We start from the raw sequence: 57,671 nt of genomic DNA on the forward strand, positions 1-57,671 counted from the left end.
TTCCGTTTGTTTATTTCGCAAAAATCAACTTTATCGGATCGCCAGCATGTTTGCATTGGGGCTATGTCAATCGTTCAAATTTATTTTGGACAGTAGTGATTAAGATCAATGCGATCTATGCATAAGTATTGATTCAGTTGCAATTTCTCGTTCAATAGTTTCTGCAAATAATTATCGATATCATTTCTGTGATTTGAGATAATTGCCTCAAAAGAATCAACCTCGTCCGGAGATTAGTCATGCCGTCCTTTGAAACCGGTGTCCGACTGCTAAAAAACATACTAATTAAGAAGAGAAGTTACTCTGCATTCTTTGCAGATGAAACCGATGCGCTGCACAAAGCCTTTCCAGCTAAGGCGACGGTTCATGCCGGGCCGTTCGGTATTCCGATGCTCTGGAACTCAGCTAGAAACTTCCTAGAAAAGAAGTCTTTTGAACTAAGACAAACGGAGGGCATTGCTTACGTTCACATCCCTTTCTGTGAAAGCCGGTGCCTTTTCTGCATGTTTTATCAGAATCCATATTCTTCGGAAGCAGCGGATGCTTACGCGAATACACTTATTAAAGAGTTTGAGCTTTGGAATCAACGAGCTGCCCAAAACTCTGCCCCGATTAAGGCTTTATATTTCGGAGGGGGGACACCAACAGCTTTAGAGCCCCACAATATTAAAAAGATTCTTGAAACCGCCAGAAAGAATCTTCCGCTTACGGATAACTGCGAAATTACCTTCGAAGGAAGACTTCACGGACTAACTGATGAGAAGCTCTCCGCCTGCGTCGAAGGAGGCGTTAACCGACTTTCTATAGGGGTGCAGACGTTCAACGCCGATATCCGCAAAGAAATGCAGCGCCTCGATTCCCCTGAATACATTATTCGTCGACTTGAGGAAATCTCAGCCATCGACAATCTTGCCGTAGTGATCGATCTCCTCTTCGGCTTCCCGGGACAAAAAGGAAAAGTCTGGACAGACGATTTAAAGATCGTCTCCGAGCTTCCGATTGATGGTGTGGACTGCTACCAGCTGAATGTCTTTGAGAAATCGCCGCTCAACACCCGCATCAAATCCGGTCTTTGTGATCCGGCAGCGACGCTTGCTGAAGCCGCCGACATGTATGCTGAAAGCGTTGAGTATTTTTCTGCTCATCCCAATTGGCATCGTCTGACGAATACCCATTGGGCCAGAACGCCGCTTGAAAGGAATCTCTACAACCGTTTGGCAAAAGGTCCGAGTGACTGCCTTCCCTTCGGCTGCGGAGCCGGCGGAAAACTTTTCGGCTACAGCTGGATGCAGGAGCGCAAACTTGCCAAATGGTCAGAAATGGTTGAAAAAGGACTCAAGCCGGTCTTTGTCATGATGAAGCCGCAGGAACACTGGCACTTGATGAGAACTTTGGCGAGCAGCGTGGAATCCGGCCCCTTCAATTTGAAAGAGATCGGTGACAACTTCAGCGTCGATATTGAAAAGCCGCTAAAACCCGTCATGGATCAATGGATTAAAGCTGGCCTCCTTGAAAAATCAGGAGAAGTCTATTCTCCGACCGTGGCCGGCCAGTTCTGGTACGTGACCATGGCTCAGCTCGCCACGGAAGCGCTGACCATGGCCATTGCAAAAGAAGATTCTTTCAAAGCGGATCCGATTACGCAAAGCGTATATTCACCCAACCAAGCCGAAGCGTGGTTAAAAACCATTAATAAGCGGGAGGAGTGAGTGAGAGAAAACGCTTACCCTTTTGAAAAAAATTGTATTTTTGAATCAGTTGAAATAAGATAACGATTCATTTTAGAAAGGAGTAAAAATGACAGCACCTCTCGGCAATGTTAAAGCCTCGGTCCCCCCTGAGCAGTTAAAAGCAAAAATGAATCCCGGCGACGTTTCTTTCCTCGGATTCGAGCGTAAAGACAACGTCTTCACCGTTACTTTTGCTTGGATTGACATGATCGGCGGCCATCACGAGCACACTTTCGCTCGCGGCGACATCTTCGCAGACTTCAACAAAGTCCTGAAGGTCTTCACTGACGGCGGTCTGCCCATCGACCCGGCCAAAGCTGACGACTTCCATATGCGTCTTTGCCAGCTCTCTACTGTTATGGTTCAGGATCAGGCTCCGGCCACTAAAGCAGAAGCCAAAAGAGAAGAAGCTCCTGCTAAATAATAATTTGAACACTTAATCGTGTTTGGGATTGCCGCTTTACGCGGCAATTTCTTTTTCAGCCATTGCTCGTAAACTCTCTCTGTCCTCTTACTTTCCCAAATCGGCGGCTAAAAATCCAAATCTTTTGCTCAATAAAACTTATTCAACGTGTAGACGAAATATAAAAGTCAGAATCTGAACTTCTCATGAGATTTGGCCTCAAGTCCCAATTTATTTTCTAAGTTCTTAATTTTCTATATAAAAATTCTTGCATTTTTAATTTTCTTTTGCTATAATTGAGTCTAGCGCTAGACTCAATTATGAGGTCGTTATGTTTAAGGATTTTCTCGTTTCCACCCCTGACGAGAAGGGAAAGATTACAACTCAAACTCGAAAGACTCAGGCCGGCAAGACGGTCTATATCCTTTATGAAATCGGGCGTACTTATAACGCCGCTAAAAAATACAATGTTCCTCACCGAGTAGTCATCGGCAAGGCTGACCCTAACGATCCGGAGAAAATGTATCCCAACGAAAAGTTCTTCGAACTCTTTCCCCAGACTGTTGATAAAGTCGAACCGACCGAAGAAAACTCTCTTAGGAGCTGCGCTCTGGAAATCGGCAGCTTCATTGTCATCGATAAAATCATCAAGCATTACAAGCTCGATAAAATCGCTTCCGACTGGTTCGGCAAGGATGCCGGCCTCTTTCTGGACTTAGCCGCTTACATGATTGTCACAGAAGATAATGTCGGCCAATACTATCCCGGGTACGCATTCAACCATCCTCTGTTTACCGAAGGAATGCGTTTGGTCAGCGACTCTAAGCTCTCGCGCTTTCTCTCCTCGGTAACTAAGGATCAGATCTTTGGCTTTCTCGATGACTGGAACGAGGATAAAGACCACCAAGCTAAGGTATATATCTCCTACGACTCCACCAATAAGAACAGTCAGGCCGGTGATTTGAACATCGTTGAATACGGCAAACCGAAGGATGACAAAGGACTGCCCGTCTTTAACCTCTCCCTGGTCTTCGATCAGAACAATCGTGTTCCTCTTTTTTATGAAGAATATCCCGGTTCTGTAACTGATGTCGCTCAGCTTAAGTATGTCATCGACAAAGTGACAGCCTACGGTTATAAGAGGATGGGTTTTATTCTCGATAGGGGTTACTTCAGCCGTGACAATATCCGCTGTCTTGATGAAAAGAAATGTCCCTTCGTCATGATGGTCAAGGGCTGCAAACAGCTTGTAAGCTCAATCATCAAAGAACATAGACACAGATTTGAATCTAAGCGGGATTGCTTTATCAGCGCTTACCATGTTTACGGAACAAGTGTGAAAGCAGCGATCCCCGGCATGGAGAAGGAACATCAAAGGTATTTCCATCTTTATTACAGTTCTGGGAAAGCGGCCGGCGAGAGGGAAAAGCTTGAGAATCTTCTGGAGAAGATGAAGCAGGAGATCCGGAAAATGGAAGGAAAACAGGTCCTCTTCGGCGGAAGGTACGAACACTACTTCGACTTCCATTACGGCAAAAATAAAGAGCTTCTCTTTGCACGAGAACGCCCGGAGGTAATCGAGCAAGAATTGGATTTGTGCGGTTACTTCAGCATCATTACTTCAGAGGAGATGTCAGCTCAGGACGCCTATCTTCTCTATAAGGGACGGGACAGCACGGAGAAACTCTTTAGAGCGGATAAGTCCTACCTTGGTTCAAAGAGTTTGCGGATTTGTTCGAACGCGGCCTTAGATGCAAAGACGCTCATCGGCTTCACGGCTCTGATTATAAGAAATCGGATTTACTCGCTGCTCAAGCACCAAATGCTCAAGCTAAACATTAGACGCAACTACATGACGGTGCCGGCCGCTATTGTTGAACTTAATAAACTGGAGATGGTAAAACTCGGTCAGGGGGATTATCAGCTGCACCACGCTATTACTAAAACACAAAAAACCATCCTGTCTTCCTTTGGCATCAGCTTGGAAGACGTACAGGTGTACGCCAATCAAATTGCAAGAATCCTCAAGACGAAAGCCAAGAAAGCAGAACTTGAGGATGAAGATTACGAGGACGGAGAGATCTGCGATGATGCGTACTAAAACCCGAGTTTGGCAGATTCCGGCAAATAAAAAGCTCTCAACTCTTTGATTATCAGCGAGTTCAGAGCTTTTTAAAATTATTGTCTTGTGTACATGCTAGAGCATGTCTTTAATCAATTCCGGAATTGCCTCCTCTGTTGTAAGTCTTACTCCTAAGCAGCGCCCCATCTCTTTGAGATTAACTAAGCGTGCCGGAGGCACAAGTCCCACTGTCTTAAAGAGTATTTCGAGCTGATTTGGCTGCTTTCTGCGTTTTGCAAGTTCAGCCTTAAGTTCTTCTTGGCTCAGTCTCTCTAAGCCCTTCCTGATATTTTGCGGTCTCGAGCACTGCAGGAACATTAGTTCATCACCGCTTTTTATGGGTACGGTCGTCGCAGAATTCAATGCACGTATGATTTCCGGGATTGTCAGCGGAGTTCCTGATTTATTCAATTTCCACTGCAGCAGTTTCAGAATCCCCAACGCAATCACACAAATGAGGATGTGGCCCTTAATGTGATTTGAGTTCCTTACGTACATGGGCCGTAAGCCCAGATGAGATTTCATAATTCGGAAGCAGCTCTCGATCTGGTTAAGCTCGTGATAGGCAGCGGCCAGGCGTCCGTCCGGCACAGCGTCATTGTCCTGACAGTTGGGGGCGTTTTTATAAACGAGGGCAGCGTACCCGGCAAGACGGCGTTTAGCTTCAAACGTCTCTTCATCAATTCCTTCTATTCTCGCCTCTGTTTTTTCCGAAGTTTTTGCAATGGAAGCCCAGCCGGAGCTCTTGGGTTTAACTTTTATTCCCTGAGCTTGTTTCTTCAGCACGAGCTGCTTCCAGACTTCGAGCACTGCCAGATCCCGTTTTTGTCTCTTCTTATCAAAGGTCAGAACTAAAGTGCATTTCGTATCTTCAGCCTTGCGCTTTCCTTTCTTAGTCCAGTCTTTTACGACCTTGAAGCGGGCGACTTCCTCTCCCTGCCTGATGATAGGGACATAACCTTCAGGATCGAACATTGCTTTTGTAGTCTTCTGATCCAGATTGCTTACTTTCTGTGCCATCAGGAACCCGAGGTCGTTGCTTTGCAGCATCTTTAAGTTCGCTGCAGAATTAAGACCCCGGTCGGCTACCACGATGCTCTCTTTAACGTTGTATTTCTGTTTCAGAGATTCAATCGAAGCAGCCATAGTTTTGAATTCGGATGCGTTTCCGGCGTAGACATAAAAGTCAATCGGAATTCCTTCTTCGTTAATTACCAACGCGATGGACGTTAACGGAAGGTCAAAGCGATGCTCTTTTGAAGGACCTCTCATTCGAAGGTATTCGATTTTCTGAGCCTGAATTTTCTTAATGAAATCATCCGTTTTTTGGCCGGGCACCAGTCTTCCTTCCTTGTCAAAGCATGCAGCATCCAGCTCGCCGCTTTCATAGGCCAGCTGCACCTCTTCCTGAAGTCGGTCTTGGAAGTCCATCTGCTGTCTGCCGCATTCCATGTCAGTAAGCGCCGTTTCAAAGTAGACATTGGTCACGTCATAAAAAATCAACGTAGCCTTTGTTTTCCCAAGCTGATTATTGATTGAGCGATTGAAGAATTTCATGATCGAGTCCTTGTGCTCAAACAAATAATCGTAAGAGTTGTAGTAACTGTCTAAACCGATGCCTTGGACAGGGGCTCCTAAGAAACCATCCTGATCTCCGAATGAGTAAAAAACGGAGTGCGGATCAAGAATTTTCAAGAAGCAGAGGTAGGAGACGACAGCGTTTAAGTCGAATTTTGCTTTTGTTTGTCTGTGCTGTATGTCTTTGAACTTTCTATCCAAATGAAGATGATCGTCCCAGATCTTTTTTAAGAGGTAATGCCCGTACTGCAGCAGAGGGAGCGGAGCGCCGGCAGAAGAATTCTTGTCAAAACTAAGCAGGCTCTGAACTTGTGCGAGTCGATTGAGCGACTGAAGGCGATTCTTTTCCGCATAGTCTTCCTGATACTTCTTCTTTAAATTTTCCAAATAATTCGGATCTGACTGAGAAAGGATGTCGAGCCGTCCCAGGTTCTGCACGACTTTGTGCTTGACCTTTCCGTTTTCATCCCGATAAGACTCCATGAGCCGGACATAAGTGTATTGCCCGTTGGCTCCGCCTTTGCAAGTAGAGACATACATAGACCACCTCAAATATTGAGTTCAATTATAACATATCTACTATATATCTACAAGTAAATAAATAAGCAAAGGGCCAAAATATAGACCTCATGGGCGTTGCCGCCCAGAAGGTCAATCAGAATCTGCCAAACTTAGGTGTTGAACTTAATAAACTGGAGATAGTAAAACTCGGTCAGGGGGATTATCAGCTGCACCACGCTATTACTAAAACACAAAAAACCATCCTGTCTTCCTTTGGCATCAGCTTGGAAGACGTACAGGTGTACGCCAATCAAATTGCAAGAATCCTCAAGACGAAAGCCAAGAAAGCAGAACTTGAGGATGAAGATTACGAGGACGGAGAGATCTGCGATGATGCGTACTAAAACTTTGAAATCCAGGATTAAATTAACAGAGGCGGCCCTCGTAAAGTTAAAGGAGCGATATGAAAGGAAATCCCGAGAGCTGCTGGCTATGAAGAAGGAGCTGCAAACCGCCCAAGCCGCCGAAATCTTGTCGGCTCTCCGCAAAAGCGGCCGAAGCTATGAGGAACTTATGACCTTCCTAAAAGGCTAAGGTTAGAGTCGGGGTTACGGATTTGAGTGTACGCAACCCCGAGAAGTTCAGATATTTACTCCCGGGATTTCAAACAAGAAAAACGGTCTTGGGCTTGGATTAAGTCTTTGTCAAAAGATCGCTGAATCGCACGGCGGCAACCTCAAAGCACACCAAAACGATAGAAACACACTTATTTTTACTTTAGAGCTCCCTCTGGATAAGGGATTTAACAATGACTGTCATTCTTGAGGCCACGGAAAGAAGGGTTCTTCAAAATCCCTTAGAAAATCCTGAGGTATTGATACGAATCGTTGATGACAACCGGGCGACATGTAAGTCACTTCAGTTCTTCTTAGAGGCACTGGGTTACGAAGTCCGAATCTGGAATGATCCTGAATTGTTTTTAAAGGAATATAAAGAGAACGACGAGGACGGCTGCCTGCTTTTAGACATCAGAATGCCGAAAATCAGCGGCCTAGAGCTTCATGACATCCTGATCAAGGAAAATTTCCAACTCCCCATCATCTTCCTAACCGGGCACGGTGATGTGGAGATGGCTGTGGACTCAGTTAAAAAAGGTGCTTTCAATTATCTTTTGAAGCCTTCAAATGAAAAGAAGTTAACGGAAACCATTGAGGCAGCCGTCAAGCTAAGCATTGAAAATCACCTTATAGCTAATCAGAAAACGATTCAAAAAGAAGTTTTCGACTCTCTGACCCCAAGGGAAAAAGAAGTCGTTCGCCTAGTAGCTCAGGGAAAACTAAACAAAGTAATCGCCGCCGATTTGAATATCACAGAAAAAACAGTTCAACAGCATCGCAGTGTCGCTTGTCACAAACTTTCCGTCAGAAACGTTGCCGAACTCGTCGAATTTCTGAAAGTTCTAGAAAGTTAGGAAAACATATGAGATATAACACTTAATCGAAGAAAATTTAACTTTCTGACTTTCGGACTGCTTTGTTCTCCTCTGTTCCTGCATGCGGCAGAAACTGATAATTTTGAGGCAGACGTAATAGTCATTGGTTCCGGAGCTGCCGGTCTCGCTGCCGCATTGACTGCTTCTGATTATGGAAAAAGCGTCATTATTCTTGAGAAAATGCCCGTTATCGGAGGCAACAGCCTCCTTTCTACCGGGCTTATAAACGCGCCTGACCCGGAAAGGCAAAAACTTGTTGGAATTGACGATTCAAACGACCTCTTCTTCAAGCAAACTTATGATGCAGGCCCCAAAACCGGAAACCAAAACTTATAAGAGTAATGGTCGAAAACGTCCTTCCGACCGTCCAATGGCTGGAGAAGTACGCAATCCATTTTAAAGAAGAGGTCATTCAAATCTACGGCGGTCTTTGGCCCAGAGGACACAACCCAAAAGTGTCTCATGGCCGAGGTTACATAAATTTTTTGTCTAAGGCTTGTAAAGATCGCGGCATTCCAATCAAAACGAATACCCAGGCGATTTCCTTCCTACGAGGTTCGGGAGAAAAGAAAAATCGAATTACCGGTGTAAAAGCTGTAGTGAATAAGATCTCGGTTGAATTTAAAGCGGGTTGCGGAGTAATCATTGCCACAGGCGGCTTTACTGCCAATCAAAAACTTTGTGCTCAGTTGGATCCTCGTTTAAAGGGTATGAATTACACAGGATCTTCATCCGCCACCGGTGATATCTTCCCGGCTGTAAAAGAAATCGGCGGTCAACTAAAGGACCTTAAGGAAATTCAATGTAATTTAGGATCGGTGGGACACTTTAATCATCGATCCGGGTATCACACTGATGTTAAAAGACATATATTGGTAAACAAGAATGGTCTTCGATTTGTCGCAGAAGGTGGACTACGAGACAAATTGCGAGACGCAGTTCTTTCACAACCCGGCGGAGATGTTTACATTCTTGTCGACTGCGACGGTTTTCAGGATCTCTGTTCCCGGTTCCAGCAAAACGGGGCGACAAGCGAGGCTTTGGGTTACGGTTGGAAGGCAGATTCCATCAGAGAGCTCGCTCAGAAAATGAATATTTCTCCTGAGAATCTGGAAAGGACGGTCACCGAATATAACCAAGCAGTAAAGAGCAAAAAGGATTCTTTCGGGAGGGAGCCTTGGATGCTTGTCAAAACGATAAGCCACCCTCCCTTTTATGCTTCCAAAGCACGAATGGCTATCCACTACACGATGGGAGGCATCGTCATCGACCCGCAAGCAAGAGTTTTAGATGAAAATAACTTAGCCATCGAAGGTCTCTATGCGGCAGGTGAAGCAACAACTGGGATTCACGGAACCAACCGTGTTGGGGGTAACGGAATTCTTGATGCGTTTGTCTTCGGAAGAATCGCAGGAAAGTCGGCCGCAAATCAATATTAATTTCTTTTCTATCCGAGAATTCTCGGATATGTAAAAAAGAAACGGTTTGTTCTAAACTTGTGATGAGGTTTTTATAAACCGATTTCACGAGGAGAAAATGAATGATTGTTAGAACAGTCCTTTCTTTATCCGTTTCATTAGCGGTTGCGATGACAGCCAACGCAGCGCTAAAAGATGGTACTTATACTGAAGATACCTTGGGCCACAACTCCCCCGTGACTGTAAAAGTCACCATTCAGGGAGGAAAAATCACTGCAATTGACAGCTCTGCAAACATGGAAACTCGCGGAGTCGGTAAGTTTGCCTTAAACAAGCTCGGTCAGGAAATTATTCAAAAGCAGTCGCTCGGTGTAGATAACGTCACCGGTGCTACCGTTTCCAGCTTCGCGCTCAAGGGAGCCGTGAGAAAAGCTCTTCAACAAGCAGGCGCAACGGCAGATGAACTGAAAGCTCTTTCCAAACAGGTTGATGCTGTTCCGACTACACCTCTTAACATCAACGCCAGCGTTGCCATCATCGGCGGCGGTGGTACAGGACTTGCTGCTGCAGTATCCGCTTTGGAAAACGGTACAAAGAAAGTCGTCATTCTCGAAAAACTGGGTTATCTCGGCGGCTCTACGCAGGTTTCCGGCGGTGCTTTGAACGCTGTTGATGACAAACGTCAAAAGGCTCAAGGCATCAAAGACTCCATCCAGACTCATTACGAAAGCACCATGAAGGGCGGACATAACGTCAGCGAACCTGCCCTCGTCCACTATCTGACAGACAACGCTTATCCGACTGTTGAATGGATGGAAAAACAGGGCGTTAAGTTCAAAGACCAAATCGGCGCAGCAACAGGTTCTCTTGGCCAGCGCTCTCACTATGGCGTCGAAGGTTCCGGCTGGGCTTACACCCACATCTTCGAAAATGTTCTCAAGAAATACGGGGATCGTGTTGTCGTCCTGACAGACACACCGGCAACTCAGATTCTTGTTAAAGACGGCAAAGTCGTCGGCGTTAAGGGTCTTAGAAAAGGAAAACAACCCGTTACTGTTGACGCTCCCAGCGTTGTTTTAGCAACAGGCGGTTTCGGGGCCAATGTTGAATATCGCCAGAAAGTTAACACAGGAGTTTGGAAGAGCGTCAAACTCGATAAGAACATTGGCACGACCAATATCAACAAAGCTGCTCAAGGCGACGGTCTTCAGCTTGCTGAAAAAGTCGGTGCAGACGTCATCGGCTTGTCAGATATTCAGCTTCATCCGGCCGGAACTCCTGGTACAGGCTTGATACAAGACATCCTCACAGACGGCAGAAACAGACTGTTCGTTAATACAAACGGCGATCGTTTCGTTTCCGAAGGCGCTCCGAGAGATACCTTGTGCAATGCAATCTTCGCACAGCCCGGCAAGACATACTGGCTCGTCATGAATAAGCTCCGTTTCCCGGACGAATCCAAGACAAACAGCTTCGGTGTCCCAATGAGCGATATGCTTAAGCTCGGTCGTGTCGTGAAAGCCAACAATTTGGAAGAATTGGCCAAGGTCATGAATGTTCCCTACGAACACCTGAAAGCCAGTGTCGATGAGTACAACAAAGCCATCGAAAACAAAGGCAAACCTGACAAGTATGGCTTTATTGCTACGAACACCGACGACGCCAAGATGGTTGAGGGGCCGTGGTATGCCTGCAAGAAAGTTCCGACTGTTCACCACACAATGGGCGGCGTACACATCAATACCAAAGCTCAGGTTCTCGGTAAAGACGGCAAACCGATTCATGGCTTGTATGCAGCCGGTGAAGTTACGGGCGGTATCCATGGCGCTAACCGTTTAGGCGGAAACGCTATCGCTGACGTCTTTACTTTCGGACGTCAGGCAGGTGCATCTGCAGCCAAAAACCTTTAATTGTTGGGGTAGAAGTAAAAGAAATATCTCCGCGGAATAAGTGAATAACGCAACCCTCCATTTGCCGCTTATTCCCTTCCTCCCGCCTTCAGTGTCTGAGGGCGGGATTTTTTCATGCAGGGCGCTTATAAGTTAGGTTTCGATTATTTTTCAAAAATGGAAGATTTCTCGGTTTACAGGTTTTTAGCGGGAATTATCTAAGCTTTAGAATTGGTTAATAACTAAAGTTAAGACTGAAAATCTGACTTGCACCTTATTTTTCTGGGAATTTACCCGTACTTCACGAATTGCTTCTGCCGCAATCAGTTTTCACATTGTGCATCGTATAAAATTTTAAAATCGTATCTAAAACAAGACCCGAAGGAGTTCCAAAGAGATGCTTGAACAGCTCGTGACGCGAAGAAAACTGATCCTCTTAGCTTCAGTTTCCTCCCTGCTTTCCGGCTGCTCGATGTTCTCTTCTGACCGTTATAGCTATCAACCGGTCTCCTATGACAACTCAGAAGGATCAAAAGTCCTCAGAACCGCAATGAGTCAGTACGGAGCTAAATATAAATACGGGAAAGCTTCTCCCTCGGACGGTTTCGACTGTTCGGGTCTCATTTTCTGGGCTTACGGCAAACATGGAATTACCGTTCCCCGCCACACCGCCGCTCAATCAAAAGCAGGCAAATGGGTGGCTGCCCGCAACGCCCGGCAAGGCGATATTGTTGTTTTCAGGATCGGCCGAAGACTTCACACGGGCTTAGTCGCCGACAAAGGACGCTTCCTTCACGCACCCTCTTCCGGCGGTTACGTTCGAATGGAAAGTCTCTCGGGCGTCTATTGGAAGAACAAGATCGTCGGATACCGAAGAATCGTGTAAAGCAAACGATATTATTCATAAAAACCACATCGTTACATAGGTAATTAAAAGAATGCGCAGTGACAAAATAAAAGTTGGTCCTCAGGCCGCTCCCCACCGCTCCCTTCTCTATGCACTGGGATTAACCGATGAAGAACTCAAGAAACCTCTCATCGGTATCGTGAGTTCCCAGAACGACATCGTTCCAGGACATATGAACCTGGACAAGATCGTTGACGCCGTTAAACAAGGCGTTGCCCTTGCCGGCGGTGTTCCTATCGTCTTCCCCGCTATTGCCGTTTGCGACGGTATCGCCATGGGACACGAAGGCATGAAATATTCTCTCGTCAGCCGTGAACTGATCGCTGACAGTACCGAAGCGATGGCTATTGCACATGCTTTTGACGCTTTGGTCATGGTTCCGAACTGCGACAAGAACGTTCCGGGCCTTTTGATGGCTGCTGCTCGTTTGAATATTCCGACTATTCTTGTTTCCGGCGGCGCAATGAGCGCCGGCATCATCGGTAAGAAGAAACTCTCTCTTGTCTCCGCCTTCGAAGGGGTCGGCGCATACAAGGCAGGAAAGATTGATGCCAAGAAACTGACGGAAATCGAACAGAAATGCTGCCCGTCCTGCGGTTCCTGCTCCGGCATGTTTACCGCAAACTCTATGAACTGTCTGACTGAAGTTTTGGGCATGGGACTTCCGGGCAATGGCACGATTCCCGCTGTTCAAAGTGCTCGTATCCGTCTTGCAAAACAGGCCGGCATGAAGGTGATGGAACTTCTTGAAAAGAATATCCGTCCTCGCGACATCATGACTTACGATGCTTTCCTCAACGCCATGACCGTCGATATGGCTTTAGGCTGCTCGACGAACTCCATGCTGCATCTGCCGGCTATTGCTCATGAATGCGGCTACAAGCTCGACATGCACTTGGCAAATGAAATCTCGGAAAAAACACCGAATCTTTGCCATCTCTCTCCGGCCGGCCCCCACTTTATTGAAGAACTCAACGAAGCGGGCGGTATTCCTGCCGTAATGAAAGAGCTTGATAAGAAAGGACTCCTCAAGACAGACCTCATGACCGTTACAGGCAAGACGGTTGCTGAAAACATTGCCGATGCGGAAAACAAAGACGAAGAAATCATTCGTCCGGTCGACAAACCTTACAGTGAAACCGGCGGTATTGCCGCCCTCTTCGGCAACCTCGCCCCTGAAGGTTCCGTCGTGAAGCGTTCCGCTGTTGCTCCTGAAATGCTTGTCCATAAAGGACCGGCTCGTGTCTTCGATTCTGAAGAAGAAGCCATTGCGGCTATTTGGGGCGGCAAGATCAAAGACGGCGATGTTGTGGTTATTCGCTACGAAGGTCCGAAGGGCGGTCCCGGCATGCGCGAAATGCTTTCCCCGACTTCCGCCATTATGGGTGCCGGTTTAGGTTCTACCGTTGCTTTGATTACCGACGGCCGCTTCTCCGGAGCCAGCCGCGGTGCAGCCATCGGTCACGTTTCTCCTGAAGCAGCACTGGGCGGTCCCATCGGCCTGATTGAAGAAGGCGACATCATTTCCATCAACATCCCTGAACACAAGCTTGACCTTGAAGTCTCGAATGAAGTTTTGGAAGAACGCCGTAAGAACTGGAAGCCTCGTCAGCCGAAGATCACAACCGGCTACTTAGCGAGATACGCCAAGCTTGTTTCTTCCGGCACTTCCGGAGCTGTTTTAAGCTAATCAAGTGATTCGGACCGGCGCTTTAAGCGCCGGTTCTTCTTTTTGCGGCCGCTGGAAAAGCATGTTAGTTCTTTCGGCCTTTGATTTTCCTGTAGTAAATCTTTAATAACCAAAACTCAGGAAATTCGTTAAAATTCCCTGAGCCTCAAGCATTCTTCAATTTTTACTTTTTCAAACTCGTGTAGTAATAGCTTCCGAGAAATGATTTCCGCTGTCCTTGTCTACTGTCTTTTAGCCGTTGGCGTCTGACGCTATTCCAAGGTTGAGACGGAAATTCAAGACAACCCATTCACTGATTATTACTTGCGAGTTAGGCTTTTAAGAACACTTCTGCTGTTTTTTCGTGGCAGTAGCCTGCAGCTAAACACAGCTGAAGAAGCACTCTTGCCTTCTGAGGATTCAAAGTTCCGGCGTTGATCATGCCGGCTTCTGTCCATTCAGGTGAAGAATCAACCACCTCACCGCTTCCGCAGCGGGACGCACGAACTACCGGAATTCCTTCTTCCAAGGCCTTCTCAAGTTCAGGCAAATCTTTGCAATGGATGGAACCGTTGCCCATACCGGCATAAATAATACCTTTAGCGCCCGATTGAATGGCCGCCTTGATCAAACGACCGTCGCCGTTTGAATGAGCGTAAATGATGTCGACAATCGGAAGATGTTTGTGATCAGATAGAAGCTCAGAGGTAAATGGAGTTTTGAGCGTATGCGGACGGGTGCTTTCTTTAAAGAAGGAAACTCTTCCGCCGGTGATAAAACCAAGTGCTCCTAAACGCGGAGATGCAAATGTATCGCAGTTGGTTGTATTGGTCTTTATAACATCTCTGGCACCGTGAATTTCATCATTCAAGACAACCAAAACACCTTTGCCTTTAGCCTCCGGAGTAGTCGCCACTTTCGCCGCGTTCAGAAGATTCATAGGGCCGTCGGCAGAAATCGAGGTTGCCGGTCTCATGGAACCAACGAGAACAACAGGCTTCTCGCTCTTCAAAACTTGATTGAGCATGAAAGCCGTTTCTTCCAAAGTGTCTGTACCGTGCGTAATAACAACACCGACAACTTCGGGGTCTTTCAGCTGACTCTCTGTTTCTTTAACCAAGCACGCCCAAATTTCATCCGTCATATCTTCAGAGCCGATATTGGACACTTGGACAGAGGTAAGGTTGGCGATGTCTTCTAACCCGGGAACAGAGGCTAAAAGATCTTCAACAGTAGCTGAGCCCGGAACATAACCGGTCGTTGCAGAGGCAGATCCGGCTTTTCCGGCAATCGTACCGCCGGTGCCGAGGATGGCGATGGTGGGGAGGTCTTCTTTCATTTTTCTTTCAGGTAAAAAAGACGCTGCCGAAGCAGCGTCACTATTCAACGAAATGAATTATTTCTGATTTTCAGGTTTCAAAACTGCCAGGCCGTTCATATACGGACGGAGAACTTCAGGAACCGTGACGGAACCGTCAGCGTTCTGGTAGTTTTCCAAAACGGCAACGAGCGTTCTGCCCACGGCCAAGCCTGAGCCGTTCAGTGTATGAACGTATTCAGTCTTGCCCTGGGCATTCTTGAAGCGAGTCTGCATACGGCGAGCCTGGAAGGCTTCGCAGTTAGAAACAGAGCTGATTTCGCGATAGGTGTTCTGAGCCGGAATCCAAACTTCCAAGTCATAAGTCTTTGCAGAACCGAAGCCCATGTCGCCGGTGCAAAGCGTAATAACACGATACGGAAGTCCGAGTTTCTGCAGGATGCCTTCAGCGCAGACAACCATTTCTTCAAGGTGCTTGTAACTTTCTTCCGGTTTGACGATACGAACCATTTCGACTTTTTCGAACTGGTGTTGACGGATCATTCCGCGTGTGTCTTTACCGTAAGAGCCGGCTTCTGAACGGAAGCAAGGAGTCTGAGCAGTAATCTTGATCGGCAGATCGCTTTCTTTAAGCATCTGGCCGCGAACGGAGTTCGTCAGAGTTACTTCGGAAGTCGGAATGAGATAAAAGATTTCGCCCTCGCCTTCCTGACCGCCCTTCTTAGCAGCAAACAGGTCTTCTTCAAACTTCGGAAGCTGGCCGGTACCGATCAGCGTCTCCTGATTGGCAATGTACGGTGTGTAGCACTCTGTATAGCCGTTTTCCTGAGTATGAGTGTCGAGCATGAACTGGGCTAAAGCTCTGTGGAGACGAGCAACCTGGCCCTTCATGAAGCAGAAGCGTGTACCGGCAAGCTTAGCGCCGACGTCAAAGTCAAGGCCCAAGGGACCGCCGACATCAACGTGATCCTTGATTTCAAAATCGAATTCGCGCGGTGTCCCCCAGCGGCGAACTTCAACGTTTTCGGTTTCATCTTTACCGACAGGAACGGAAGGATCAGGAAGATTCGGAATCGTTAACAGAAGATCATTCAGAGCTTTTTTAACAGCAGCATTTTTGCCTTCCAAAGCGGCCAAACCTTCAGCAATAGCTGCGCCTTCCTTCAGAAGTTCCGTAGCGTCTTGACCGGCCTTTTTAGCAGCTCCGATTTTCTTAGCAACTTGGTTGCGGCGAGCCTGAAGTTCTTCCGTTTCAGTCTGAATCGCTTTACGTTCGCCTTCTAAAGCTTCGTATTTTTCGGTAGGAAATTGAAATTTACGAGTTGCCAAGCGAGCGACAACTTCGGGCAAATTCTTGCGAAGAAGATTTGAATCAAGCATGTAATTTCTCTTCTAGATTGATTGAATTGTTTGATTGTACGCTATCAGGACACTTCCTCACATGAACTATGCGTAACGGCTTAGAAGTTATTCTAAGAACCTTTTTTCTCCGTTTGAAAATGCTGGCTTGAACCGTTAACCAGGAGCCTAATTTGGATATTTCTTCAATCGGCTTCCAAAATGGGCAAAAAATAAATTCCTATTTTTCGTTTTTTTTATTTTTCGATCCTAAAATATCCTCATGTTCAGAGAGAGCTTCTTCGCACTTGAAGCTCGAGAACATAGTTAATCACCCAAAAGGTATTATCAAATGAACACACGGACAGCAATATTTAAGTTAGAAGCACTGCTAAGTGTTTCTTGTTGTCCTTGTTGCCAGCGAATGTGTTGATTTAATTAAGCACACGCTTATCGTTTTTTTTCATACCAATCACTCAATTCCCTATGGTTCTGTTTGAGCCACATCAGGGGGGGTTATGTAATCCAAAAGGTGTCTTTATGCTTCGTAGAAATATTTTATTAACTTCTCTTGCAGTATTAATACCAAACTTTGTTTTGGCCTCTGAACAGACCAAAACACTTAAGATCGGTGTGACTGCAGGCCTCCACGCACAAATTCTTGAACAAGTTCTTCCGATAGCTAAGAAAAACGGTCTCAATATCAAAATAGTTGAGTTCCAAGATTATGTACAGCCAAATGCCGCTCTGGCTGCAGGTGATCTGGATGTAAATATTTTTCAGACCAAGCCTTTTTTAGACGCGGCGAACCGAGATAGAGGCTATGACCTCGTACCAGTCGGCGAAACTATAACTTTCCCGATGGCTTTTTATTCTAAAAAATATTCTAACTTAAGCGACCTTCCTAATAAATCAACACTGGGAATCCCAAATGATCCTTCCCAAGGCGGTCGCGCTTTAATCCTTCTTGCTTCTCAGGGACTTATTAAACTTAAAGACAGCAAAAACCTTCTTTCGAGTCCCCTCGATATTGTCAGCAATCCTCATCATTACAACATAATTGAGCTTGAAGCAGCTCAGCTTCCCCATTCCCTTTCTGACTTGGACGCTGCTGCCATCAATGGCAATTACGCTTCAGCCGCAGGCCTGAATCCAAGCAAAGACGGAATTCTTATCGAAGATCCGAACGGCCCCTATGTTAATCACATCGTGGTTCGAGCACAGGATAAAAATCAACCTTGGGTAAAACCGTTGATTCAGTCTTATCAACAACCCCAAATTCACGACTTTATATTGAAAACTTTCAAAGGCGCCGTTATTCCGGCTTTTTAATAAATCATTTTTTATCATCCACTTGTTTATAAAGGAATCAAAAATGGCTATTCGTCAATCCATTAAAGAACTTATCGGCAACACACCGCTTGTCCAACTGAACCGTTACGCCGCCAAACGCGGTCTGGGTGCAAACATCCTTGCCAAAATTGAATATTTCAATCCTGCCGGATCCGTAAAAGACCGCGTCGGTTTTGCCATGCTTGATGCTGCTGAAAAAGCCGGCAAACTCAACAGCAAAACCGTCATCATTGAACCGACCAGCGGAAACACCGGTATCGGTTTGGCCGCTGCGGCCGCCGCAAGAGGACTTCGCATCATTCTGACGATGCCAGAAACCATGAGTGTCGAACGCCGCAACCTTCTTAAAGCTTACGGGGCCGAGCTGGTCTTAACAGACGGCAAGAAAGGCATGAAAGGCGCTATTACCAAAGCTGAAGAGCTGGCTAAAGAAAACCCCAACAGCTTTATTCCCGGACAGTTTGTAAACCCGGTCAACCCGGAAACGCATTTCAAGACAACAGGTCCAGAAATTTGGAAGGATACGGAAGGAAAAGTTGATATTTTCGTGGCTGGGGTGGGCACAGGCGGTACCATTACCGGAGTTGGCAAGTATCTCAAATCTCAAAATCCAAACATTAAGATTTATGCGGTCGAACCGGATACTTCCGCGGTCCTGAGCGGAGAACCCTCCGGTCCTCATAAGCTGCAAGGCATCGGCGCAGGCTTCATTCCCGACACGCTTGATACAAAAGTTATCGATGAGATTATTAAGATCGGCGCTCAAGAAGCTTATGAAGCCGGCAAGGCACTTCCCAAAGAAGAAGGTTTCTTGGTCGGCATTTCTGCCGGCGCCGCTTTAGCCGCCGCAACACAGCTTGCCAAACTGCCTGAAAATAAAGGCAAGAATATAGTTGTTCTGCTTCCGGACAGCGGAGATCGTTACCTCTCAAGCGAAATGTTCGCTTAATTAAGACTTGAGCCTCGCTTTGCGAGGCTCACTTATTTTTATTCGGTGTGAATGTTCGGGTCAGGTTCGCTGGCCTGTTTCGTTCCGACACTTCTGCCTTTTGGCATATCACCGCTTCTTCTGACCTCCTCGTTCAACGCATGAAGCTGAGCGAGTTTCTCGCCGATCTTGATTTCCAGGCCTCTGGGCGAAGGTTTGTAAACCCGAATCTCGTCCATATCATCCGGAAAGTATTTAACGCCGGCGGCAAAGGATCCGGGTTCATCCGGCGGATAACGATAACCGGCGCCGTTTCCGACTTTTTGCATGAGCTTTGTCGGAGCGTTGCGAATGTGCATCGGAACGGGACGAGTTCCGTCCTGCTTCACAAACGCCCTCATCTTATTAAATGCCTTGTAAACCGAGACTGACTTCGGAGCACAGGCCAAATACACAACCGCATTGGCTAGGGCTAACTCACCTTCCGGGGAGCCGAGTCTTTCGTAAATATCAACGGCATTGGTCGTGATCTCCATTCCGCGAGGATCAGCCAAGCCGATATCTTCGATCGACATCCGCATTAAGCGCCGTGCAATGTACAAGGGATCCACGCCGCCGTCGAGCATTCTGCACATCCAATACAGAGCCGCATCGGGATCTGATCCTCGAACGGATTTATGCAGAGCGGAAATTTGGTCATAAAAGTTATCACCGCCCTTATCAAATCGGCGAATCGTTGCAGGTAATGCTGCTCGAACGAACTTCTCATCAATGACTTTAATGCCTCGATCTTTTGCCATCGTGGCGGAAACTTCCAGAGCGTTCAGGAAGCGTCTGGCATCGCCGTCAGCAAGTCCGATGAGGATTTTCTCAGCCTCTTCATTGACTTTAAGGCCCAGATATTCGCGCTCAAGCGCACGATGGAGCAGCTCTTCTAAGTCTTCTTCTTTGAGAGACTCAAGCACATAAACCGTCGAACGGGACAAGAGCGCTGAAATCACTTCGAAGCTTGGATTTTCTGTAGTTGCTCCGATGAAAGTAAAGAGTCCGCTCTCTACATGAGGCAGGAAAGCATCCTGCTGGCTCTTTGAAAAGCGATGTACTTCGTCCACAAAAACTACCGTTGAACGGCCGGTTTTTTCTCTATTCGCTGTAGCCTTTTCCACCGCATCCCGAATATCTTTCACGCCGCCGAGAACGGCAGAAATCGAAATGAACGGAAGACCGAAAGCATCAGCCATCAAACGGGCAAGCGTGGTTTTGCCGACACCGGGAGGCCCCCACAAAATCATGGAGTGCGGATGTGCGTTTTCAAATGCACTTCTCAAGGGTTTTCCGGGGCCAAGCAGATGCTTTTGACCCACAACTTCGTCAATCGTTTTAGGACGAAGACGTTCCGCCAAAGGTGAAGCCTGATCTTTAGGCGCAGCCTTACGGGTCGCTTTAGCGGCTTCCGCCGCAGCGTTTTTAATTGTGTCAGGCGAGTCCGGATTTCCGAAGAGATCTGTTTCCATGAAAAAGCACTCAAAAATTCTTTGCGATATTTTCGGATATTTTCTAAAAATCTGCTGAACGGCTAAAGACTTATTAATGAATTGACTGTACGCTATTTGTCTTCCGACAACACTTTCTTGAGATATCTTCCGGTGATGCTTTCGGGACATGCCGCCACTGCCTCGGGCGCTCCTTCAACCACTACTCTTCCGCCCTCCGTTCCGTCCCAAGGGCCCATATCAATGATGTAGTCGCAGTTGGTGATGAGCTCTAAGTCGTGCTCAATCACAATCACCGTTGCACCCAACTGAATCAGATGATCAAAGATCAATATCAGTTTCTTAACGTCCTGAGGATGCAGACCGATCGTCGGTTCGTCGAAAACAAATACGGAACCCTGCTGAGGCGTCTCCATCTCGTAAGCGAGTTTTAGCCTTTGAGCTTCACCGCCGGATAATGCAGGCGTGGCTTCTCCGAGAGTAAGGTAACTCACGCCCAAATCCTGAAGAATCTTGAGCTGCTTAGCGATTTTTGTTTCTTCATGCAGGAGATCAGCGGCCTCTTCCACCGTCAGTTTTAGTACACCCGGAAGGGAGACCGACACGGAATCCTTTTCCTTGCTCTTCCACAAAATGTCATAGGCTTCTTTGCCGTAGCGGGAACCTCCGCAGCTCGGACAGATGGTATCGACATCCGGAAGAAACTGAACGTCCATGGAGATAATGCCGGTTCCGTCGCAAACGGGACATCGCAATTTGCCCGTGTTGTAAGAAAAATCTCCGGCTTTTAATCCTTTCGCCTTTGCATCCGGTGTTCTGGCAAACAATTTCCTTAAGTCGTCGAATACGCCGTCATATGTCGCAACCGTAGATCGAACATTTGCTCCGATCGGCTTAGAGTCGATGACTTTGACGGATTGAATACCCTTAGCCTCTAGCGAATAAACATGCTCAGGAAGTTTTGAGCCTCGAATAACTGCCTGAAGCGCAGGTACCAGACATTCAATAACAAGGGAAGTTTTACCGGAACCTGAGACACCGGTGACAGCAATCATTCGACCTTTAGGGATAGAAACATCCAAGGCTTTGACGGTATAGAACGACTTTGTCTTAATCTTGACCGAACCATTCTCGAACATATTTTCTTCTGTGGCTCGAGTGCGCACTTTCAAAGATTCTTTACCTGACAGATAAGGACCGATTAGAGAATGAGGATTCTTTTCAGCCTCCAAAGGAGTTCCCTGCGTGACGATTCGTCCGCCTTCTTTACCGGCGCCGAGACCGATTTCAATCAATTGATCCGCGTCCATCAAAATTCTCGGATCGTGGTCAACCAAAACGACCGAGTTTTTGCGATCAACCAACTCCCGAACAATCTTCATCAGGCCATCCACATTGTATGGATGAAGTCCGATTGAAGGTTCGTCGAGAACATAAAGAACACCTGTCGTGTCGCTTCTTACCGCACGAGAAATTTGAACGCGCTGAAGCTCTCCGTTTGACAGCGTGCCGCCGGCTCGATCCAAAGACAAATAGGAAAGGCCGAGGTTCGTCAGCCGTTCAGCTGTCCTCAAGAACTCGTTGACGATACTCTGGGCCATATCCTTCATTTCAGAGGGCATTTGTTCGGGTATCTTCTTCACCCAGACAACCAGTTCTGAGAGCGTCATCGCGCAGACTTCTGCGATGTTTTTGCCCATGAGTTTGGTCGACAGTGCTCGTTCATTGAAGCGTGTTCCAAGACAGGCAGGGCACGGTCCTTTGGTCAGGAACTTCTCAATGCGTTTCATGCCCTTTTCGTCTTTGACTTTCGAGAGCGCATTCCCCACCGTACGGACGGCATTGAAATACGTAAAGTCCAGCGGGACGGCCTGACCGCTGCCTTTGTTGGTATAGACGATGTGCTTTTTAACAGCGGGCCCGTCATAGACGATTTTCTTTTCTTCCGGGGTCAGATCTTTAAAAGGAATATTTGTGCGCACACCCATGGCCTTGCAGACCTCCGTCATCAGTGACCACATGAGTGTGCCCCAAGGTTTAACCGCACCTTCATCAATACTCAGCGATTCATCCGGCACCAGACTCGCCCGATTGACCGTAACTGCAATTCCTGTGCCTCCGCACGTCGGACAAGCACCGGAACTATTGAAAGAAAAGTCTTCGGCACTCGGCGCATCAAATTCAACGCCGCAGACGGGACATTTGAGTTTCTGGCCGAGGGCGACTGCCGGTGTCGGAGGAAGATAGTGCCCGTTCGGACAGCGATGCGAGCCGAGTCGGGAGAACATCAGTCGGACGGAATTGAAAAGCTCAGTCAGCGTACCGAACGTGCTTCGAATATCCGGTGTGGAGGGTCTTTGATGTAGGGCAAGAGCGGCCGGAATGTTCTCTACGGAATCAACTTTTGCGTCCTGAGTTTGCGTCAGGCGCCGGCGTGTGTAGGCAGACAACGCTTCCAAGTAGCGGCGCGATCCTTCGGCGTAAAGCACGCCTAATGCCAACGAGGACTTTCCGGAACCGGACAGACCTGAGATCGCTACCAGCTCATTGAGCGGTATATCCACATCTATGTTCTTAAGATTGTGAACTTTTGCGCCTCTTACCAGGATGTCGTCCTTCATTTCCTTTCCACCTTCATTCAATAATCGAGTAGGGGGACGGGTTTCCCCGTCCCTCTCTCACAGCACCCATCGTGCGGTTCCGCAATGGGCGCATCATTAGCGAATCTCCATAAAGCGGAGAGAGTACAGGCCTAATCTTACAAAACGGTCGTTCTTGATGGCTTGGTTCATATGCGATTGCCCTGAATTCCACCAAGCACCTCTTCCGTTGACTGAACTCTTCCAGGCCCTTTCGGGATCGATTCCAAGTTTTGTAAGGTTTCGCTCCCTTGTTTTCGGTTTCTTCCACGCTATCCAGATAAGTTTCCTGAGATGATGTCGGATTCTTTGATCCATTTCCTTCCAGTATTCCTTTCTGTCGTCCAGACGATAGTAGTTCCTCCATCCCCTGAGGATTGGAGTAATAGTTTTAATCGTCCATCCGAGTGAAGTTCCCCGCGCAGTGTTAAATATCTTATGCAGTTTTGTCCACAATCTCTTTACTGACTTTTGCGCCACGATAATACGTGTACAGTCTGCTTTGGAGAACGTGTATCCGAGGAAGACAGAGTCTTTCGGACGAAAGGTGCCACTCTTGTCGCGGTTTACTCGCAACTTGAGTGTCTCCTCTACATATTTAGTGATATTTGTCAGAACTCGCTGAGCCGCTTTCTCTGATTTCACATAGATGTTGCAATCGTCCGCGTATCGGACATGGTTGAGTCCTCTTGCTTCCAGTTCGCGATCTAAATCCGTCAGCACAATGTTCGACAATAGCGGACTGAGAGGTGAACCCTGAGGCACGCCCTCTAGTCTAGGGCTTACCAGCCCATCTTCCATGATGCCTGCGTTCAAGTATCGTCGAATTAGTTTCAAGATTGCCTTGTCATCTATAACTCGGCTGACTCTGTCCATCAAAATATCGTGATTGACCCGGTCGAAGAATTTAGATAAATCCATTTCAACGACCCATCTATTTCCGTCTTTGATGTAGCCTTGAGCCCTTTGCACTGCCTGCTGGCAGTTCCGTCCCTCTCTGAACCCATAACTTTTGTCCGAGAATTGAACCTCGAACGCGTCTCCAATGGTCATCACTATGGCCTGTTGGATTGTTCGGTCCAAGAGCGTTGGAATTCCTAACATTCGCGTGCCACCGTTTGGCTTGGGTATGTCCACGCGCCGAACAGGTGCGGGAATGTAGGTACCGTTTTTAAGTTTTTGTCTGATCTTCTCCCCGTGAACTCGCAGAAGGTTAGGAAGTTGTTCATAGGTTATCCCGTCTATACCGGGTGCGCCTTTGTTCTTAATAACCTTCTGCGCCGCATCGTCGAGATAGAAACATACTAAGTCGATGAGCGGACAGCCTCTAGGTTCAGCTTTCGTCCAATGTGACTTCGCCATGACTAGCTGCTCCTTCTTTTACCGTAGACGACACTGCGCTGTTCTGCCCGCTTTGCGTCGTGACAGCCGCCCTCTAGGACGTTGCTCTGAGGTCCGCTTGAATTTGTCATGAGAGTTGTCACCTCTACTTGCGTTGTTAATGTTTGGCCCTTCAGGTTGCCCCTACTATGGCCGCTGCTGACTTCCGATTTGACATCCGAACCCCTCTCGGAGCCCGTAGCTATAAGCATCAAATCGGATCTCCCCAGGTAAGACGAGCTTCTTTCCTGCCTGTCCATCGGATCTACGTCTCAGACTCCTGTATGAGTATTGGACATTGGGTAATTTGGCCCCCACGTCCGTCTGAGCCGCCTCACATCCGCTTCCTGTTCGTTGAACATGCATTTTGCTATCGGCTTCCTCCAGACCTAGTGTTGCCACTACGCCCTTGCCGAGTTGCTAACTCTTCCCCTCATCGGGCGAGTTCGGGAATTTCACCCTACAGAAGCGCGCCATGCTGGGCGCACCAAAGAAAAATCGGCCAAAGATTTTGTCTATGACCGATTTTCATAAAGCTCAATTACTTAACGTTATCGCTAAGCCACTTTTCCACTACCTTGGCAACTTCTGCGCTGTTCTTATCGGAGAACGGAAAGTGCGTATTGCCCTTGATACCGATGTCAGGCAAATGGAGCACTTTGGCATGACCGCCTTCGGCATTCACAGCGTTGACGAATTCCTGAGCCATCGTCGAAGCAGCTCTCCAGTAATCCTGGTAGGGATTCTTAACTTCGGTCTTAGGAATATTGTCCCCGTAAACGATGAGGATCGGGAACCTTGTCAGCTTTTTGAACTCACTAAGGGGAACGCCGACAGCCTTAGTCGGTCCGAAGAAACTGTTGTTCGGAATCGGAGCAGGCACTTTGCCTTCAGGGAAAATAAAGCCGGAACCCGGTTCAAAGGCAATGATACCCTTCAGATTCTTCCCTGCTTCCGTTCCGATCAGCCATCCGGGTCCGCAGCCCTGGGAATGCGTGACAAGAACTGTGCCTTCCGTCTTCTGCAAAGCATCTGTCACAGCATCGGCGATGACTTTGTCATTGTACGGTGCTGTATTTGGCGTCATCTGGCGCCAGAAGGAGTTGAGATCCTTTTGGCTTGCAAAGGCAGAGTTGTCATAGAACTTCGGCCATAAACCCATACGGAACTGACCGAACCAGAACTGTTCATCCGGGCTTGCTTTAATCGTTCCGTCGACCGTTGCCCTGCCAGCATCGCCGCGGCGAGGCTGATCGATCAAATAAACTGGGTAGCCTTTACGCAGGAACACGCTCTGGAAGCCTTCTCTCCCATCCGGTGTTGTCTGCCAAGTACGCATGGACTGACCGGCGCCGTGCAGGAACATCAAAGAAACATTCTTGGCATGGGCAGGGATCTGGTAAATCACATTAGCGTGATCACCGTGCAGCGTCATGGCATCGGGTTCCGGATGATACGGATCGAAAGTCTTCTTGGCTTCGATAACTGTGCCGCCGGCCGAGAATGCGCCCTGCTTTTCAATCGTGATTGGCTGGGCAAAAGAAGCAAGCGCAAAGGAACCTAACAGAACTGCGAGTAAAGTTTTCTTCATGGTTTGCCTCGGAATTAATGGAGTTGCGTGAGCCATTCCACCATCTTGGGATCGTTGTGATCGAAGAAAGCGGTCTTCTTCTGGTCCAAAGCGTTAATCGCGGCCATATCGTCGGCAGTCAATTCGAAGTCAAAGACGTCGATATTCTGGCGAATACGATCGGGGTTGACGCTCTTCGGAATGCAGATGATGCCTCTTTGGAGCTGCCAGCGAAGAACAACCTGGGCGATAGACTTGCCGTATTTTTCGCTGATCTTGAGAAGCTCCGGATTATGGAAAAGATCGTTCTTGCCTTCGGCAAACGGAGCCCAGCTTTCCATCGCGATGCCCTTGGAGTTCAGGTATTCCTCGTCGGAATGACGCTGATTAAAGATGTTGCATTCGATCTGATCGACGGCCGGCTTGACTTCATTGAAAGCCACTAAGTCGGCGATTCTGCCCATATCGAAGTTAGAAACGCCGATCGCACGAACGCGGCCTTCTTTCAGAAATTCTTCCATCGCCCTCCAGGCACCGTAATAATCGTGGTACGGCTGATGGATGAGGTAAAGATCAAGGTAGTCGAGACCGAGTTTTTGTAAGGAAGCGGCAAAGGCTTTCTTAGCACCTTCATAATAAACATCGGTAATCCAAAGCTTTGTGGTAATGAACAGCTCATTTCTCGGAATGCCGCTGTCTTTGATGGCTTGGCCGACAGCCTCTTCATTACCGTAAGCCTGAGCTGTATCGATGGAGCGATAGCCGTTCTCTAAAGCACAAAGAACTGCTTTGCGGCATTCTTCCGGATCGGTGACTTGGAACACACCGAAACCGAGCATCGGCATTTTGACGCCGTTATTAAGAGTCTTACAAAGCATACTCAACCTCCTTAATTGTTCTTGACACCGAAAATATCCGACTTAGGCAGCTTATCGAGGGCTTCATCAATCGCCTTGATTTCTTCTGCAGAGAGTTTGACAACTGCGCCGCCGGCGTTTTCTACGATTCTTTCGAGTTTACGACTGCTGGGGATGGCTGTGAGCCATGAGTGTTTGCCGAGCATCCAAGCCAGGGACAGCTGAGACATTGTTGCGCTGTGTTCTTCAGCGGTTTTCTGCAAGAATGCTATCAGCTCTTCGTTTTTCTTCATCGCTTCGGGCGTGAATTGCGGCATGCGGGAGCGGTAATCGACCACGGCTTCGAACTGTTTATTTGTCGCTTTTTCATAGGCTCCGGAAAGCAGACCGTTGGCAAGCGGAGAGTAAGCCATGAAACCGATACCTAATTTCTCCAGCGTCGGGAAGAGCTTTTCAATGCCGCGAGCCATCATAGAATAACGGTCCTGAACTGCGCTAATCGGCGTGACCTTGTGTGCGCGGCGAATGTATTCTTCCGGCGCCACGGAGACGCCCCAATGACGAATCTTTCCTTCTTTAATCAGTTCGCCCATAACTTCGGCAACCACTTCCGGTTCAACCTTCGGGTCGATACGATGCTGGAAATAAAGATCGATGGTTTCGGTTTGGAGACGCTTCAGAGAGCCTTCTACGGACTGACGAATCTTTTCAGGGCGAGCGTCAGGAATGATGTCGCCGTGGGTGTATTCGGAAAACGAAATACCGAACTTCGTAGAAATGACTACTTCGTCACGGAAAGGCTTTAAGGCTTCTCCGACAATTTCTTCATTAATATAGGGGCCGTAAACTTCTGCGGTATCAAAATAGGTGTAGCCGCAGTCAAGCACCTGTCTCAAAATCTTTACGGCATCCTTTCTATCGGTAGCTTCGCCGTATCCATGAGAAAGGCTCATGGCACCGTAACCGAGGTCCGAGACCTCCAAACCTTCAGATAACTTTCTTGTCTTCATTTCCTTTTGTCCTTATTTTGAATTTTTAAGCCAAAAGTCGAGCGCTTCCTGTGCCCAGCCCTCGGCAGTTGTTCCTGTTCCTAGGCCGAATCCGTGCGGCATCCCGCGAATCAGTCTGAATTCGGCCGGTGTTCCCTGAGCTTTAAGGCGTTTGATTCTTTGTTCCATGGTCCAGGGGCTTGCGATGCCGTCCTGATCTCCGACAACCGCATAAGTCCCCGGTTCAGAGCCGCTGATATCGCTGTGACCTGTGTATTCCATGATGACGGCGCTCGGGCGCTGCTTTGTTTTACCGCCGAACTCAGTAGCTCCGTAGCTTCCGAGATAGGCAGCCATTCTTGCGCCGGCAGATCCGCCCCACAAAGAATAATTTTTAGTAGAAACTTGGAGTTCCTTTGCGTGGTCAAAGATGAAATCGATGCCCTGCGCCAAATCGTCGCACGCGGCTTGCGCACTGCCGTCACGATAGACAATCACAAAAGCATTGATGCCCTTTCCGGCAAGGAACTTCGCGATCGGAAAACCTTCGTGAATCGCGCCGACGTATTGAAATCCGCCGCCCGGGCAAATAATCGCGAAAGGCGCATCCGGATTTCCGCGGAAAAAGAAGAGTCCCGCAACCGGTCTGCCGTTTGAAGCTGTTTTTAAGGGGTAGAAGATCTTCTTTCCCTTTAGGACTTCATCTTTCATGTAATTCAGCACTTCAGCAGATTCTTTCGACATCACATAACTGTGATAAGGAAGAAGTCTGCTTGCCTCTCTCAGCCTTAGGCCTTCGGTGCGGCCTCTTGGAAAGAGCAAATTTGAATAGCCGGAAAAAGCCGGATCATCTTTGATTGTGTCCAGCAAAGTGTTTTCATCGAATTTCGTTTTATGTTCCTCCGATGCTTCAGGAGAAAGTTTTCTTTCTTCTGCATTAACGGTTTTTGCGACGAACAAGGCCGCAAAAATGCTGCTTAAAAAATTACGTCTTTGCATCTGTGCACCATTTGTCGCTGAGTATTTTGAGCCAATCGAACCCAAGAGAAAACCTCTCGAACCCCTCTGCTGAGAACCCTCCGGGAATCGGTCCAAAAACGGCAAGAAAATCAGATAAAAGGTTTTGCGATAAATATTTCTTGCTGCCTTTCATCATTTTTCGAGGTTGTCCCAAAGGTAATTTCGGCGTTTCGCTACAATCACCCCGAACTTCTGATTAAAAAACTTCAAGTTTTAGGCAAAGGTTTTTATCCTCAAATTAGGAATCTTAAGAGCTCTAATAACCCCCTCATAATTAATGAACGGTCTTAGCATCTTTACAGCTCTCTTATTCGAGGTCGCAAAAACTTTTCTCAGAGTTTTTGCTTCTCAAAGAGACAGGTCCGTTTTTACTCTTGCCTCATTTTGAAGGAAATAACTGAGTTTCTTTTGTCAAAGATTGGAATGTATTTGCTCGATTTTTTGAGGTTTTTTCGAGTCAGCGGAGAAGAAGTAACTGTCGGGCTTCTCGGATGTGACTGACCAAGGATCGAGAGGTCGGACAGCCGGCTGTTTTAAGCCGGCTTTGCAAATATCGAAAGGTCGATTTCCTAGACTACATCGTAGCCGGCAGCCTTCAATGCCTGCTGAGCCTTCTGAAGATTTTCTTTTTTCACCAATATGTAGTCGGTGTTATAGGTTGAGACTACAAAGATGCCGATCTTGTTTTCTGCCAGGATTTTAGAGATTTCGGACAAGATACCGATCAAAGAAAAATCCAGTACGCCTTCTATCCGGAAAGTCCTCCAACCGTCGACGCGATCCGTAGTGTTGTCAGGAACGTCTGACGTTAGGCATACAAGTGAGATTTCTTCGTCCGTTTTACCGATGAAAAGAACTTGCCGTTCAAATCAATGTCGGAGATAGAGACTACCTTGCAAACTGACAGTTCTTGGTCAAGTGTTTTTAACTTCATTTCCGCTACCTCCGGCAAGACGATTAGAAAAACTTATGGTTTAACTAATCGGTTTTTGAGGAAGCCCATCAATCGCAATACCGATTTTTGTCCTCCCCGACTATAGGATCATTAGACAACCATCCGAGAGATTTATGTCAGAAAAGAGATTCTCTTTTTCCCATAATGAGTTAGTTGAAACCGGAAGGCCTTTGGCCTTTTTACGAAAGGAAATAACTAGGAGAAAACATGAAAACTTGGCTGATTACCGGATGCTCATCCGGATTTGGAAGGAATTTAGCTGAAACGCTCTTGTCCGAAGGCGAACAAGTAATTGTGACAGCTAGAAAACCCAAAACGATTCAGCATTTCGCAAAAAATTATCCTCTGACAGCCTTATGCCTGAGATTAGACGTGACGAAGAAGGACACGATTGACGCAACCGTAAATGCTGCAATTGAAAAATTCGGCAAGATCGATGTTCTCATCAACAACGCCGGTTATTGTCTTCGCGGTGCCGTTGAGGAATGCACAGAAGAAGAAATCTACGCAGAGTTCAACACCAATTTCTTCGGTGCTGTTCGAATGATCCAGGCTGTTCTTCCTCACATGAGAAAAGCCGGCATCGGCGCCATTATTAATTACTCTTCAATTGCAGCTCTGGATACCTCTGCCGGCTCGGCTTTTTACGGTGCAGCCAAGTGTGCTCTTGAAGGATTGTCCTGCGGATTAAGAAAGGAAGTTGAACCGCTCGGTATTAAGGTCATGGTGGTGGAACCCGGACCTTTCAAAACAGACTTCTTTGATCGTTCGATCGACATCAATCCGAATCGGATTGCAGCGTACGACGATACGGCGAACAAGAGAAAGGTCAAAATCAGTGATCTCTCTAAGGTAGATATCAAGTGGTGCGACATGGGTCGGGCCTGCAAACTTATCACGGACATCATTCAAAGACCGGATGCTCCGCACCACATTCTCTTAGGCTCAATGGCCGTTGAGATCGGCGAAAAATTCGTCAAAGACCGCGCCGAAGAAATTCAAAAATGGAAAGAAGCCTCAGAAAGCCTTGATGCCTAACTTCTGAATCTCTGCTGAAACGGGAATCGCGGCTCTCTTCTACCGAGGGCCGCTTTTTTCTTCTTATCTATGCCTTTAGGCCAACCAAGGAAATTTCTTGAAGTACTCGTCTTCAAAGTTTTTGATCTTCTCCTCTGACTTTAATGTCAAAGCAACCGGATCCAAACCTTGAAGGAGCTTTTCTTTTCTAGAAGGCTCGATTTCGAAATGCAAGACTGCTCCGGAAGGCGTCGTGACCGTTTGAGCTTCTAGATCAACGGTAACGTTTTTTGATTCAGAGTTTTGAAGTTCTTGAATCAGAGCTGAGACTGTGTCTTTTGGCAGCACAATCGCTAGAACTCCATTGTTGGCGCAGTTATCAAAGAAAATCCCTGCAAAAGAAGAACCGATCAGGCACTTGATGCCGCGCTTCTCTAACCCCCATACTGCGTGTTCTCTCGAAGAGCCGCAGCCGAAGTTCGGACCTGTGACAAGAATCCTGGCATTTCGATATTCAGGCTGGTTCAGTACAAATTCTTCCCGCTCGGTTCCGTCTTCGTAAAGGCGGATATCATGGAATAGGCCTTCTAAAACGCCTTCTTTATCAATCCGCTTCAAAAAGGCTTTCGGCATGATGATGTCAGTGTCAATGTTAGAAGCCGGCATCGGAGCCGCAACGGCGGTGAGTTTTTCAAATTTTTCCATGATTTACTCCTCTCTGACGTCAGCGATAAAACCTTTGACACTGGCGATTGCAACCATGGCCGGACTTGCCAGATGCGTTCTCGTTTGAACGCCCTGCCGTCCTTCAAAATTTCGATTCGTCGCAGAAATACATCTGTCCCCGGCGCCTAAGATGTCGCCGTTCATTGCGAGGCAAAGCGAACACCCGGAATTACGCCATTCCCATCCGGCATCTTTAAAGATCTTATCAATGCCCTCTTTTTCTGCCTGCGCACGAACTTGCGTGCTGCCGGGAACGACAAAGGCCTTAACTCCGAGGGCAAGTTTTTTGCCTCTCAGGACTTCGGCTGCGGCTCGGAGATCCTCGATTCTGGAGTTAGTGCAGGAACCGATGAAGGCATGCGTAATCGGAAGTCCTTTGATTTTTTGTCCTGCTTCAAGACCCATGTAGGCCAAAGCTCTTTCGTAGTCGGCTCGAATCTTCGGATCTGTGATAGAAACAGGATCCGGGATCGACTCAGAAATTGTGCAGTTTTGATCCGGACTCGTTCCCCAAGTGACAGAAGGCTCTAGACCCGTGATGTCGATCTCGACTTCTTTATCAAATAGAGCTTCTTCATCAGATTTCAGCGTCTTCCAAAACTCCACTGCTTTGGACCACGTTTCGCCCTTAGGCGCAAACTCTCTGCCTTCTAAATAATCAAATACTTTTTGATCAGGAGCAATAATCGAAGAACGGGCCGCGCATTCAACGGCCATGTTGCACAGCGTTAAACGCTCTTCAACGGAAAGATCGCTGATTACAGGACCGCAGAATTCAACGCAGTGGCCGGTACAGCCGCCCGCACCGAGCTTTTTCACAATAAAAAGAATGATGTCTTTGGCTGTAACTGTCTTACCTCTGGCGCCGGTTACCCGAACGCGCATATTCTTGAGCTTCTTGTATCGAAGCGTCGAAGTTGCCAAGTAATGATAAATATCGGACGTTCCGATGCCATAAGCCACAGCCCCGAGTGCACCGTACATGGCTGTGTGGCTGTCCCCGGCGCCGATCTGCATGCCGGGAAGTACTTTGCTTCGTTCAACCATCACGACGTGTTCAATGCCTTGCTTAGGATTGCCGTTATTCAGAACTTCAAAGCCGAAATCAGAGCCATTCTTAATCAGATATTTGACTTGAGTGCAGGCATTTTCTTCAGCCGGAAACTCCGTTCTGTCGGGAGCGCTTGAATTGACGTGATCGACTGTTCCCAAAGTAGCCCATGGTCTCCAAACCTTAAGACCGTTTTCTCTTAACAAAGAAAAAGCCTGGGGACTGGTGTATTCGTTAACGACGGTGCGATCAATGTAAACGAGCCTTTCAATGCCGTCAGCCGAAAGTTTCTCGATGGTATGAAGGTCAACGATTTTGTCGTACAAAGTTTTTGTAGTCATTTCGGATCTCCCTGAGGTTTCTAAAATTTTACTATCTAAGCCAGTCAGAACAGCCCCGAATTTCAAAGGTCATACTGTCTGATTTTCACCCATATGGTCCATTTTCATACTGACCGACTATTTTCATTAATTAATTACAGCGCACGACAAAATAAGTCAGCAGTGATTAAGCGAGAATCCTTATAATCAGTCTACTTTTTTCGTCGAATTGAAACCGCAAGCATGTCTTCTCGTGTTATTCCAATTAAGGCCGCTACAAAAACGGTCCCGCTGGTCGGTGAAATCCGTCGTGACGAGACTCACTGGATTGATTCCCGCGGACGCCCTTTACGCGATGTCAGAATTTCTATCACTGATCGCTGTAATTTCCGCTGCCGCTACTGCATGCCGAAGGAAAAATTCGAGAAGGACCACTGCTTCCTTTCCCACACTGAAGTCCTCTCTTTTGAGGAAATCATTCGTCTTGCCAAAATCTTTGCCGCGAACGGCATCGAAAAGATTCGTTTGACGGGCGGCGAGCCCCTGCTGAGAAAAGGCATCGAGTTCCTTATTGAAGAGCTCTCCAAACTCAAAACTTGGAATGGAAAACCCCTTGACGTTGCCGTGACCACAAACGGTGCAGCTTTGTCTGCAAAGGCCAAATCGCTAGCTGCTGCGGGACTTAAACGCTTAACCGTTTCTTTGGACGCCATGGATCCTCAAATTTATAAGGATCTCAACGACGTTAATTTCCCGATTGAAAAAACTCTTGCAGGTATTCAAGCCGCAAAAGACGCCGGCATTCCTTCGATAAAGATCAATGTTGTCGTTAAGCGCGGCGTTAACGAAAAAGAACTCATCAAAATCGCCGAGCACTTCAAAGGCAGCGGAATCATTGTCCGCTACATCGAGTTTATGGATGTCGGCACTTCTAACGGCTGGAGACTCGACGATGTCATCCCCTCTCACAAGATCGTTGAAGAGATCAACCGCGTCTATCCGATTGAACCGTTGAACCCGAATTACACCGGCGAAGTCGCCACTCGCTGGGCCTACAAGGACGGCAGCGGAGAACTCGGCTTCATTTCATCTGTGAGCGAACCGTTCTGCAAAGAATGCTCTCGAATTCGTTTATCCGTTGACGGAAAACTCTACAAATGTCTTTTTGCCACGGAAGGCTTTGACATTCGCCAGATGCTTCGCGGCGGCGCTTCCGATGAAGAAATCGAAGACGCCATCGGTCGAATTTGGACAACTCGCGACGAACACTATTCTGAAATTCGTACGGAAGAAACCGTCAAAGCCAGAGCCGGGAAGCGAATTGAGATGTCTTATATCGGCGGTTAGGATTAATGCTCACGGATTTTCCTTGACTTTAGGATAATTTGTTTTTGGGATTCCGTTCAGAAGGCCCTCCTTGGTTATGATTGAAACATAAGTTAAATTTTGTTTCAGTTATAAAATGAACTTTTCACCAATCTCAATCACCTTTTTCGCCTATCTGGTCGTAATGGTGGCTGTCGGCTTAGTGGCTTGGCGGTACACCAAAAATTTCAATGACTATATCTTGGGCGGCCGCCGCTTAGGCGCTGTTGTTACCGCATTGTCCGTCGGCGCTTCCGACATGAGCGGATGGCTCCTGATGGGGCTCCCGGGTGCGGTTTTCCTCTCCGGTATTTGCGAATCCTGGATCGCCATCGGTTTAGCACTGGGCACGCTGGCTAACTGGCTTATCGTTGCCGCTCCGCTTCGCGTCTACACCGAAACAGCTCACAACGCTTTGACACTTCCGGACTACTTCTCGCACCGTTTTGAAGACAAGTCCCGTATGCTTCGAATCATCTCAGCTGTCGTGATTTTGCTTTTCTTTGCGATTTACTCCGCCTCCGGTATGGTTGCGAGCGCTAGACTCTTTGAAATCGTTCTTGATCTTCCCTATTCCACCGCTCTGATTTTCGGTACCTTTGCTACCCTGGCCTACGTCTTCCTCGGAGGCTTCCTGGCCGTCAGCTGGACCGACACCATTCAGGCGGCCATGATGTGCCTGGCGCTTATCATCGCACCGGTCGCCGTTATGATCGACCTAGGCGGATTCTCGGCAACCGTCGAGCAAGTTAGATCTGTTGATCCGACGCACCTCAACATGCTTCAGGGCCAGACCTTCATCGGTGTGATTTCTCTGCTGGCTTGGGGCCTTGGTTACTTCGGTCAGCCTCATATTCTGGTTCGCTTCATGGCCGCCAAGAATGCCTCTGTGATGCCGCGCGCCTGCAAGATCAGCATGATTTGGCTCATCTTCTCGCTCTCCGGCGCCGTTGCTGCAGGCTTCTTCGGATCGGCTTTCTTCTCGGCTCATCCGGATCTCGGCAAAACCGTTGCAGAAAACCATGAACGCGTTTTCATGATTCTTTCTACGACACTGTTTAATCCTTGGATCGGCGGCATTCTGCTCTCCGCTATTCTGGCTGCCGTGATGAGTACCCTTTCATGCCAGCTGCTGGTTTGCTCTTCCGTTCTGACAGAAGACTTTTACCGCGCATTCATTCGTCCGCACGCTGCTCAGAGAGAACTCGTCTGGATCGGCCGCCTGACCGTAGTTGCCGTCAGTGCTGTCGCAATCTTGATTGCTACAGATCCGAACAACCTGGTTCTCTCTTTGGTAAGCTACGCCTGGGGCGGCTTCGGTGCTTCCTTCGGCCCGATCATCATCCTTTCTCTTCTGTGGAAAGGCGTCACCCGCAACGGTGCTTTGGTCGGCATTATCGTCGGTGCTCTGACGGTTCTTGTCTGGCATCAGGGCGCATGGTGGGGAATGTATGAAATCATCCCCGGATTCGTGCTCTCCTTCATTGCCATCATCGTGGTCAGCCTGCTTGACCCGAACAAGCCTTCTGCAACCATGATCGAAACTTTCGACAAGGTTCAACACAAGCTTGAAGATGTTAAAAAACAGCTTGCCTAACCTACTGACGCGCTCCAAATCGGGCCGATACGGCCCGATTTTTTTGCCGAAAATAACTCCCATTTGATTTAACTCCCTGTTTTTCTAAGAAGTAAAAAAAGTATTTCAGTTGTTTCATTCCATTGCTCCGCGCTCAATTCGCACAATTTTTACAGGTGAATTAGGAGTAACCACGTAGAATTCAGACACCAGGAAAATTTATGGAATAGGAGTTTCAAATGAAATTAGTTAAAGTTTTACTCCCCCTTGCTGCTGTCGGTTTAATCATGGGCACAGCTTCTGCTCGTGACATCGACGGTTTCTACGGTAAGGTTGAACAGATGCCGACAGCGGAAAATCCTGCTTGGGTGATCGGCGGAAAGACATTCAAGGTTGACCAGCGCACTAAGATCGAACATCGTCGTGACCAGAAGATCGGCGTTGGTTCCTGCGTTAAGGTTGACGGTGATCTCGATCGCGAAGGCAATTTCTTCATTTCCGAAATTGAACAGAAACGCGACAATCGCTGCCGTTAATTCTTAATTGATAGAGCAGCCTTCGGACTGCTTTTTCATTGTTTATTATTTGCGAAAAAATGAAAAAATTCTTTCTTGCTTTAGCCGCTCTGAGTTTATCTTTCACCGCTTTCGCTGCCGGAGACGATGATGCTTTTTACGGAAAAATTGAAAAGATGCCCTCCGCACAAAATCCGACTTGGGTTATCGGAGGCAAGACTTTCAAAGCTGACGCTCGTACAAAGGTTGAGAGCCACGGCGGCCACAAATTTGACGTAGGCGCCTGCGTCAAAGTAGAAGGTGATATTGATCACCGCGGTGAATTTTTCATTTCCGAGATGGAAATCAAAAATGAGAGCCGCTGTCATTAATAAGGTCTCTAGGGCCTCCTTACCTTTTCCTGACTTTTTGAGAGTTTTGTCTGAACAGCCGGTAAATTCCTAGAAAAGGCTATAAAAAATCTCGTCCCGTGAAAGCAACGCGGACGAGATTTTTTTAAGCAAGTGCATTCAACACTTGCGGAGATTTTGATTACATCTTATTGGAAACGGTAGTCGCAGCGTGGTCTACGCCATTACCTAACGCAGCAACGTCCTTGCCCACTCCTTTAACCGTATTGCATCCGGCAAGTCCGATCAAAAAAGCAGCCAAAATAGCAAGCAGTGAAAACTTTTTCATATCTACCTCTATTGCAATGATTAACTAGCGGCACCCATTAAAGTTTCTTTTGCACAGCAGTTGCTGCGGTATCAATGTCGTCGCCGACGGCTGAAACGTCCTGGCCAACACCTTTTACAGTAGAACAAGCTGATACAGAAAGCGTAAAGGCAGCGGCCATAACCATCAGTACCCATTTCTTCATTTTTTCCTCCGAAAAATCTTTTTCTTGATGTGGTTAATTTAAGCCTTTCCCGATCAAAGACCGTCCTAACTGATTCAAAACGGGACTCCTTTTTTGAGAAGCCGCGTTCAGAATAGAAACTGGATTCGACAGTCCGAAATGATTAATTCGGCTTTGTCAGATCCGCGCCGAAATATTTCACGGATAGTTTGGATAACGTTCCGTCATTCTTCATTTCCTGAAGAGCATTGTCGATTGCCTTCTTCAGTGATGCGTTGTCTTCACCCTTCTTCATCGGAATGGCATATTCCGTCACTTTATCCATCGTAGCTGCAATCTTCAAAGGTTCATCGGGACGATGCTTCATGTAGTCCCCGTAAGAAGTGGAGGCGTTGATAGTTGCCTGTACCTGTCTGTTTTTAACCATCTGAAGCGTTTCAGCCAGAGTATCGACACCGCTGACTTTGGCTCCGTACTTTTCGCCGATCTCCTGGTATGTCGAGCCAATAGAATTTGCGGTAGTTTTACCTTTCAAATCATTAAAAGAGTGAATATCGTTGTTGTCGGACCGTGTAATTAGCACCGTGCGGTCATAGGCGTAAGGTGTGGAGAAATCATAAGTTTTCGCGCGGTCAGGCGTAACGTCTACACCATTAATCACCAAGTCATATCTTCCCGTATCCATACCGGCGAAAAGACCGTCCCAGGGGCCTTCAACAATCTTGGCTTCGACTCCCAATTTCTTGGCTAAGTTCTGAGCGACTTCAACGTCATATCCGACCAACTGATCTTTTTCATTGTGGAAGGAGAACGGCTGCCAGTCCCCTTCTAAGCCGACCTTCAATTCACCGGATGATTTAATTCTTGCCAGGTGATCTTGAGAAGCCGAAGCGGAATTGCGGCTCGGCGCTTTATCGCATCCGACCAACATAAGAGAGGCAGAACCGGCAAGGAAAAGGCCCAGGCCGAACTTCATCAATAATCGAAAATTATGTGTCATATCTAAATCATCAACAAAAATTAAAGAGAATTCATCGCGTTTTCTGCTTCGCGCTGCTTCTTGAAGGCTTCCAAGGCTGAGCGCTGGGCCTCTTGAGAACCGCTTGCCAAACGAAGGAAAGCTCGGGTACGTTCGTTTTGAGGATGTTCGAAAATCTGCTCGGGGCTGCCTTGCTCAACAATCAAACCATGATCCATAAAAATGACTCTGTTGGAAACGTTACGAGCAAAGTTCATTTCATGCGTCACCACGACCATTGTCATGCCTTCTTGAGCGAGCTGACGCATTACCTCTAATACTTCATCCGTCAGTTCAGGGTCTAAAGCCGAAGTAGGCTCATCAAAATAAATAATTTCCGGGTCCGTGGCGAGAGCCCGAGCAATTGCAACCCGCTGCTGCTGACCTCCGGAAAGTTCGCTCGGATAGGAATTGGCTCTGTCTTCCAGACCAATCTTACGGAGAAGCATCATGCCTTTTTTTACCGCGTCTGCTCTGCTCATGCCTCTGCCGGAAGTCAGACCAAGCGTAATGTTCTCAAGCGCCGTTTTATTTCTAAAAAGATTGTAGTTCTGAAAAACAAAGCCCGTTTTTCTTTGGATTTCGGACGCCTGTTCTTTAGTGGCCGTTTTTAAATCGATAGTCTTATCGTCCAAACTGATTGACCCGTAATCAGCCCTTTCCAGGAAATTGACGCAGCGAAGCAAGGTGGTTTTTCCGGAGCCTGACGGTCCGAGAATTGAAACCACATCGCCTTTATAAACATCGATGCTGATATCTTTCAACACTTCTAAGGTGCCGAAAGATTTTTTCACATGGCTTATGAGAAGGAGCGAATCGGTTTTTTCCATTACTAATTTGACTGCAAAAATGAATCGTTAGTTTGTACCGTATTTGCCGAGTTTCTTTTCCCCGCGGCGCTGTAAGTACTCAAGAATCGTCGAGAAAATTAAATAAATGAGCGCGACTTCGATGTACACCGCCATGGTTTCGTATGTTCTTCCGGCAATCCTTTGAGCCTGGAAGAACATCTCAGCCACCGTAATGTTAGCCGCCAAAGAAGTGTCTTTAACCATTGAAATCATGGAGTTGCCCAAGGCCGGGAACGCAGTTCTAAAGGCCTGAGGCAGAACGACGTGCCACATGATCTGAAAATAATTGAGGCCGACGCAGCGTCCTGCTTCCATCTGGCCCTGAGGAACTGACTCTAACGCGCCGCGAATCGTTTCGGCGTTATAGGCGCCTTCGTTGATTGAGAAAACAATAACGGCGGCCAGGAAGGCGTCCACCATGATGCCAATACTCGGCAGCCCGAAGAAAACGACATACAGCTGCACAAGCAGCGGCGTTCCTCTAATCACCCAGACATAGAAGCGGCAAATTTGCCGAAGAACCGGAACTTTCGAGTACTGGATCAGTGCTACAACGACTGCAATGACCATGGAAAGAGCGAACGAAATGATCGTCAAAGGTATCGTTACAGTGATGCCTTTGAACAATAATTGCGGAAAAGCATCCACCATTACTTGCCATACGTGCGGATCCATTGGCGCCCCTTCCTTCTGATAAAGTCGGCTTCTTTTAAATTAACTTTGTAACATTGTAAGTTACTCTCCATCTGCTTCTTTGCTTATTTATTTGAATTAGCTCTGGAGCAAAAGATAGATTATTATTTGTGCGATGTCTGAAAAACATTTTACGGGGCGCAGCCAAAGGTTTTGGTAGGCCGTAGCGGGTTCAACTCCCGACGCCCCGACTGCAACCTTTTCTTCTCCAGTTTTAACTTAATCCCTCTTTTCTCTTACTCCTGTTCTCATATCAAAACGAATGCCCTAGCTATAGAAGTTCTCTTTCCGTTTATCTGAGAGAGTTGTCTCAGACGAGCTCAACAATCCTTCTTACCGCAAACCTGACCGAAGCCTTTGATTATGAAGCCTTCGCTGGACCCCATCTTTAATCCGTCAAAATAGCCAACCCGCAATAATAAGCTCCGGTGCTCGTTAAGAGGACCTAAGCTATACAGATTACGTCAGTGCTTAGGCCTGCCCTTTTACTAAGAAGTTAGAGAATAAGACAGTTACAAAGAAAGATTAAAAGATGAACTTGTATGAGTACCTAACCGCGGATTCAATTGGTTATAAGACGTTCTACTAGATGGAAGTGAAACTGCAAAACCCATTGAATTGGCAGGTTTATAGGTCTTTTTGAGAAAAGGAAAGATTTTTATCGCACCTAAGGCTGGCGGAAGAGGTGGTCGCCGATTTTAATAGCAACCTATTGATAATTAAATTATTTATTTTTTATGGGTACCACTTTGTGTACCAGATAAAAAGATCCCCGCACAAGGCGGGGAAACTGTTCTTTAATAGTCGAGTTAGATACAAGATCCAAATAATGTTGCGCTTCTAATTGTAAATTTTGTTGAGCTGCTTGGCAAACCCCTGCTGGCTGTTCGGAAGTTTGAGCCCATGATTCTTCTGCATGAGTTTTTCTTCTTTCTGGCGGGTCTTCCACGCAGTCATCAGGTCGTTCATGCTCACCGGTTTGAAGCCTTTAGCTCTTCTGTCCTTGTTATGTTCGATCAAGTCCTTCCGAATTTCCGACTGAGCCTTGTAGTCTCGGTTCTTCATCGCGTCAATCCAACGGCGCGTTAGATCGCCCTTTTCTTCCTTGATGTACTCTTGCGTTCTGAAAGCTTGGTTTCGCATTTTGTACATGCGCTCCACGCTCTTAGGTGTGGCGCCCAGCATCATCAGAGCACGAGACCCGAAAGAGATCTCGTCATCATTGAGCATCTTGGCACCGGTCTTCTTATCCTCTGTCGGATCAAAGATCCCGGCGGCCTTAAGCGCCGAGGGGATACCAGCCGGAAGGACGGCTTCCCAGAAAGGTCTCTGGTGCTCCCAGTTGGAATCAAAGAATCCTTTCCAGATTCGCTCGGCTCTTCCAAGAGGCGCGCCGCCTAGGTTCCAGATAGCCTCTCTGAACCCATCTTTGGAGAAAAGGTCTTCTCTTCGATACGGAGCAGCAGAGAGCATGGTGCCTGCGCCTACTGAATCAGAAAGGTTCCAGCCAAGGAAACTCGGTAAACCTTCCAACATGAGATCCTGAAACTCAACAGGAACACCGGCTTCCGCTAAGTGGCGTCGAAGTGCTGTTTCTTCGTCCTCATCATCGTCTCCCAGCAGCCCCATAGAAGACAGCAGAGCAAGCGTTGCTGACATCGCGGGCAAGCCCTTAACACCCGCCATGGCAAAATGTGTACCAAGTGCCCATGTAAGCTGGCGGCGTGCAGCAGCTCTTTCCTCTTTAGACATGTTCTTATCAAAGCTGTTTTTGAGCATCTGCTTGAAGAAGTTCAGCTGGATGGCTTGGAACTTACGGAACTGAAGCATGAATTTGCCCGGACGGGTGTTGAACCAGTCAGGAGCATTGAGCGCCGAGTAGTCACCCTGCGTCATGCTGAGTAAGTCTGCTGCGTACTCTGTCGCACCTTGAACTGCTTCGGCCTCTGTTTTACCCTTACCCATCAGCTCGGCCTTCTTCAGACGGAACCCGGAGACCGCAGTCACATAGCGGTTCAGAAGTTCAACGCCTCGGGCTGCCACGCTGATTTCAACCATTGTTTTGTTGATTGCCTTGGAGATAGCGCTTCGTCCGGTCACATTGCCGAACTCCTGCTGGGCTCCGAGGTCAAGAAGGTTTCTGCTCATCATTTCTTTGAGCGTTGCCTTTTCTTCAGGCGGCAGCTTGCTGTCTTCGATCTGCTTAGAGAGGTTGCCGAAGGCATGGAATTTTTCCGAGGCAGTCTTAGCGTCCTTCATGGCCGCGTTGAACATCGTGCCCCATTCTCCATAGGCCTTCGCCATAGCGGTCTGGGTCTTATATCCGCCGAACTGTCCGGCAAGCCAAGGTGCTGTCATCATCCACGGCTGCAAGGCGTTCTGAACATAGAACATCGGCTTAAAGGAAAGCGTCAGAGCGGTGTTGCTCGTTCTCGCCCATTCGCTGAATGTATCCCAAGCGTTGTGATTATGACGTTCCATCATTCGCTGGTGTCGTGCTTGGAGCTCGTTGTAGAGAGCCTGCATATCGCCCACTGTGGCTTTGCCTTCCTCGGGGCCTTCGCGATAGTCCTTAGTTTCTGTTTTAACTTTCTGGAAAGCGTCGGAGATCTGCTTGCTGAACTGCATGTTGGAAAGCAGCCAAGAGTCTGTCTGTCCCTGATGCAGGAAAGAGTCCATCATGTTCGGGTTGGCGCCCGCGATGTTCCTTCTCTTTCTCATGGAAGCGTCCACTTTCTTCTGAGCGGCGTCCATTGTCATTTCCAGAATGGACTGCTTCATGGCTTTGCTGACCGGGCCGTAGTTTTTCTCCACGGCTGTGATGAGGTTGGCCGTCATCTCGTTGACTTCCGCAGTGCTGGTCAGAGACTTCAGACCTTCCTCAGTCCCGATTTCATACATAACTGCGTCGTTGCCCGGATGCTCTGCCTTCAAGTCCCTTACAGCTTGTCGTGCATCGGTGAAATACTCGAAGCGTCCGACGTAGTAGTGGTCAGCACTGCGCTCCAGTTTATCCACCGCTTCTTTAGCATACGACACACCGAGCTTTGCGTTCCTAGTTGCAACTTGCTCTTCATCCTTGTCGTTTTCTTTCAAAGATGTGTACTTGTCTTGCAGTGCTTTGAGCTTGCCGCGGGCTTCCTTGAGCTCAGGAGACACCCAGACCACGTTGTAAGTACCGGTTCTGCGCAGCGGAGAATACGGCAGCACAGACTTCGGAGACTTAAACGGCGACACATAGTTTTTACCTTGAAGGGCTTGCCCCATTAAGTCATAGAGCTTCTGCTTCAAGATCATTGTGTCGTGGCCATACTTGAAGACTTGCTGCACCACGGCTTGTGCCTCCGGTGAGAGCGCTTCAAACTGCTTAGCCATGTGAGCGTCAACTTGCCCGAAAGTCTCTTCAGGGATTGCCTTCCCGTCCATGTCGGTCCAGTCAGCCGGGATGTAGCCCCAAAGACCGGAGGACGTGGAATCGAAGAGAAACTGGTTAACCGCTTTTCGGTTCTTCTCATCGAGTTTTTGCCAACCTTCATAGATAGCAGCAGACTTAGCCTGATACTCGGCACGAGCCTTCGCGTGGTCAATGAGTTTCTGATAGTAGCCCTTGGCAGACGGAGCAAACTTGGAAAGTTCGTCAACCAAGCGGTCAGTGAACTTAAAGAGCTTATTGTTCAGTTTTGCACCGACTTCTCCGACCCAAAGGATCGCGTCGCCAATAGGGGCCGCTTTGCCAGTGAACGTATCCTCGATCAGCTTCTTGAAGCCGCCGGTTTCCACGGCTTTAGCCTCGTTTTTGGCTGCTTCGGTCTTTTCCATCTCGGCTTTGCCGACTCTTTCATCCTGCTGCTTCTTGATCTTCCTATTAAGTTCAGCACGCTTCTGCTGTCGCTCATAGCTTGCCCTCTGCGACGGCGTCATTCCGGCAAGCTTTTCCTGCTTTTTCTTTTCCTTTTCTTCGGGTGTGAGCTGCTTGCGGGGTTTCTTGGGTTTGTCGTTTTTACCTTTCTTGGAAGCATGACGACCGCTGCCCTTCTCCATAGCGCTCTGATCGGCATAAGCCCTCACTACGTCACATAGAAGCTCGGCTGCCTTGTGCTCATTGATACTCTTAATACCAAGGAATTTAAGAAGCCAGTCCTTAAGTTGGCCGACGGCCCGATACATTTCAGACTGAATGGACTGAGGGATAACGCCGTTTCGCTTAACATAGACTTCCAAGAAGTAGGCAAGTCTTTCTTCGTTGTCAGAAACATCGGCGTCATCCATCCGGCGTTTAACATCTTCCCAGAATTTCTTTACCGCAGGGTTCTTGCTCTTTAATCCTTCTGCCATCAAAGTCGCGACACGGTCTTCGATGTCTTTGACAAGCCCCTTGAACTCAGAGTCTTTAGCAGCGTGTACACCGATTTCATGGGCGAGTACCGAGCCTGCCTCATTTTCATCAACGTTTTCGCCGTTGATGTAGACCTTCCCTGTGTTCTCGTCGTAAATAGCGTTCGTTCCTTTGTCAAGACCTTCTTCGCGGAGAGTGTTTCTGACTTCGTCTTCAGACAAGCTCGGGTCCTTGGCAAGGTAATCTTTGACGATAGTGTCAATGAACCCTTCGTTGGAATCACAGATCACCACCTTTCCGGAATCAAGGAGCTCTTTAGTCGTGGAAACGCCCCAAGACTTATTCAAGCCGTTTCGGACATCGTTGTAGTTCTGCTTCTTCTGTTTTTCGGTCAGAGAACTCTTGGAAGCTTTGCGTGCTTTGAGCTCGTCACCCTTGAAAAGAAGCTTTTGGTCTGCGATAATTTTTACGATCCTAGAAAGGTTCTTTTCTCTCTCTAGGATCGGGGGTATGCTCTTGCCATGGGCGTCCAAATTGGCTTGAGCGGAATAAACTGTGTCTGACGTGCCGGAGGACACAGCTTCCCCTTTGTTTATCTTACCGAAACCCGTAATTACATACGAGTTTCCTCCGCTCTTCGAAAGAACAACCTTGAATTTGTCACTCTTTAAGAGTACTGCTTTTTCATGTGCCTTAACCTGTTCTCCATAAGCTACAGTGTTAACCATCTCTCTTAAGACTAAGGCCACTTCGGCAGGATTTAATCCTTGAGCTAAACTTCTCTTATCGACAATATGGGAAACACCCATAGCTCCTTTTGTGGTGAAGTTTTCGTCGATAATGCTTCCAAGTCTCCCATAGTCAAAATCAACCCATCCGTTCAAAGACGGGCTCCACATACTGATCGGTTTACTCCACATCGCCCGATGGGCGGATGTCCTATTTTCCAAGGCTTCTTGGAGTCTTTGGAGCCCTCTAATTCGGGATGTTTCAGGATCAGTCTTTGCAGACTTTGAGGCATGGCGTGTTGATTTTCCAAATTTGGTTTCAATACGTTTGTTGTAGTCATCGAGGATCTTTTCGTCGTCCACGAACAGGAAGCCCTTGTCTTTAAGTTCATTGACAAGGTCTACTTGGTTTTCCGAGAGTCTCTTCTTTCTTTTCCCGTCTAAGTAATCCTGCATGCTCTCAAGAATTGAGCGCACTTTCATCTCTGCCTTGGCTGCTGCCTTGGCATCCTTTTCCTTACCTTCCACGGCTGAGACGACCGCCTTGTTTTCCTCGACCCCCTTAAACGGGTCTTTGGGAACTTTCGGAACTGGGCCTTTAAATTCTTCAGGTTTGCCCTCCCCCTCCGTTTTAGCTTTCTCTTTCGCTTCGTCAAAAGCCTTTTTCAGTGCGTCTCCGAATTTAGTTTTCTTCGGGGCTTCTTCTTTCTTCTCAAACGGGCTCTCAGGAATCGTAGCGTTGATAACAACAGGCTCGGGCTTTTTCGCTTCTGCTTTAGCAGCAGCTTCCTCTTTTTTATTGAGCTCCTCAACAGCAATCGCTTTGAACTGATCTTTCTTTTCAGTGTCCTTTAAAACTGCTCCGAGGAGTTTGTCTGTCTTGCCAGTGTGTTTTCTAGGCCCGGTGGAAAGGTTGTCATGTGTGATGCCAAGAGTTTGCGCAATTAAGAGTTTTTCTCCGTCGTCGAGTTCGTTCCATTTTTTGCGATAGAATTCACCGCGTTTTTCACGTGCTTGGGCCTGAGCCTTTTTTAGCCCCTCTTCTTTCTTCTTAGCCTCTTCAATTTTTTCGAGCGTTAGCTCTTCACCAGTATTTTTTCTACCCTTAGTTTCGTCTTTTGTGGTGTGTTTTTTAGCGTCGATATTCTGATCCTTCAGCAGCAGCTTACTAAGGTTGGCTTTATCTTCTTCGGTTCCAAATTCTTGAAGAACTATTTCTTCTTCTGGTGTCAGAGCACCTTTGACCAGAACACCCATCTTCCCGGAGTTTTCGTCGTCTTGCTCATAGCTGCCTTCTTTTCTCTTTAAGAGCTTATCAAGCTTCTTGCGAGCTTTTTCCAAAAGTATATTGTTGCTTTCCGCAGAAGGAGCGCTGTCAACAGACTCGACCTCTACCGATCCGTCTTTGTTCGTTTTTACAACAGTTTCTTTCGGAGCGACACCAAGTGCGTCGCTGGCGCCTTCGTCCATAAGGGCTTTATTAACTCTAGCCCAGTCTTCTTCTGTTTTAGCGTCGTTAGCCCACTTCTCAAATAGAGCAAGACGCTCTTCTGAGACTCCATCATTCACAGCGTTTGCCAAGCGGATCTTCGCTTGGATTCTATTTTCATTCTTAGAAATAAACTCATCGAGCTTGTCCGGGTCTCGTTTGGCAATGATATTTTCAAGTTGGTTACTAACGACGCTCATCCCTCGGGCAATACCTAAATCTGCTTTCCCGATATAGGCTAAACGTGCTCTGAAGCTTTCGGCCTTTTCTTGGTCAGTTAGTTCCCACTGGCGCTTATGTTGAATGTCCCAAAGACTGACGAATTTTCTTTCGCTTCTGTATTTATTTCCTTTTGGGAAGTGGACCTTCATAGACTTCCCTTCAGCCTCGCCGATCTTTCCGGCGGCTACAAGTTTGTCCACGTGAGCTTCATATACACGTTCCCTCTGTCTGGGAGACAAAATGTCCAAAGCATTCCCTGTCGGAACTTCTTCAGAATCAATAAGCTTCTGTTCTTCGGCAGTGATAACCACTCCCGGCTTGGCTTTAGGTTTCGGCTCCGGCTGGGAGGTTTCCGCGGGCTGAGCCTCCACAGGGGCGGGTTCCTGAGCCATCATCTGCTCCGCTGTCTGCTGCACTTGAGCGGCCTGTATCTCTGCTGCCTGAGCTGCTTTCTTCTCTTCCTTACGCGCCCGACGCTGCTCGAAGTTCAAGAGTTCTCCGCCTTCCAAGAGGTCAGCTAACTGCTGATAAAACTCTGCTTGACGAAGCGCACCTTGTTTCTTTCCGGCATCGTTTTCGGCTTTTATGCCGATGTTTCTGTAGAACTCTGCAAGCTTGGCAAGATCCCCTCCGAAGGTCTTGTATTCAGTAGCAAAATTCGCAGCAGCCTCTTTTTCCTTGAACGGGTTTTTGATACCCATCATTCCGGCTGCTTGGAGGATCTTCGCGTGGAAGTCTTTTTCGGCTTCGTCAGTGATATTCCGAGTTACGTCAGCAAATGCTGCTCCATGGTTCCGGTTAAATTCCAGCCCATACTTATCAATAACAGCTTGGCGTCTCGCTGATTCTTCGGCTTCCATCTGGGCGAGCTCAGCCTCTTCAGGAGACATCGTGGGCTGCTGAGTTTCCACGGGCTGCTGCACTTGAGCGTTAGGGTTCTGAGCGTCCGTGGTTGCCTGAGCGATCCCACTACTTTTAGAGGAAATGAAATGCCGACAAGAAAAGCAATCGAATTAGCTGTAGACAATATGGAGCTTTCGATCTCTGTCCAAGCGGGTTCTAAAAATGTCGTCTTGACAGTGAGAATAAAAGGAAGCCCCGACCTCGTGCAAGAGATCCCCGTAAACGACTTCAAGGACTTTATAGGAATGCTCGGAGATCTGAAGCCGTCAATGACACGACCGGTCTTTGTTCCTGCGTCATTTAAGGAGCCTCGGGAGAACCCGTTTGACCGCTACATCAAAGAATATGAAGTCACTTGTTAAGGAGAATAACCGTGGAAAAATACGACGAAGTTAACCACCCGAAGCACTATGTTGAAAACCGTTTTTGGATCGAACCCCATGTGGTTTTCAGATTCCTCGCTTACCCGCAGGGCAACGCGCTGAAGTACATCTTACGCGCTGGCAAGAAGCTCTATCCGGGGAAGACGGAGAAAGAGTCCAAGCTTCTCGATCTCAAGAAAGCCGCTTGGTACCTCAACGACAGAGAGGAAATGTGGCTTATCGACGGCCGTCTTTTCCGTTTGTTCTGCGAGAACATCGACAACGATCTGATCCGCGCTGCGTATTACCCGGGCGTGGAAATTAACGATGAAAGGCCCCACGAAGATCCGGGCGACCAGCCAAAGACTTTCTGGCAGAACTTAGAGACCGTCGTGAATTTTGAAATCAAACGTTTAGAGAGGAAATAACATGCCTAAGAAGCTTGTCACACGAAAGGAAGCGATGGAGATGCTTCGCATCTCCCTTTCCACGTTCAAGCGCCTTGAAGACGAAGGCAAGATTACCGGCACGATGGGTTTAGGCAAAGACAAGCTTTATTTTGAAGAAGACATCAACGCTCTTCTCGAAGGCATTTGCCGCAAGCTCATTGCCAAGAAAAACGCCGCTGAGCGCTTAGCTTCCATGTAAAAAGAAAGGGGCCCGCTACGGCCCCTATGTCGATAAAACTGTGAGATTGTTATGAGAGCTTATTATAGCAGGGTGCCATTGCGCACACAGAGTCAAATTGACCAAGCCATTAAGAATTACCTCGAAATACCGGAATCTAAAAAACCTACTCAGGTGCTGATAAGTTTTGGCGGCGGTACCGGAATATACCTTCGCATCGGAAAGAAGACACTAAGTACCTTTGTTAGATTTGGGCAGAGAGCAACCAATATCTACCTCGGCAATTATTACTCTGAAGAGCTCGACACTGATCCGTCGGTCTACTACCCCTATCTGACTTACTATGCTTTTACCTACGAGGAGCTTATCAAACGCGGAGAGTATGCAAGAATCCATGGAGCGCCCCCGACGGCGGAAACTTTCTTGGAAGCAGCTAAAGAGACTATCCCCGTGGAAGAACCCAGTGAACGTAATGAACCTCCTGTGCTTCCAGAAGTTTGTGAGGCACAACGCAGCCAGAACACCAATGAGAGACGAAAAGAGCTCGAAGCCCGGCTCAGAATGCTCGACCTCCAGATCGAGCGCGAAAAGATTCTCTCTGAGCTAGCTGCTCTTTGAGATTTCACTGAAACACCAGTCAGCCCAAGCCTGCATAATCCCTCGGCGCTTCTCCAGCATATCTGTTCTAAGGTAGGCTTGGGTCACTTCAGTTCCCACTGCATGAGAGAGCGCCTTCTCACTTGCTGCATAGTCCTGCCCGGTCTCTGCCGCCCAGTCTCTGAACGTGGAGCGCATTCCGTGCATCGTCACATCTAGCCCCAAGTCATGCAGTGTCTTCCGAGGTGTTTCCTTATTTTGATGCTTCGGCCCGCTCCATGCGGGGAACATATTCCCTTCTCTCGTCGGCAGCCTGTCGAGAACCATTAAAGTTTTGTCGTTTAACGGCACTCTGTGAGGAAAGAGCTTCTGGTCTTTCCTTCGCCCGGCGGGCATCGTCCACACCTTATTTTCTATGTCTATCTCGCTCCACTGAGCAGGCACAAATTCATTTACTCTGGAAGCAGTAAGCGCCCCGAACATAACGGACAGGGCTCCAACTCCTCCGGTTTCCCAAAGAGCCTTAAACACAACCGGCAGCTCCCTCCAAGATAATGACTTGTGGTGTTTGACCGGGGCCACTTTTGCTTTCGGGGCAAAGAACTGATCGAGGTTTCCGACCCACATTGCAGGGTTAGGTCCCTGATGCAGTCCGCAGACTTGCGCATAGTCGAAAACATTCTTTAGTCTTCCGACCAGCCGAGAAGCGGTTTCCGTCTTGGTTTCATAAATGGGGTCGATGATCTTGCGGATGTCCTCGGAAGTGACCGACTTAACCGACTTGGCTCCGATCACGGGGAGCGCGTAGGTTTTAATCGTACTGATCCACTGAGACTTTGACTTTTTGTTTTTCCACTGCTTCAGTTTGGCTGCGTGTTCCACGGCGTCTAAATAGAAGTCTTGGAACTTTACGCTCTTTACCGTTTCCTGAACTCCGGCTTGTTTGAACTCCAAAGCCTTTTGGCGCGCTTGAGCAAGAGAAATGAGTTTGGCAGAACCTAAACCGCGTTTTACTCTTTTGCCGTTAAGCGTTCCTCGATAGACCCAAGTTCGGGAATTTCCACGCACATATAAGTACAGCCCATTTTCGTCGGCGTGGAAGCCGTCGGGAAGTTTGAGAACGTCGGTGGTACGGAGCTTTGCCATGATTGTGGTACACAAAGTAAGAAATTTTGGGAAAGTGTACCACCATGTGTACCGACCATTTGATGTTTATGGGCCATTCATGGAGGTTCACAGAGGTCCAAACGCAAATGGGTGAATCTAGATAACTATTTGATTTTATGAATTTAAAAAGCTCTGAGAGGTTCAGAGAGGTTCTTTGCGGACATAAAAATGGCGGAAGAGGTGGGATTCGAACCCACGGATGAGGATCACTCATCGACAGTTTTCAAGACTGCTGCATTCAACCGCTCTGCCACCCTTCCGAAAGAGAATTGAATTATACGCAATTTCCCAAAACTGGCAAATCGCTCAAAAAATGAATGACAGCAACGCTTACTCCCTCCTCCCTCACTCAAGTTTCTCATCTTTTGTTAATCAAGACTGTACCGAATCGGAACCTGGATCTTCATCCCAGCATTAGGAACATTAAAAGCCGTCCCGATGATTCGATTGCTTAACTCCTGAGAGGCTGAGTCCAAGGGACCGTTGCCCGATTTCTTAATGACTGAGGCGCCGGTAACTTTACCGCTTGAGTCGACCGTAAATTCCACTAAAACGACGCCTTCCATTCCCGCCCTTCTCGCTGCTTTCGGATAACGCTTGTGTTTTTCAACCAAACTCACAAGCATTGCAGTGATGCTTTTCCTTTTAGGTGCCTGCTCTGCAGCAGCATGCGAGGCCGCCTTCGCTTCAGCAGATTCAGAAGCTTTTTGAAGCGCGGGTTCTCCCTTTTCTGCCTTGGGTTCTTTTGGCTTCTTAGCCGGCTTCGGCTTCTCTAAAGCTTTAGGCTTAGGTTTCTCCGGGTCAGCCTTCTTCGGTTTGGACTGCTCAGCGGGTACGGGCGCCGGAGGTACCGGTTTTGCTTCAGATTCAGGAAGCTTTTCTTCTACAACCTTTTCAGGTTCGACTTTAAATTCCGATTCATCTGTGAGAAGTTTTTTAGGTTCTTCGATGACCGGTTGTGGCTGAGGTTCCGGCCGGACTTCCGGTGCTTCTTCCGGTTGAATATCCTGAATCTGAGAAAAACTCAGTTCTATCGTCCGCGGCTGCTGAGAAGGCTGCGGAGCATCTGTTTTAATCGTGCAGGCTGCCCAAGCAAACGCGCAGGCAAAGGCAGCCAAAGCAGCTTTGGAAAGCCGTTTGGCCTTGAGTAATTCATTGTCTTTGCGTTTAGGACTAAACATCTTAATTCTTAGGTGCTGCTTTAGTACTGATCACAAAACGGCCTTCTCTATTGACTTTCGCCAAGTCAGCCAAATAAACAAAAGCTTCGAACGGAGCCTTCTCATCTACCATCAGGTTGAGCGTGCCTTCCGGATGTTCGGACAAGAAACGGGAAAGCTCTTCTTTAGGAATTTCCTGATCGTTAAAGAAATACTTTCCGTCGGACTTCACGCTGATGACGAGTTCCGCCGTCTTTTTCTTGACCTCGGAGTTCTGGGCCGCAGGCAATACGACATCCAGCACGGGTTTGCTGAACGTCATGGTCATCACAAAAAAGATGACCAACATGAAAATCACGTCAATGAGCGGCGTCAAATCCACCCGGGGCTCTTCTTCGAGTTCGTCAAACATATCTATCTCTTAAATCTCAGGCTGCTTTTTGCTCGTCTTCTTCCATCTTCTGGGCGCAGCGGCAAGGTTCTCGGCGGATATTTAAAGCTCTATAGCTGTATTCCACGGCCTCGATTCGAAGCTCTTTAACTTTGAGCATCAGGTAGTAATAAGCCATCAGCGCCGGAATCGCGACCACCAAACCCATCACAGTTGTGATGAGGGCTGTCCAAATACCGCCCGCGAGCATCGTGGGATCAGGAGAAACGTTCTCGGAAATAGTGCGGAAAACCGTCACCATACCGATAACCGTACCCAAAAGGCCCAGCAGCGGAGAAACGGCGGAAATTAACTTGAGCCAAGTCAGCGCATTGTTCACTGGCTTGAAATGCTTGTGGAACAAGTAAGCTACTTCCGCACGAATGTCGTCGGAGTGAGCGCCGTGCGTCATGACTATATCGCGCACGATGCATTCCAAAGGATTTGTGCTCTCTCCGAAGTAACGACGAATGCGCTCCGGTATCGCCTGGTCCATCCCGTGGAAATGCTTTTTAAATTTAGAGAGCACGCCTCTCAAATAAAGAAAATTCCAAACGGTAATGTAAAGAGCAAATACTCCGATAATTACCAGCGCAATACCGGCGCATCCGATCTGGTTGTAAATCTCTTTAATGTCCATGTTTATTTGTCATTACGGAAGTTTTTAAGAAGCTCTAAGGCCCAAGCTCCGGCTTGAGCCCGATCTTCGGCTGTCGGGTGCTTGGCGGCTTCATCCAATCTGGCCTGACGCTCCGGCGTCATCGGTTTTGCGCCGGGCATCTTGGCCATAGCGGCTAAGATCTTAGGGTCGATCTTTCCCTGCCAAACACGAAGACCCTTGAAGTTTTCGCATGGGAAAAGACCTGCTACCTTGTTAACCCAAGCCTGTCCGCGTTCGCTGTTGGGATCTCCGCCCATCGTTCCGAAGTACGCAATCGGTTTGGTCTTAGCCTCTTTCTGGAATGCCTGCCATACTTCATCCGGTGTACCTTTGTCGCACCAGAAACCGGCGAAGATAAAGTCGTAATTCTGAGAATTGACGTCGGTCGGCAGTTTTTTGAGATCGGCGCCGGGAATTGCCGAAGCAATTGCGCGGGCAATAATCTCAGTGTTTCCGGTAACGGTGGCGTATGCAACTAAAACTTTCATTCTCTTCCTCTCATTAAGCTTTGTACTTCTGCTGGAGGGCAAGGAATTTTTCTTTGGCGCTTTCAATTAACTTGTGTTTTTCGCGACCGACGTACATGGAGTAAGCAACTTCGCCGGAAGTTGTAAAGAAAGCGGCGAAGTGGCTTTCACGGCCCAAGAACGGCATAGTCACAAAGCCGATCTCGGAAATGTCGCCGTACTTAAAGTGACCTTGAAGCGGGCTCTTGCCTCCCATCAGATTGTAGTAGCCCATGGCTGCTTTACCCGTCACGAGTTTGGTCTCAACCTCGATGACGTTGCCGTGAGCAGTCACAATGAAAGTGATTTTTTCCCATTCGGCGATCGAGGCCCAAACGCTTTCAAAATCGGAGCCCGGAGCAAAGGTGGCAGAACCTTCGGGAAGAAGGTGTGCGGCTTCCTGAGCGGTCACGGAGAGTGCCTGAGCAATCGTCTCCAGTGTGACGGGACGGCCGCCGTTTAAAAGTTCATTAATTTTGTTCTGCTGTTCAACGATTGTTGTCATAGGTTTTCCGATCTAATTTATTGAAGAGTTGCTGAAAGATTTGTTTTTTGAAGCGGGAGTCGGATCGCGCTGTCGCACACCATGTCCACGAGCTCCAAATCATGAGTGATGACAAGAACGGCTTTGCCTTCGTCAGAAAGCTGTCGTAAGGCTCCGGCAATTCGATGAAGATTTGCTCCGTCTAAGCCGCTTGTCGGTTCATCCAAAATAATCACGTCCGGTTTTTTGGCAAACGCGCAGGCAATCACGAGCCTTTGCTGCTGCCCGCCGGAAAGTGAATGAGGATGACGATCTCTGAGTTCTGTCAGGTCAAAAAGCTGCATCAGCTCCTCGGCGGCTTGCTTGCCGCCGCGGCAACCGGCCGCTTCCAGACTGGTCAGAAGTTCATCAAAAACCGTCCGCATGTACAGCTGGTGGTCTGCATTCTGCAGAACCACCGCGACATGCTTAAGGCATTCCTGAGGTTTGACCTTCTTGCCTCTTATTTCTAGTGTCCCTTGGGTTGGTTTATTTAAACCTGTGAGAATCCGGGCCAAAGTCGTTTTGCCGGTACCGTTCGGGCCGAAAAGCCCTGTTATACCTTTGCGCAGTTCCAGGTCGGTGCCGTTAAAAATCTTCGGCTTTCTCGGGTAAGCAAACGAAAGATCCGAGACCTTCATTACGGTTTCTTTGCCCTCGGACAACGACAGAAGTTCGTGTCTTTTATCTTCAACATCGACTTTTCTTAATCCGTAGCGTTCTCGGACTTCGTCGCTGAGATCATCAAAAGTGCCCTCCTGGACGATTCTTCCTTTTTCCATCACGCAGACGCGGTCAGCAACGTCTTTTAACCAGTACAAGCGATGGTCGACAATCAGGACAGCAACGCCCTTCTCTTTTAACCGCAGAATCTCCTCGGCCAAATCCATCGTAGATTCCGGATCGAGGTTTCCTGTCGGTTCATCCAGAATCAAGACCTGCAGCGGTTCCATCATCAGGGAAGCCAAGCCGACTTTCTGTTTTTGTCCCTGAGAAAGTTCATGGATCGTATTCTTTAAAACGGAATTCAAGCCGAAGCGCTGAGAAGTCTTCGCGATGAGATCACGGATCTTATCGGGATGCATACCTCTGGACTCAGGCTTAAATGCCATTTCCTCTTCCACACCGAGCGCAAAGAACTGGCTCTCCGGATTCTGAAAGAGTGTGCCAACCCGGCTGCTGATCTCGTGCAGTTTCAGCGTTTGATTGTTTTGGCCTGCGACGCGAACGGTTCCTTTAAGTTCGCCTCCGAAATAATGCGGGCAAAGACCGTTGATCAGGCGAATTAAGGTGGATTTACCGCAGCCGGATACGCCAGTGCAAAGTACGGCTTCGCCGGGACGAACGGTCAAAGAAATATCTTCGAGCGCGTTTCTGTCGGAAAACGGATAACGATAAGTGACGTTTTTCAGTTCAATCATCTCATTGCCGCCTTAATGTCGGTAGGAAAGTAAATTTGAAGTAAAACTGCTCCCGTGCAGATTAAGAGGACAAGGCTAATGGCTGCGATGTCATGCTTCCCGAATCTCCTTCTGTGCATAGAACCCGAATTACTCCCGGCATGAAGACCTTTGAGTTCAGCTGCAATGCCCAACTCGTCACTGGTTTTGAGCGCTCTGAAGAGAAGCGGCGTAAACAAAAGACGCGTCGTACGAATCGGATGAATCGTGCACTGCCACGGATTGATCTTGAAACCTCTTATCTTCAAAGACTCCCAGATCTGCTTCACATCGCCGGCAAACGTCGGAATAAAACGAATAATCACAGCGGCCGGAAGATAAATAATGAACGGGAGCTTCAGCTGCTGAAGGCCGTTCAAGATGTTCTGCAGTCTTCCTGTAAAGGCCATCGGCAGAATTGTGTTCATCACTGTCAGGGCTCTCAGGAACGGAATGCACAAAGAGCCGAGTTCCAAACTTTTTCCCATAGAAGGAATGAACAGTGCCAAGATAGAAGCAAATCCGACGGACAGCGCCATCATAAGGAGCGCTACGGCATAGCTCACAAAAATCAGTTTGTAGCGGCCGAGTGCAAACAGATAAAGCAGTGATGTTGTAAAAAGCAGCAGCTGTGAATTCAGTGAAGAAAGTGCAATCGTCATCACTGCCGCCAAGGCGGCAATGAACATTTTGCTGCGAACATCCAGCCGCGTTAAAACATCGAACTTAGAAGCGGACGATGCCTGCATGTCTTAATTCCTTCATAGAACGGTAACCGGTGTAAAGACCGATCAAAGAACCGGCATAACCGATCAGGACAATCGGCAGAACTACTGCCATCAGGGCCGGAGATTCGCGCATCATGAGATAGGAAACGGCGAGCGACAATCCTTTGGAGAGGAAGTCAAAGCAGCCGACGCCCCAGAAAACAGCGCCTTTCCAGCCAAGGCTTTTAACAAACTTCATCACTGCTTCGGAGACTAAAGCGGCTGCCAGCATGGGCGGAATGAGTGTGACATTTCCGCCCAAGAGCAGGAAGTTCACCAGCGCGCTCACGATAACAAAGAGGCTCAGCGTTCCCGGCTGTCTCACTTTGTAAAGCATGATCACCAGCAGTGTGGTGAAAACCACATTTTTAAGCAGAAGACTGACAGGATTCATTCCTCCGCCCACCATAGCGATTAAAACCGTGGAGAGTTTTGCGGTCGCGGCAAAAACTCCGATCACCACGAGGTCACGAGCACCCCAGCGGTCACCGAACCTTCTGAGCCAAGAGCGGCTTTCTTTTCTCTCCAATGTCATTTCCGTCATGTTGTTTTCCGTTGAAATGAATCCTTATTACCGCTTAATACTTCGCGCTCAGCTTGAAGTTGAAATGGCGTCCGGGTTCGTAGATCGAATCGCCGTACGAATAAAGCTGGTTCGTAATGTTGATGGCCTCAGCGCTTACCATGTAACGCTTCTGCGGACCGAAGTGATAAGTGGTCGCAAAGTTAAGCGTTGTATAACCGGCAACGCGGGTCGTCTCATTAGCAGATGTCGAATAAGACTTAGATGCCGTCTTGCTTCTGAGATACGTATCCGTATTCCAGCGGCCGTTAAAGACTTCGAACTCTGTCTTCACGCCGTAGCGGGCCGTAAACCCGGCAACTCCGGAATCATAGGTTGAGACGCCGTTGCCCCATTCGGTCTTTCTGCGCAGCCAAGTCATGCTGGCATAGGGGAAGAAGTGGTCCGTCGGCTTAAAGTTGACGGAAAGTTCGGCACCGAAGGTTTTAGCCTTATCTGCGTTCACGTACCTATATTCTCTGGAGTTGAAATGCTCAGTAGAGATGTAGTCATCCGCAAGGTTATAGAAGAGAGCAAAGTCTGCTTCTACTGCTCTTCCGGCATAACGTGCTCCAACTTCAAAGTTGTTGGACTTCTCCGGTTTGAGACTGGAGTTCCCGTAGATAGTACCCCCGCCCATATTATTGATCAGGTATTTTTCCTGAAGGTTAGGAACGCGAAAGCCCTGAGACCATCCTGCTCTTAAAGAAGTATCTGGCAATCCTGTCCAATTCAGGCTCAAGTTAAAGACAGGACGGCTATTTTTATCACTTCCGACTTGACCAACCTTATCATCCGGCGCATTGTTGTACTTCGTGCCTGGAGCATATCCGTTTTTAACACCAACCGCTTTACTCAGCTTGGAATCTACCCACGTGTACCGAACGCCGTAATTCAGAGTGAAGTCCTGCGGCAGAGAAGTTTCCATCGACGCAAAAATCGCATTGGTTGTTTCTTTGCCCTTTACATAACGGTTTGTCACGGTATTGAGCATCGGCGCCATAGTTGTCTTGGCCAAGGTATCAGCTTCCAACTGATCCTGAACAAACTCGTAACCGGTAATCAGGAAATTCGATTCTCCCAGCTGCCAGTCAGCCTGAAGACTTGTTCCATAAGTTTTAATGCGATTGTCTGCAAGAGAGTCCGTTACGACTTTCATGCGTCCATTAGGCTGAGAAACATAATTTCTCATGTTCTTATGGTTCTTCTGCCAATAGCCATCCCAACGCAGACGGGTCAGGTATTCGTTAAGGTTCTTGCCTTCTGCAAAGAGTGCAACCTTGTCTCGCTTCCACTTCGGAATGCGAACAAAGAACTCGCTGTTCGGGTCTTGTTCGTATTCCCAGCTAGAGGAATTGATGTCGCTGTCAAAAGTATCCGCACGCAGACCGGCAGTGAAATGCTCATTGAAGTCGTAGCTCAAGAAAGCAGAAGCATTCTTCTGACGGAAGTCTGTACCTTTCTGGTATCCGAGCGGAGTCTTGATGTTTCCGTGGCTCTGATAACCAGCATCCAAATGGTAGTTCAAACCTTTATAGGTTCCGCCGAGAGAAATCGTTTCTGCCCAACCGTGACCGGCGCCGTTCCAAGCAACAGAACCCTCAGCTTCAAAAGGTTTCTTAGAACCCTTCTTCGTGATGATGTTCACCACGCCACCCAGAGCATCCGAA

The 57,671-nt window shown here is 47.9% G+C and carries 49 protein-coding genes, 1 tRNA gene and 1 pseudogene (1 of these 51 running past the window's edge); 21 read left to right on the forward strand and 30 right to left on the reverse strand.

What is annotated here, in order from left to right; all coding sequences use genetic code 11:
* The first annotated feature begins 239 nt into the window (after positions 1-239).
* From hutW to ACZND6_RS00835, 3 genes are all read left to right on the forward strand, one after another.
* Positions 240-1,709: a heme anaerobic degradation radical SAM methyltransferase ChuW/HutW gene (hutW, locus tag ACZND6_RS00825; RefSeq protein WP_489524281.1), complete on the forward strand. Its 1,470-nt coding sequence runs from the start codon at positions 240-242 to the stop codon at positions 1,707-1,709.
* An 88-nt stretch (positions 1,710-1,797) separates the two neighbouring features.
* A complete protein-coding gene (locus ACZND6_RS00830) occupies positions 1,798-2,154 on the forward strand; it encodes a hypothetical protein (protein WP_418806230.1) in 357 nt (118 codons plus the stop codon).
* Positions 2,155-2,464: 310 nt separating this feature from the next.
* The gene (locus ACZND6_RS00835; protein WP_489524282.1) at positions 2,465-4,234 is read left to right on the forward strand and encodes an IS1634 family transposase; all 1,770 of its coding nucleotides are present in this window, start codon (positions 2,465-2,467) and stop codon (positions 4,232-4,234) included.
* A gap of 96 nt (positions 4,235-4,330) precedes the next feature.
* Here ACZND6_RS00835 and ACZND6_RS00840 read toward each other — a convergent pair whose 3' ends face one another.
* Positions 4,331-6,373 carry an IS1634 family transposase gene (locus tag ACZND6_RS00840; RefSeq protein WP_489524283.1) on the reverse strand — a complete coding sequence of 681 codons (2,043 nt, stop codon included), beginning with the start codon at positions 6,371-6,373 and terminating at the stop codon, positions 4,331-4,333.
* A gap of 89 nt (positions 6,374-6,462) precedes the next feature.
* Here ACZND6_RS00840 and ACZND6_RS00845 point away from each other — a divergent pair, with 89 nt between their 5' ends.
* From ACZND6_RS00845 to ilvD, 7 genes and pseudogenes are all read left to right on the forward strand, one after another.
* On the forward strand, positions 6,463-6,738 hold the full coding sequence (locus tag ACZND6_RS00845) for a hypothetical protein (RefSeq protein WP_489524284.1): 276 nt from the start codon (positions 6,463-6,465) through the stop codon (positions 6,736-6,738).
* A 256-nt stretch (positions 6,739-6,994) separates the two neighbouring features.
* The gene (locus ACZND6_RS00850; RefSeq protein WP_489524312.1) at positions 6,995-7,159 is read left to right on the forward strand and encodes an ATP-binding protein; all 165 of its coding nucleotides are present in this window, start codon (positions 6,995-6,997) and stop codon (positions 7,157-7,159) included.
* On the forward strand, positions 7,143-7,805 hold the full coding sequence (locus tag ACZND6_RS00855; RefSeq protein WP_489524285.1) for a response regulator transcription factor: 663 nt from the start codon (positions 7,143-7,145) through the stop codon (positions 7,803-7,805). Before ACZND6_RS00850 ends, ACZND6_RS00855 begins: the two co-directional genes overlap by 17 nt.
* A gap of 123 nt (positions 7,806-7,928) precedes the next feature.
* Positions 7,929-9,265: pseudogene (locus ACZND6_RS00860) on the forward strand (FAD-dependent oxidoreductase).
* Positions 9,266-9,366: 101 nt separating this feature from the next.
* Entirely contained in the window at positions 9,367-11,154 is a 1,788-nt protein-coding gene (locus ACZND6_RS00865; RefSeq protein WP_418806550.1) for a flavocytochrome c, read from the forward strand.
* A gap of 376 nt (positions 11,155-11,530) precedes the next feature.
* A complete protein-coding gene (locus tag ACZND6_RS00870; RefSeq protein ID WP_040603482.1) occupies positions 11,531-12,019 on the forward strand; it encodes a C40 family peptidase in 489 nt (162 codons plus the stop codon).
* 52 nt (positions 12,020-12,071) lie between these two features.
* Positions 12,072-13,730 (forward strand): dihydroxy-acid dehydratase, encoded by a 1,659-nt coding sequence (gene ilvD / locus ACZND6_RS00875; RefSeq protein ID WP_489524286.1) that lies wholly within the window; start codon positions 12,072-12,074, stop codon positions 13,728-13,730.
* A gap of 310 nt (positions 13,731-14,040) precedes the next feature.
* Here ilvD and ACZND6_RS00880 read toward each other — a convergent pair whose 3' ends face one another.
* Together ACZND6_RS00880 and serS are read right to left on the reverse strand one after the other, a co-directional pair.
* Positions 14,041-15,096, reverse strand: coding sequence for an asparaginase (locus tag ACZND6_RS00880; RefSeq protein WP_370826283.1), 1,056 nt, complete (start codon positions 15,094-15,096; stop codon positions 14,041-14,043).
* Between the two features lie 9 nt (positions 15,097-15,105).
* Positions 15,106-16,407: a serine--tRNA ligase gene (gene serS / locus ACZND6_RS00885; RefSeq protein ID WP_008811927.1), complete on the reverse strand. Its 1,302-nt coding sequence runs from the start codon at positions 16,405-16,407 to the stop codon at positions 15,106-15,108.
* Positions 16,408-16,905: 498 nt separating this feature from the next.
* Between serS and ACZND6_RS00890 the strand changes: the two genes are divergently transcribed.
* Together ACZND6_RS00890 and cysK are read left to right on the forward strand one after the other, a co-directional pair.
* Positions 16,906-17,697, forward strand: a complete 792-nt coding sequence (locus ACZND6_RS00890; protein ID WP_008811926.1) for a MetQ/NlpA family ABC transporter substrate-binding protein — start codon at positions 16,906-16,908, stop codon at positions 17,695-17,697.
* 43 nt (positions 17,698-17,740) lie between these two features.
* Positions 17,741-18,667 carry a cysteine synthase A gene (gene cysK / locus ACZND6_RS00895; protein ID WP_489524287.1) on the forward strand — a complete coding sequence of 309 codons (927 nt, stop codon included), beginning with the start codon at positions 17,741-17,743 and terminating at the stop codon, positions 18,665-18,667.
* Positions 18,668-18,705: 38 nt separating this feature from the next.
* Here the strand turns inward: cysK and ACZND6_RS00900 are convergent, their stop codons facing one another.
* From ACZND6_RS00900 to ACZND6_RS00935, 8 genes are all read right to left on the reverse strand, one after another.
* Positions 18,706-20,160, reverse strand: a complete 1,455-nt coding sequence (locus ACZND6_RS00900; protein ID WP_008811924.1) for a replication-associated recombination protein A — start codon at positions 20,158-20,160, stop codon at positions 18,706-18,708.
* Between the two features lie 92 nt (positions 20,161-20,252).
* On the reverse strand, positions 20,253-22,760 hold the full coding sequence (locus tag ACZND6_RS00905; protein ID WP_489524288.1) for an excinuclease ABC subunit UvrA: 2,508 nt from the start codon (positions 22,758-22,760) through the stop codon (positions 20,253-20,255).
* A gap of 96 nt (positions 22,761-22,856) precedes the next feature.
* Positions 22,857-24,140, reverse strand: a complete 1,284-nt coding sequence (gene ltrA, locus ACZND6_RS00910) for a group II intron reverse transcriptase/maturase (protein WP_489524289.1) — start codon at positions 24,138-24,140, stop codon at positions 22,857-22,859.
* Positions 24,141-24,699: 559 nt separating this feature from the next.
* Positions 24,700-25,749, reverse strand: a complete 1,050-nt coding sequence (locus ACZND6_RS00915) for an alpha/beta hydrolase (protein WP_270208450.1) — start codon at positions 25,747-25,749, stop codon at positions 24,700-24,702.
* Positions 25,750-25,763: 14 nt separating this feature from the next.
* Positions 25,764-26,606: an aldo/keto reductase gene (locus tag ACZND6_RS00920; protein WP_489524290.1), complete on the reverse strand. Its 843-nt coding sequence runs from the start codon at positions 26,604-26,606 to the stop codon at positions 25,764-25,766.
* 11 nt (positions 26,607-26,617) lie between these two features.
* Positions 26,618-27,595, reverse strand: a complete 978-nt coding sequence (locus ACZND6_RS00925; protein ID WP_489524291.1) for an aldo/keto reductase — start codon at positions 27,593-27,595, stop codon at positions 26,618-26,620.
* 12 nt (positions 27,596-27,607) lie between these two features.
* Positions 27,608-28,573, reverse strand: coding sequence for an alpha/beta hydrolase (locus ACZND6_RS00930; RefSeq protein ID WP_489524292.1), 966 nt, complete (start codon positions 28,571-28,573; stop codon positions 27,608-27,610).
* A 590-nt stretch (positions 28,574-29,163) separates the two neighbouring features.
* On the reverse strand, positions 29,164-29,310 hold the full coding sequence (locus tag ACZND6_RS00935; RefSeq protein ID WP_489524293.1) for an ACT domain-containing protein: 147 nt from the start codon (positions 29,308-29,310) through the stop codon (positions 29,164-29,166).
* A gap of 446 nt (positions 29,311-29,756) precedes the next feature.
* Here ACZND6_RS00935 and ACZND6_RS00940 point away from each other — a divergent pair, with 446 nt between their 5' ends.
* Positions 29,757-30,587 (forward strand): SDR family NAD(P)-dependent oxidoreductase, encoded by an 831-nt coding sequence (locus ACZND6_RS00940; protein WP_287531684.1) that lies wholly within the window; start codon positions 29,757-29,759, stop codon positions 30,585-30,587.
* 75 nt (positions 30,588-30,662) lie between these two features.
* Here ACZND6_RS00940 and leuD read toward each other — a convergent pair whose 3' ends face one another.
* Complete coding sequence (gene leuD / locus ACZND6_RS00945) at positions 30,663-31,271, reverse strand: 3-isopropylmalate dehydratase small subunit (RefSeq protein ID WP_008811916.1); 609 nt, start codon at positions 31,269-31,271, stop codon at positions 30,663-30,665.
* A 3-nt stretch (positions 31,272-31,274) separates the two neighbouring features.
* Positions 31,275-32,684: a 3-isopropylmalate dehydratase large subunit gene (leuC, locus tag ACZND6_RS00950; protein ID WP_489524294.1), complete on the reverse strand. Its 1,410-nt coding sequence runs from the start codon at positions 32,682-32,684 to the stop codon at positions 31,275-31,277.
* Between the two features lie 222 nt (positions 32,685-32,906).
* On the opposite strand from leuC, the gene moaA reads away from it, so the two are divergent.
* The 4 genes from moaA (at position 32,907) to ACZND6_RS00970 (ending at position 36,490) form a co-directional block, all read left to right on the forward strand.
* Positions 32,907-34,010: a GTP 3',8-cyclase MoaA gene (gene moaA, locus ACZND6_RS00955; protein ID WP_008811914.1), complete on the forward strand. Its 1,104-nt coding sequence runs from the start codon at positions 32,907-32,909 to the stop codon at positions 34,008-34,010.
* Between the two features lie 115 nt (positions 34,011-34,125).
* Positions 34,126-35,625: a sodium/proline symporter PutP gene (putP, locus tag ACZND6_RS00960; protein ID WP_489524295.1), complete on the forward strand. Its 1,500-nt coding sequence runs from the start codon at positions 34,126-34,128 to the stop codon at positions 35,623-35,625.
* 218 nt (positions 35,626-35,843) lie between these two features.
* Entirely contained in the window at positions 35,844-36,140 is a 297-nt protein-coding gene (locus ACZND6_RS00965) for a DUF5666 domain-containing protein (RefSeq protein WP_008811912.1), read from the forward strand.
* A 59-nt stretch (positions 36,141-36,199) separates the two neighbouring features.
* Positions 36,200-36,490 carry a DUF5666 domain-containing protein gene (locus ACZND6_RS00970; RefSeq protein ID WP_118631234.1) on the forward strand — a complete coding sequence of 97 codons (291 nt, stop codon included), beginning with the start codon at positions 36,200-36,202 and terminating at the stop codon, positions 36,488-36,490.
* A gap of 160 nt (positions 36,491-36,650) precedes the next feature.
* On the opposite strand, the gene ACZND6_RS00975 is transcribed toward ACZND6_RS00970, so the two are convergent.
* The 6 genes from ACZND6_RS00975 to ACZND6_RS01000 form a co-directional block, all read right to left on the reverse strand.
* On the reverse strand, positions 36,651-36,797 hold the full coding sequence (locus ACZND6_RS00975) for an entericidin A/B family lipoprotein (RefSeq protein ID WP_008864215.1): 147 nt from the start codon (positions 36,795-36,797) through the stop codon (positions 36,651-36,653).
* A 37-nt stretch (positions 36,798-36,834) separates the two neighbouring features.
* Positions 36,835-36,981, reverse strand: a complete 147-nt coding sequence (locus tag ACZND6_RS00980) for an entericidin A/B family lipoprotein (protein ID WP_008864216.1) — start codon at positions 36,979-36,981, stop codon at positions 36,835-36,837.
* Between the two features lie 142 nt (positions 36,982-37,123).
* Complete coding sequence (locus tag ACZND6_RS00985; RefSeq protein WP_489524296.1) at positions 37,124-37,960, reverse strand: transporter substrate-binding domain-containing protein; 837 nt, start codon at positions 37,958-37,960, stop codon at positions 37,124-37,126.
* A 20-nt stretch (positions 37,961-37,980) separates the two neighbouring features.
* Positions 37,981-38,808, reverse strand: a complete 828-nt coding sequence (locus ACZND6_RS00990) for an amino acid ABC transporter ATP-binding protein (RefSeq protein WP_008864218.1) — start codon at positions 38,806-38,808, stop codon at positions 37,981-37,983.
* A 27-nt stretch (positions 38,809-38,835) separates the two neighbouring features.
* Positions 38,836-39,504, reverse strand: a complete 669-nt coding sequence (locus tag ACZND6_RS00995) for an amino acid ABC transporter permease (protein WP_008811908.1) — start codon at positions 39,502-39,504, stop codon at positions 38,836-38,838.
* Between the two features lie 858 nt (positions 39,505-40,362).
* A complete protein-coding gene (locus ACZND6_RS01000; protein WP_489524297.1) occupies positions 40,363-47,220 on the reverse strand; it encodes a PLxRFG domain-containing protein in 6,858 nt (2,285 codons plus the stop codon).
* Positions 47,221-47,286: 66 nt separating this feature from the next.
* On the opposite strand from ACZND6_RS01000, the gene ACZND6_RS01005 reads away from it, so the two are divergent.
* The 4 genes from ACZND6_RS01005 to ACZND6_RS01020 all read left to right on the forward strand — a co-directional run bounded on the left by ACZND6_RS01005 (position 47,287) and on the right by ACZND6_RS01020 (position 48,807).
* Complete coding sequence (locus tag ACZND6_RS01005; protein ID WP_489524298.1) at positions 47,287-47,562, forward strand: hypothetical protein; 276 nt, start codon at positions 47,287-47,289, stop codon at positions 47,560-47,562.
* A gap of 11 nt (positions 47,563-47,573) precedes the next feature.
* Positions 47,574-47,990 (forward strand): hypothetical protein, encoded by a 417-nt coding sequence (locus ACZND6_RS01010; protein WP_489524299.1) that lies wholly within the window; start codon positions 47,574-47,576, stop codon positions 47,988-47,990.
* Between the two features lies 1 nt (position 47,991).
* On the forward strand, positions 47,992-48,210 hold the full coding sequence (locus ACZND6_RS01015) for a helix-turn-helix domain-containing protein (protein WP_489524300.1): 219 nt from the start codon (positions 47,992-47,994) through the stop codon (positions 48,208-48,210).
* Positions 48,211-48,288: 78 nt separating this feature from the next.
* Positions 48,289-48,807 carry a hypothetical protein gene (locus tag ACZND6_RS01020; protein ID WP_489524301.1) on the forward strand — a complete coding sequence of 173 codons (519 nt, stop codon included), beginning with the start codon at positions 48,289-48,291 and terminating at the stop codon, positions 48,805-48,807.
* Here ACZND6_RS01020 and ACZND6_RS01025 read toward each other — a convergent pair.
* From ACZND6_RS01025 to ACZND6_RS01075, 11 genes are all read right to left on the reverse strand, one after another.
* A complete protein-coding gene (locus ACZND6_RS01025) occupies positions 48,793-49,932 on the reverse strand; it encodes a tyrosine-type recombinase/integrase (RefSeq protein WP_489524302.1) in 1,140 nt (379 codons plus the stop codon). The genes ACZND6_RS01020 and ACZND6_RS01025 overlap by 15 nt on opposite strands.
* A gap of 190 nt (positions 49,933-50,122) precedes the next feature.
* Positions 50,123-50,213: transfer RNA gene (locus ACZND6_RS01030), tRNA-Ser, on the reverse strand.
* Positions 50,214-50,321: 108 nt separating this feature from the next.
* The gene (locus ACZND6_RS01035) at positions 50,322-51,134 is read right to left on the reverse strand and encodes an energy transducer TonB (RefSeq protein ID WP_283387871.1); all 813 of its coding nucleotides are present in this window, start codon (positions 51,132-51,134) and stop codon (positions 50,322-50,324) included.
* A gap of 1 nt (position 51,135) precedes the next feature.
* On the reverse strand, positions 51,136-51,525 hold the full coding sequence (locus ACZND6_RS01040) for an ExbD/TolR family protein (protein ID WP_270208442.1): 390 nt from the start codon (positions 51,523-51,525) through the stop codon (positions 51,136-51,138).
* Between the two features lie 16 nt (positions 51,526-51,541).
* Positions 51,542-52,183, reverse strand: a complete 642-nt coding sequence (locus ACZND6_RS01045; protein ID WP_270208441.1) for a MotA/TolQ/ExbB proton channel family protein — start codon at positions 52,181-52,183, stop codon at positions 51,542-51,544.
* A gap of 2 nt (positions 52,184-52,185) precedes the next feature.
* On the reverse strand, positions 52,186-52,692 hold the full coding sequence (locus ACZND6_RS01050) for a flavodoxin family protein (RefSeq protein WP_270208440.1): 507 nt from the start codon (positions 52,690-52,692) through the stop codon (positions 52,186-52,188).
* A gap of 13 nt (positions 52,693-52,705) precedes the next feature.
* Positions 52,706-53,215, reverse strand: coding sequence for a heme utilization cystosolic carrier protein HutX (gene hutX / locus ACZND6_RS01055; protein ID WP_270208439.1), 510 nt, complete (start codon positions 53,213-53,215; stop codon positions 52,706-52,708).
* 17 nt (positions 53,216-53,232) lie between these two features.
* Complete coding sequence (locus ACZND6_RS01060) at positions 53,233-54,654, reverse strand: ABC transporter ATP-binding protein (RefSeq protein WP_418572144.1); 1,422 nt, start codon at positions 54,652-54,654, stop codon at positions 53,233-53,235.
* The gene (locus ACZND6_RS01065; protein WP_270208437.1) at positions 54,651-55,421 is read right to left on the reverse strand and encodes an energy-coupling factor transporter transmembrane component T family protein; all 771 of its coding nucleotides are present in this window, start codon (positions 55,419-55,421) and stop codon (positions 54,651-54,653) included. Before ACZND6_RS01065 ends, ACZND6_RS01060 begins: the two co-directional genes overlap by 4 nt.
* On the reverse strand, positions 55,399-55,983 hold the full coding sequence (locus ACZND6_RS01070; protein ID WP_270208436.1) for an MptD family putative ECF transporter S component: 585 nt from the start codon (positions 55,981-55,983) through the stop codon (positions 55,399-55,401). The genes ACZND6_RS01065 and ACZND6_RS01070 overlap by 23 nt, the downstream gene beginning before the upstream one ends.
* A gap of 34 nt (positions 55,984-56,017) precedes the next feature.
* A protein-coding gene (locus ACZND6_RS01075; RefSeq protein ID WP_302178933.1) for a TonB-dependent receptor plug domain-containing protein crosses the window boundary here: on the reverse strand, positions 56,018-57,671 show its 3' portion. Its footprint extends 425 nt past the window's final position; only the last 1,654 of its 2,079 coding nucleotides appear in the window; its start codon lies beyond the right edge, outside the window — the gene reads right to left on this strand; it ends in the stop codon at positions 56,018-56,020.

The organism is Parasutterella sp., assembly GCF_057870745.1.

Coding starts and splice junctions, on each gene's coding strand:
- ACZND6_RS01015 (WP_489524300.1), top strand. CDS start 47,992: ATGCCTAAGAAGCTTGTCACACGAAAGGAAGCGATGGAGATGCTTCGC.
- ACZND6_RS00995 (WP_008811908.1), bottom strand. CDS start 39,504: ATGGATCCGCACGTATGGCAAGTAATGGTGGATGCTTTTCCGCAATTA.
- ACZND6_RS00925 (WP_489524291.1), bottom strand. CDS start 27,595: ATGAAGACAAGAAAGTTATCTGAAGGTTTGGAGGTCTCGGACCTCGGT.
- ACZND6_RS00865 (WP_418806550.1), top strand. CDS start 9,367: ATGATTGTTAGAACAGTCCTTTCTTTATCCGTTTCATTAGCGGTTGCG.
- ACZND6_RS00975 (WP_008864215.1), bottom strand. CDS start 36,797: ATGAAAAAGTTTTCACTGCTTGCTATTTTGGCTGCTTTTTTGATCGGA.
- hutX (WP_270208439.1), bottom strand. CDS start 53,215: ATGACAACAATCGTTGAACAGCAGAACAAAATTAATGAACTTTTAAAC.
- ACZND6_RS01070 (WP_270208436.1), bottom strand. CDS start 55,983: ATGACGGAAATGACATTGGAGAGAAAAGAAAGCCGCTCTTGGCTCAGA.
- ACZND6_RS01025 (WP_489524302.1), bottom strand. CDS start 49,932: ATGGCAAAGCTCCGTACCACCGACGTTCTCAAACTTCCCGACGGCTTC.
- ACZND6_RS00835 (WP_489524282.1), top strand. CDS start 2,465: ATGTTTAAGGATTTTCTCGTTTCCACCCCTGACGAGAAGGGAAAGATT.
- ACZND6_RS00930 (WP_489524292.1), bottom strand. CDS start 28,573: ATGCAAAGACGTAATTTTTTAAGCAGCATTTTTGCGGCCTTGTTCGTC.
- serS (WP_008811927.1), bottom strand. CDS start 16,407: ATGCTTGATTCAAATCTTCTTCGCAAGAATTTGCCCGAAGTTGTCGCT.
- ACZND6_RS00915 (WP_270208450.1), bottom strand. CDS start 25,749: ATGAAGAAAACTTTACTCGCAGTTCTGTTAGGTTCCTTTGCGCTTGCT.
- putP (WP_489524295.1), top strand. CDS start 34,126: ATGAACTTTTCACCAATCTCAATCACCTTTTTCGCCTATCTGGTCGTA.
- ACZND6_RS00870 (WP_040603482.1), top strand. CDS start 11,531: ATGCTTGAACAGCTCGTGACGCGAAGAAAACTGATCCTCTTAGCTTCA.
- ACZND6_RS00855 (WP_489524285.1), top strand. CDS start 7,143: ATGACTGTCATTCTTGAGGCCACGGAAAGAAGGGTTCTTCAAAATCCC.
- ACZND6_RS01035 (WP_283387871.1), bottom strand. CDS start 51,134: ATGTTTAGTCCTAAACGCAAAGACAATGAATTACTCAAGGCCAAACGG.
- ACZND6_RS01045 (WP_270208441.1), bottom strand. CDS start 52,183: ATGGACATTAAAGAGATTTACAACCAGATCGGATGCGCCGGTATTGCG.
- ACZND6_RS00990 (WP_008864218.1), bottom strand. CDS start 38,808: ATGGAAAAAACCGATTCGCTCCTTCTCATAAGCCATGTGAAAAAATCT.
- hutW (WP_489524281.1), top strand. CDS start 240: ATGCCGTCCTTTGAAACCGGTGTCCGACTGCTAAAAAACATACTAATT.
- leuD (WP_008811916.1), bottom strand. CDS start 31,271: ATGGAAAAATTTGAAAAACTCACCGCCGTTGCGGCTCCGATGCCGGCT.
- ACZND6_RS00900 (WP_008811924.1), bottom strand. CDS start 20,160: ATGGAAACAGATCTCTTCGGAAATCCGGACTCGCCTGACACAATTAAA.
- ACZND6_RS00830 (WP_418806230.1), top strand. CDS start 1,798: ATGACAGCACCTCTCGGCAATGTTAAAGCCTCGGTCCCCCCTGAGCAG.
- ACZND6_RS00940 (WP_287531684.1), top strand. CDS start 29,757: ATGAAAACTTGGCTGATTACCGGATGCTCATCCGGATTTGGAAGGAAT.
- ACZND6_RS00965 (WP_008811912.1), top strand. CDS start 35,844: ATGAAATTAGTTAAAGTTTTACTCCCCCTTGCTGCTGTCGGTTTAATC.
- ACZND6_RS00920 (WP_489524290.1), bottom strand. CDS start 26,606: ATGCTTTGTAAGACTCTTAATAACGGCGTCAAAATGCCGATGCTCGGT.
- ACZND6_RS00970 (WP_118631234.1), top strand. CDS start 36,200: ATGAAAAAATTCTTTCTTGCTTTAGCCGCTCTGAGTTTATCTTTCACC.
- ilvD (WP_489524286.1), top strand. CDS start 12,072: ATGCGCAGTGACAAAATAAAAGTTGGTCCTCAGGCCGCTCCCCACCGC.
- ACZND6_RS00985 (WP_489524296.1), bottom strand. CDS start 37,960: ATGACACATAATTTTCGATTATTGATGAAGTTCGGCCTGGGCCTTTTC.
- ltrA (WP_489524289.1), bottom strand. CDS start 24,140: ATGGCGAAGTCACATTGGACGAAAGCTGAACCTAGAGGCTGTCCGCTC.
- ACZND6_RS01005 (WP_489524298.1), top strand. CDS start 47,287: ATGCCGACAAGAAAAGCAATCGAATTAGCTGTAGACAATATGGAGCTT.
- ACZND6_RS00890 (WP_008811926.1), top strand. CDS start 16,906: ATGCTTCGTAGAAATATTTTATTAACTTCTCTTGCAGTATTAATACCA.
- ACZND6_RS00980 (WP_008864216.1), bottom strand. CDS start 36,981: ATGAAGAAATGGGTACTGATGGTTATGGCCGCTGCCTTTACGCTTTCT.
- ACZND6_RS00905 (WP_489524288.1), bottom strand. CDS start 22,760: ATGAAGGACGACATCCTGGTAAGAGGCGCAAAAGTTCACAATCTTAAG.
- moaA (WP_008811914.1), top strand. CDS start 32,907: ATGTCTTCTCGTGTTATTCCAATTAAGGCCGCTACAAAAACGGTCCCG.
- ACZND6_RS01040 (WP_270208442.1), bottom strand. CDS start 51,525: ATGTTTGACGAACTCGAAGAAGAGCCCCGGGTGGATTTGACGCCGCTC.
- ACZND6_RS00840 (WP_489524283.1), bottom strand. CDS start 6,373: ATGTATGTCTCTACTTGCAAAGGCGGAGCCAACGGGCAATACACTTAT.
- ACZND6_RS01065 (WP_270208437.1), bottom strand. CDS start 55,421: ATGCAGGCATCGTCCGCTTCTAAGTTCGATGTTTTAACGCGGCTGGAT.
- leuC (WP_489524294.1), bottom strand. CDS start 32,684: ATGACTACAAAAACTTTGTACGACAAAATCGTTGACCTTCATACCATC.
- ACZND6_RS01060 (WP_418572144.1), bottom strand. CDS start 54,654: ATGATTGAACTGAAAAACGTCACTTATCGTTATCCGTTTTCCGACAGA.
- ACZND6_RS00845 (WP_489524284.1), top strand. CDS start 6,463: ATGGGCGTTGCCGCCCAGAAGGTCAATCAGAATCTGCCAAACTTAGGT.
- cysK (WP_489524287.1), top strand. CDS start 17,741: ATGGCTATTCGTCAATCCATTAAAGAACTTATCGGCAACACACCGCTT.
- ACZND6_RS01050 (WP_270208440.1), bottom strand. CDS start 52,692: ATGAAAGTTTTAGTTGCATACGCCACCGTTACCGGAAACACTGAGATT.